Origin of the sequence: Aquimarina spongiae (assembly GCF_900141785.1) — a bacterium.
Taxonomy (GTDB): Bacteria; Bacteroidota; Bacteroidia; order Flavobacteriales; family Flavobacteriaceae; genus Aquimarina; species Aquimarina spongiae.
In genome coordinates, this window is record NZ_FQYP01000016.1 from 1 (window position 1) to 42,500 (window position 42,500).

The window sequence follows — 42,500 nt, forward strand, 5'->3', positions numbered from 1 at the left end:
ATGTTGGTCGTTCCACTATCTTCTGCTACATCAGCAGGAGTATCATCTGTAGCTATAGGCACACAAGCACTTATACCGCTATTCGTTACTGCGGCAGCTGTGGCTTGTGGACTTCCTGAAATGGTAGGAACACCACTTCCATTAACTCCCGCCGCAGAGTTTGCCAAATTATCTGCTCCAGTCAGGTTTGCGGCCACAAAACTACCTCCTCCTTCTATAGCATCAGGACAACCATCATTATCACTATCTACCTCTAAGTAATCCGGAATTGTATCATTATCACTATCTAAAGCCGTACAATATGAAAAATTGTACACTTCAATAGTATTATTATTGCTATCGGCATCCGCTTTACCTGAGACAACTACTAATCTTTTTACAGCTTGATGCACCGAAATACTAACTGCTTCATTAACATAATTAGCCGTTACAAAACTTTGAAGCGTTCCAATATAGGTGAATCCATTTCCTACGGCATTTACACTTCCTGCAGTGGTAAAATTAGCAGTGGTAAGGGGAATAGGATTGTTATTCACATCGAAAGCCGTAAACACTAAACGGTCGTCAAAATCCAGTCCTCCAAACGTAATATTATTAATTCTTGACTCTTGGTCAAAGACAAATTCATAGGTTGCAGATCCTGAACCATCTCCAACATTATTAGGTTGTAACAAAAGGGTATTTGCTCCTACCTCTCCTCCATCATCAGCAATTTCGATACCTCTATTCCAGGTAGCTGTACCATTTAATGTATAATTTAAGTCTATACTATTTCCAGCATTAGCAGCCAAATCTGCTAGCGTTCCGGTATTTCCTGTTTGCAAATTTGTCACCGGACTGTATGGTAAACTATTCACTTCAACATTAGTTGCGCAAATAATTTCATTTGTGTCTAAAATTCCATCATTATCATTATCCAAATCACAATTATCTGGTACATCGTCATTATCATTATCCAGATTGTCGTCAAATCCAGGGCAAACATCAGAAGTATCAGGAACTCCATCATTATCGGCATCATTATCACAAACATCTCCTATACCATCAAAATCAGCATCTTCCTGGCCAGGGTTAGGCGTATTGACACAATTATCAGTTTCATCTAGAATACCATCATTATCTGTGTCAGACAAACAATTTCCGAAGAATACAATCTGCTGAGAGAAGTTAAATCCTTGCGTCACTCCTGTAGAAGTACATGATGTAGGAAATGGAATATTTTGAAAAACTGGTGCTACTGTAGAACTTACGGTATTGGGGTTACTTACAAAATTTAATGCACTAAAACCACTCGCCGATATATATAAATTATCGTCCGGTCCAAGTTGCACCCCTGAAACTACATTACTTCCGTTTAATGCAGTAGAAATTGTTTCACCAATTACGTGAACGAATAATAAACCGTTCCAACCTGTAAATTGACCATCGAAAGTAGCTGTAGTTTGGTGTCCGAAAAATAGTCTCGATCCATCAGGAGAAAACTCCACACTATAACCTGTTTCTGTATCGTCGGTAGCAGAAATGGGCACTTTGGTCCATGTACCTATTCCACCTGTAGAAGGATCCCAATTTGCATGATACACCCCACCATCAATAGTGGTAAATCCACCTTCTATCGCGATCGCTATACGATCATTTTGTGGTGAAAAGCGTATAGATCCTCTTTCCCCTGGTCTTGGTAGGTTTTGTGGCAAAGCTATCGTCAAATCTGGATTATCCCCTCTTGCGGGAGTTAACGGATTATCAGCGTCTACTTCCCATAAATTTAATGTAGCCGCACAATCAGCAGTACAAGTGTTATCATCTACAGAAATAGCAGCTATCCAAGCACCACAAGCACTTCCATTATTAGTTCCGTAGATTGCTTCAGAGTTATCGCTAAGTAATAGATTATTGCTACTAATTACCGTTTGAGAAGGTACATCTACTACGGAGTAGAAAGCGGTACCATTTCGATCTTCATCTCTACCATTACTATGAATAATATAAATCTGATCAGCATTGGTACCAGGGACTGGCATCACAGAGGCCATCTGCGTACGAGTTCCGTTGGTATTAAGTCCTGTACCATTGGTATATAAATTCCCTAGGTTATCTCTTACCGTACCATCGTCTACATAGAATATGAGATTACCAGTTGATGGATCACTCCATGTTGCTGTAGCTTCGAAAGCTCCATCTGAAGTTAACCCACAACTTATGGTAGGTGTAGCTGTTCTAAAATCAACAAGATATCCTCTACCATTCCACCAATTAGCATCTACAGTTTGTGCAAATGATGCCAGTGAAAGAAATAGGGAAAAAACGAAGAATACATATAACCTAAGCAGGTTATTTCGCTTTAATCGGTTAGAATCAAAATGTAAGGTATGCACAATATTGGCATACCCATAGACTTGGGTAATTTTTTTCATATGACGATGTGTTTACTACCTCATCCACAAAAAACATAAAAAGGGGATCGCTTTTTATGGACTATTATTAAAACTTATCAATCTATTTATACAAACAAACTACGGTAAAACCGTAATTATCAGTCGTAAAAATAGGTAATTTCTTAATGCAATCTAAACAATAAGCAAACTTTTAATCCTTTTTTATCGATAAAATGCACATATTCATCGATAAAATAACAATATTTGCCGTCAAACAACATATAATCTAGGGGAAACCGTTTAGAAAACTCGACTAACCCTATATCTACATTGGTAGCCACATATAGTTAAACTACTTATTACATTATCAAAGGTTAGGAGATACAAAAGTTGTGTTTAAATTTAATATTTTAACATTTGAAATTACGGATTTCCGCAATAAAATCGATGAAATACATTTTAAAACGATAAAAAACATTTTCCTGTAAAAAAATGTAATTCTCCCTCTATGCATTCTAAACGATTTGATTAATCTATTCTATACATCATTGAACATTTAAGTGTTATATTTGCCTCCACATTTGATAGATTTATGAAATTCTTAGAAGAAATCAACAGAAGAAGAACCTTTGGTATTATATCCCACCCAGATGCAGGAAAAACCACACTTACCGAAAAGTTACTTCTTTTTGGAGGAGCCATCCAGGAAGCTGGTGCTGTAAAATCGAATAAAATAAAAAAAGGAGCTACCAGTGATTTTATGGAAATCGAACGTCAACGTGGGATTTCCGTAGCAACTTCTGTTTTAGCTTTTGAATATAAAGACATTAAAATCAACATTCTAGACACACCAGGTCACAAAGATTTTGCCGAAGACACTTTTAGAACACTAACAGCTGTAGATAGTGTAATTGTTGTTATTGACGTAGCAAAAGGGGTTGAGGAACAAACTGAAAAACTGGTATCTGTATGTAGAATGCGAAACATCCCAATGATTGTTTTCATCAATAAATTAGATCGTGAAGGTAAGGATGCTTTCGAACTCCTGGATGAGATCGAACAAAAATTAGGACTCACGGTTACTCCTTTGAGCTTTCCTATAGGAATGGGATACGACTTTAAAGGAATCTATAATATTTGGGAAAAGAACATTAATCTTTTTAGCGGAGACAGCAGAAAAAATATAGAAGAGACTATTGAAGTATCTGATTTACAGTCTGCAGATTTGGACGAGCTAGTAGGAGAAAATTCTGCTAATCAATTAAGAGAAGAATTAGAATTAGTAGAAGGAATATATCCAACATTTGAAAAAGAAGCTTATCAAAACGGATCTTTACAACCCGTATTTTTTGGATCGGCCTTAAATAATTTTGGAGTTCGTGAGCTTTTAGACTGTTTTGTTTCCATTGCTCCTCCTCCAAAACCCAAAGAAAGTGATGTTCGGTTGGTAAAACCTGAAGAAGAGAACTTTACTGGTTTTGTTTTTAAAATACATGCTAATATGGATCCAAAACACAGGGATCGATTAGCCTTTGTGAAAATTGTTTCAGGGACCTTTGAGAGAAATGTTCCTTATCTGCATACCAGACATAATAAAAAACTAAAATTTTCTAGTCCAAACGCCTTTTTCGCTGAGAAAAAAGAAATTGTTGATATCTCTTATCCAGGAGATATTGTTGGACTTCACGATACGGGTAACTTCAAAATTGGTGATACCCTTACCAAAGGAGAAGTATTACATTATAAAGGTATTCCTAGTTTTTCTCCAGAGCACTTTAGATACATCAATAATGCAGATCCAATGAAATCTAAACAATTGGCTAAAGGTATTGATCAGTTGATGGACGAAGGAGTGGCCCAATTATTTACTTTAGAAATCAACGGAAGAAAAGTTATTGGTACTGTAGGAGCCTTACAATATGAGGTAATTCAATACCGATTAGAACATGAATACGGTGCTAAATGTACTTATGAAAATCTAAATGTACATAAAGCCTGCTGGGTAGATCCGGAAGACCCGGATAATGAAGAATTCAAAGAGTTTAAAAGAGTAAAGAGTAAATTTCTGGCTAAAGACAAACAAGGGCAATTGGTCTTTTTTGCAGATTCTTCCTTTAGTTTGCAAATGACCCAACAAAAGTACCCTTCTATACAGTTTCATTTCACATCAGAATTTTAAAGCGTTTTAAAGGGTTAAAAAACACCAGCACATAACAATGTATACAAAAAATAAAAAATCCGCTCAGAGATTAATTCTGTAAGCGGATTTTTATTTTAGTATAAAGTAATATTATTTCTTAATCAAAAACTATCAAAACTACTGATCGTTAAGCCTCTCCTGTAGGACCAAAGTTCATCGGAATGGGAGGTTGTTCATAATCCTTAATTTCTCCATGAGCAGATTCGAATCTACTTACATTATCATTAAGTGCTTTAAGCAATCTTTTTGCATGTTGTGGAGTTAAGATAATTCTGCTTTTGACTTTGCTTTTTGGACGACCAGGCATAATATTTACAAAATCAATTACGAATTCTGATACCGAATGATTAATAATTGCAAGGTTACTATAAGTTCCGTCTGCAACTGTTTCGTCTAATTCTATATTCAATTGATTTTGATTGAGGTTTTTATTATCCGCCATGTTTACTTATTATATAAAAAAAGCCTGTCGCAGTGCGACAGGCTTATAAGAATTAATTATAATTAACTTCTTGTCTTTGTTCCATTCGATCTTCGAATTCTTCTTTAGAACCTACAATGATACTCTCATAGCTTCTCATACCTGTACCTGCTGGAATTCTATGTCCAACAATTACATTTTCTTTAAGGCCTTCGAGTGTATCCACTTTACCGCTTACTGCAGCTTCGTTTAATACTTTTGTAGTTTCCTGGAATGACGCTGCAGAGATGAACGATTTAGTTTGAAGCGATGCTCTTGTAATACCCTGAAGTATTGGAGTCGCAGTTGCAGGAGAAGCATCCCTTGCTGTTACTAAGTTCTTATCTTCTCTACGTAGTACAGAATTCTCATCTCTTAAATCTCTTGGTGAAACGATCTGACCAGCTTTCAAAGTCTCACTGTCTCCAGCATCTTCAACCACTTTCATTCCGAAAATTGCATCATTTTCTTCAATGAAATCTGATTTATGTACCAATTGATTTTCTAGGAAAATAGTATCTCCCGGATCCTGAATTCTTACTTTACGCATCATTTGTCGTACAACAACTTCAAAGTGCTTATCATTAATCTTCACACCTTGTAATCGATATACTTCCTGAACTTCGTTCACCAAATATTGTTGTACCGCAGAAGGCCCTTTGATCTTAAGGATATCTTCTGGAGTTACAGAACCATCTGATAATGGCATACCTGCTCTTACGAAGTCATTTTCCTGAACAAGAATCTGATTAGAAAGTTTTACCAAGTATTTCTTGATCTCACCAATTCTGGATTCTACGATGATCTCACGGTTACCACGCTTGATTTTCCCGAAAGAAACAACACCATCAATTTCACTTACTACAGCCGGGTTAGATGGGTTACGCGCTTCGAACAATTCGGTTACCCTTGGAAGACCTCCGGTAATATCACCAGCTTTAGCTGATTTACGAGGAATCTTAACCAAGACTTTACCTACTCCGATCTTGTCATTATCATCAACCATCAAGTGCGCTCCAACAGGTAAGTTATAAGAACGAAGTACTTCGTCTCCTTTACCCATAATCAATAATGTAGGTATCTTTTTCTTATCTCTGGATTCTGAAATTACTTTCTCCTGGAAACCGGTTTGTTCATCGATCTCTACCTGATACGTAATTCCTTGTTCGATATTTTCATATTTCACTTTACCGGCGAATTCTGAAATGATCACACCATTATAAGGATCCCACTGACATACTACTTGATCTTTTTCAATGTTATCACCATCTTGGATGAAAAGCTGAGATCCGTAAGGAATTACATTTGTACTTAATACAATCTTAGTCTTAGGATCGATCACTTTGATTTCAGAAGTACGAGAAATTACAACATCAATTTCGTTTCCTTCTGCATCTTCTCCTTTAACGGTCTTCAATTCTTCAATTTCTGCTTTACCGCTAAATTTAGATTTCAACTGGTTTTCTTCAGAAATGTTACCTGCAATACCTCCCACGTGGAACGTACGTAAGGTAAGCTGAGTACCTGGTTCACCGATTGATTGTGCTGCTACTACTCCAACAGCCTCACCTCTTTGTACTGTTTTACCAGTAGCAAGGTTACGACCGTAACATTTCACACAAATCCCTTTCTTAGCTTCACAAGTAAGTGCAGAACGAACTTCTACTGATTCTACAGGAGAACTATCAATTCTTTTAGCAATTACTTCATCTATCTCAACTCCTGCTTCAACAAGAACTTCTTGTGTCAACGGATCAATAACATCTACTAATGCTGTTCTACCAACAATTCTATCTGCAAGAGGTTCTATAATCTCCTCATTCTTCTTCAATGCAGTTACTTCAACTCCTCGTAATGTACCACAGTCTTCAATGTTTACAATTACATCTTGTGCTACATCAACCAAACGACGTGTTAGGTATCCTGCATCGGCAGTTTTAAGAGCCGTATCTGCAAGTCCTTTACGTGCACCGTGAGTAGAAATAAAGTATTCAAGAATTGAAAGACCTTCTTTAAAGTTCGAAAGAATCGGGTTTTCAATAATCTCACCACCGGCAGAGTTTGATTTTTTCGGTTTAGCCATCAGTCCACGCATCCCTGTAAGCTGACGAATCTGTTCTTTAGATCCCCTCGCTCCAGAGTCAAGCATCATATATACCGAGTTAAACCCTTGCTGATCTTCTCTAATACGCTTCATCGACAATTCTGTCAATTCTGCATTTGTAGAAGTCCAAATATCAATTACCTGATTATAACGTTCGTTATTGGTAATAAGTCCCATGTTATAGTTGGCAACGATATTATCTACCTGAGAATTTGCATCCGCAATCATCGTATGCTTTTCTGCCGGAATAATAATATCTCCTAAACTAAACGAAAGACCACCTTGGAATGCTGAATTATATCCTAATGTTTTAATTTCATCAAGGAAAGCAGCTGTTTCTGGTACGCTCGTTACTTTAAGGATACTACCAATAATATCTCTTAAAGATTTCTTAGTCAATACCTCATTAACGTATCCTGCAGCTTCTGGTACTTTTTCATTAAATAGTACTCTACCTGTAGTAGTCTCAATCAATTGATCTACTAATTCTCCTTCATCATTAAAATCCTTAGTTCTTACCTTGATAACAGCATTAATATCTAATCGTTTTTCGTTGTAAGCAATGATCACTTCCTCAGGGGAGTAGAACGTAAGTCCTTCTCCTTTGATCACCAAGTCTTTTGTTGTTTTACGTGGCTTGGTCAAATAATATAAACCAAGTACCATATCCTGAGAAGGTACTGTAATAGGAGAACCATTTGCAGGGTTCAATATATTATGAGAAGCCAACATCAACAATTGCGCTTCCAAAATAGCCTCTGGCCCTAATGGAAGGTGTACCGCCATCTGGTCACCATCAAAATCCGCGTTAAATGCCGTACATACTAATGGGTGTAACTGTATCGCTTTCCCTTCAATAAGTTTTGGCTGGAACGCCTGGATCCCTAAACGGTGAAGCGTAGGAGCACGGTTCAGTAATACTGGATGTCCTTTAAGAACATTCTCTAAGATATCCCAAACTACAGGCTCTTTTCTATCAATAATCTTTTTAGCAGACTTTACTGTTTTTACAATACCACGCTCGATTAATTTTCTAATCACAAATGGCTTGTACAGCTCGGCTGCCATATTTTTTGGAAGACCACATTCGTATAATTTCAGCTCAGGTCCTACAACAATTACAGAACGAGCAGAATAATCAACACGTTTACCAAGTAAGTTTTGACGGAAACGTCCTTGCTTACCTTTTAACGAGTCTGATAACGATTTTAATGGTCTATTAGAATCTGTTTTTACAGCAGAAGCTTTACGAGTATTATCAAATAATGAATCTACTGATTCCTGAAGCATACGCTTTTCATTACGTAAGATTACTTCAGGAGCTTTGATCTCCATCAATCTCTTTAAACGATTGTTACGGATAATTACACGACGATAAAGATCATTCAAATCTGAAGTAGCAAAACGACCACCATCTAATGGTACTAACGGACGTAATTCTGGCGGAATTACCGGTACTACTTTCAGGATCATCCATTCTGGACGATTTTCTCTATTTTTATTGGCATCACGGAACGACTCAACAACCTGAAGACGTTTTAATGCCTCAGTTTTACGTTGTTTAGAAGTTTCGTTATTTGCTTTATGTCTTAACTCATAAGAAAGTGCATCCAAATCAATTCTTCTTAGAATTTCGATCAAGCATTCTGCACCCATCTTTGCGATGAACTTATTTGGATCTGTATCTTCTAGGTATAAGTTTTCCTGAGGAAGACTATCTAAGATGTTTAAATATTCTTCTTCGGTAAGGAAGTCCATTTTTTGAATAGGCTCACCTTCTTCATTCTTGGCAATACCTGGTTGAATTACTACGTAACGTTCATAGTAAATAATCATATCCAATTTCTTGGAAGGAAGCCCTAATAAGTATCCAATCTTATTTGGTAAAGATCTAAAATACCAGATATGAGCTACAGGAACCACTAAGTTAATGTGTCCAACACGGTCTCTACGTACTTTTTTCTCAGTTACTTCAACTCCACATCGGTCACAAACGATTCCTTTATAACGAATTCTTTTGTATTTACCACAAGCACATTCAAAGTCCTTTACTGGTCCAAAAATTCGTTCGCAAAACAAACCATCACGTTCTGGTTTGTGTGTACGATAATTGATAGTTTCAGGTTTTAAAACCTCTCCATTTGATTGCGCCAAAATAGATTCTGGAGAAGCTAAACCAATAGAGATTTTATTAAATCTCTTTACTGTATTCTTATCATTATTTCTTGCCATAATATATGGTTGCTAAAGAATTATTGTAATTTAAATTTGAATAATTAAGTGCTAAACATCGTACCCATCAGCATCGTTCAGGGTACGATGATAAACTTATTACTCTTCTAATCTGATATCCAGACCAAGACCCTTTAATTCATGCATTAATACATTGAAAGATTCTGGTAATCCAGGCTCTGGCATAGGCTCACCTTTAACGATACTTTCGTATGTTTTGGCTCTCCCTATTACATCATCAGATTTTACGGTCAATATCTCACGAAGCGTACTTGAAGCTCCATAAGCCTCAAGTGCCCATACTTCCATCTCACCAAAACGCTGACCTCCAAACTGTGCTTTACCACCAAGAGGCTGTTGTGTAATCAATGAGTAAGGACCAATAGAACGGGCGTGCATCTTATCATCTACCATGTGACCTAGTTTTAACATATAAATCACACCTACCGTTGCTGGTTGATCAAAACGATCTCCTGAACCTCCATCATATAAGTAAGTATGACCGAATCTAGGAATTCCAGCTTCATCAGTAAATCCATTAATTTGGTCTAGAGAAGCACCATCAAAAATTGGAGTAGCAAATTTTCTACCTAATTTCTGACCAGCCCAACCTAATACAGTTTCATAGATCTGACCAATGTTCATACGCGATGGTACCCCAAGTGGATTTAATACAATATCTACCGGTGTTCCATCTTCTAAGAATGGCATATCTTCTTCTCTTACGATACGTGCCACAATACCTTTGTTACCGTGACGACCTGCCATTTTATCTCCTACTTTCAGTTTACGTTTTTTAGCAATATAAACTTTAGCAAGTTTGATGATTCCAGAAGGTAGTTCATCTCCAACAGAAATTGTGAATTTCTCTCTTCTTAAATTACCCTGAAGATCATTTTCTTTAATCTTATAGTTGTGAATAAGATCTGCAACCATTCTGTTAAGATCATCATCTGTAGTCCATGTACCTTTGGTAAGGTGAGCATAATCATCAACACTGTTAAGCATCTTTTGAGTATACTTTTTCCCTTTTGGAAGTACTTCTTCTCCTAAATCATTCATTACACCCTGAGAAGTTTTACCTCCTACGATGGCGAATAATTTATCTACTAACTCAGATTTTAATAACTCGAATTTAGCGTCATAAGATCTTTCTAGGATCTCGATATCCTCTTTATCCTGAGATCTCTTTCTCTTATCCTTAATCGCACGAGCAAACAATTTCTTGTCAATTACTACCCCGTGTAATGAAGGTGAAGCTTTTAAAGAAGCATCTTTAACATCTCCTGCCTTATCACCAAAAATAGCACGTAGTAATTTTTCTTCTGGAGTAGGATCACTCTCTCCTTTTGGAGTAATCTTACCAATAAGTATATCACCAGGCTTAATTTCGGCACCTACTCTAATCATACCATTTTCGTCAAGGTCTTTTGTAGCCTCTTCAGAAACGTTTGGTATGTCATTTGTTAATTCCTCATTACCTAATTTGGTATCTCTAACTTCTAGAGAGTACTCATCGATATGAATAGAAGTAAAGATATCATCTCTTACTACTTTTTCAGAAATTACGATCGCATCCTCAAAGTTATACCCTTTCCATGGCATAAAGGCTACTTTCATGTTTCTTCCTAGTGCAAGTTCACCATTTTCGGTAGCATACCCTTGACATAGCACCTGCCCTTTGGCAACCTTATCGCCTACTCTAACGATTGGTTTTAGGTTGATACTTGTACCCTGGTTAGTTTTTCTGAATTTAATAAGATAATAGGTCTTAGAATCTCCATCAAAACTTACCATTCTTTGTTCTTCCGTTCTATCGTATTTAATCGTAATCTTATCCGCATCAACGTACTCAACAACTCCTGCACCTTCAGCATTGATCAATACTCTTGAATCTGAAGCTACCTGACGCTCAAGCCCTGTACCTACAATCGGAGCATCAACTCTTAATAATGGTACTGCCTGACGCATCATGTTTGATCCCATCAGTGCACGGTTCGCATCATCATGCTCCAAGAATGGAATCAACGATGCAGATATAGAAGCAATCTGGTTTGGAGCAACATCGGCATAATTCACCTGGGTAGGATCAATAACCGGGAAGTCACCCTCCATACGTGCAATAACCTTATCAGAATCTATGGTTCCATCTTCCTTTAAAGGAATGTTTGCCTGAGCAATTAATTTTTCTTCCTCTTCTTCGGCGCTTAGATATGTAAATCCTGAAAGATCTACTCTACCCTCCTCTACCTTACGGTAAGGAGTTTCTAAGAATCCCATTGAATTTACTTTTGCAAATACCGATAAGGAAGAGATCAATCCAATATTTGGTCCTTCAGGTGTTTCGATAGGACAAAGACGACCATAGTGTGTATAGTGAACGTCACGTACCTCGAAACCTGCTCTTTCTCTTGATAAACCACCAGGTCCTAGGGCAGAAAGTCTACGCTTGTGAGTAATCTCTGCTAATGGATTGGTTTGATCCATAAACTGAGAAAGCTGGTTGGTACCAAAGAATGAGTTGATTACAGAAGACAATGTCTTAGCATTAATCAAATCGATTGGTGTAAATACCTCATTATCTCTTACATTCATTCGCTCACGGATGGTACGCGCCATACGCGCTAATCCTACACCAAACTGCTGAGATAACTGCTCACCTACTGTACGAACACGACGGTTAGAAAGGTGATCGATATCATCGATCTCAGCTTTTGAATTGATAAGCTCGATCAAATATTTGATAATGGTAATAATATCTTCTTTGGTAAGCACTTGCTTATCCATATCGATATCAAGACCTAATTTTTTATTCATTCTATATCGACCTACTTCACCAAGGTTATAACGTTGGTCAGAGAAGAATAACTTGTCGATAATTCCTCTTGCAGTTTCCTCATCAGGCGGTTCTGCATTACGTAATTGACGATATATGTGCTCTACCGCTTCTTTTTCAGAATTGGTAGGGTCTTTTTGCAATGTATTATGGATGATTGCATAATCTCCTTTTTGATTATCTTCTTTATGCAATAAAATAGTTTTTGCACCAGACTCGATAATTTCTTCTAGGTGATCCTTATCTAATATAGTATCACGATCTAATACGATCTCATTACGTTCGATAGATACCACCTCTCCAGTATCTTCATCCACAAAATCTTCGTGCCAAGTATTTAAAACACGAGCGGCCAATTTACGGCCTAATACTTTTTTCAATCCGGATTTAGAAACTTTTACTTCCTCTGCAAGGTCAAAAATTTCTAAAATATCTTTATCGCGCTCATAACCTATTGCACGGAAAAGTGTAGTTACCGGTAATTTTTTCTTTCTATCAATATATGCGTACATCACGCTATTGATATCTGTAGCAAATTCTATCCAAGACCCTTTAAAAGGAATTACTCTTGCAGAATACAGCTTGGTTCCATTAGCATGGAAAGACTGTCCAAAGAATACCCCTGGAGAACGGTGTAATTGCGATACAACAACACGCTCAGCTCCATTAATACAGAAGGTTCCACTAGGAGTCATATAAGGAATAGTACCTAAATACACATCCTGTACAATAGTTTCAAAATCTTCATGTTCTGGGTCTGTACAGAATAATTTAAGACGTGCTTTAAGGGGTACACTATAAGTAAGACCTCTTTCTATACACTCTTGAAGATCATATCTAGGAGGATCAACGAAGTAATCTAAAAATTCAAGTACAAATTGATTACGAGTATCCGTAATCGGAAAATTTTCCATGAAGGTATTGTATAGACCTTCGTTTCCTCTTTCTTCAGATTTTGTTTCTAATTGAAAGAAATCCTGAAATGATTTGATCTGGATATCCAAAAAGTCCGGATATTCAGGTCTGTTCTTTACAGAAGAGAAATTCAATCTTTCAGTTTGCGTTGCTAACATCAATGGACGGAATTAAATTAAAATTTTAAAAAGGGGTGCGTATGCAAAGACCTAACTTTTATATACGCAAAATGGTTTAGACCTCAGAGAGAAACTCTCTGGGTCTAAACCTATATATCAATCTATGGTAAGCTTACTTAAGCTCAACCTCAGCTCCAGCCTCTTCTAATTGAGTTTTAAGAGCTTCAGCTTCATCCTTAGCTACACCTTCTTTGATAGCTTTAGGAGCACCATCTACTAATTCTTTAGCATCTTTAAGACCAAGACCAGTTAATTCTTTAACAAGTTTTACAACTGCTAATTTAGAACCACCTGCAGCCTTAAGGATTACATCGAACTCTGATTTTTCTTCAGCAGCTTCGCCACCACCAGCAGCACCACCACCAGCAACAGCTACTGCAGCAGCAGCAGGCTCGATACCATATTCTTCTTTTAATATATCAGCTAACTCATTAACTTCTTTTACTGTTAAGTTAACTAATTGTTCTGCGAAATCTTTTAAATCTGCCATTTTCTATCGTTTTAAATAATTTTTTTTAATGAAATATAATTGTTAAAAAGTGCGTACACTATTGATTGTTATCCTTCTTTTTCGGATAACGTTTTAAGGATACCAGCAAGTTTACCACCTCCTGATTTCAACGCAGAAACTACGTTCTTAGCAGGAGACTGTAGTAAGCCAATAATATCTCCGATAACTTCTTCCTTAGACTTGATACTAACAAGTGCATCTAGATTTTCGTCACCAACAAATATTGCTTCCTCGATAAATGCTCCTTTTAGTAAAGGCTTCTCAGATTTCTTACGAAACTCTTTGATAACTTTTGCAGGTGCATTACCAGCTTCGGCAAACATGATTGAAGTATTACCTTTTAATACATTTGGTAATTCTCCAAAATCCTTATCTGAATTCTCCATTGCTTTTGCAAGGAGTGTATTCTTAACTACTTTTAATGAAACATTAGCTTTGAAACAAGCTCTTCTTAAATTAGAAGTTGTTCCTGCATCCAACCCTGAGATATCTGCTAAGTAGATATTCGCGTTATCAGCCAACTGAGCAGTTAAGTCATCAATTACTTGTGATTTTTCTTCTCTTGTCATAATCGTTTATCTTAATTACCCAGCAAAGTTTTTAGCATCCACTTCTACTCCAGGACTCATTGTAGAAGACATATAGATCGACTTGATATATACTCCTTTAGCAGTTTGTGGTTTTAACTTTACCAATGTTGTTATTAATTCTTTAGCGTTACCAGCTATTTTCTCAGCTTCGAAAGAAGACTTCCCGATTGCAGCATGTACAATACCTGTTTTATCAACTTTGAAATCGATCTTACCGGCTTTAACATCAGATACTGCTTTTGCAACATCCATAGTTACAGTACCTGTCTTTGGGTTTGGCATTAATCCACGAGGTCCTAATACTCTACCTAATGGTCCTAATTTACCCATAACACTTGGCATAGTAATGATCACATCTACATCAGTCCATCCTCCTTTGATCTTATCCAAATACTCATCTAACCCTACAAAGTCGGCACCTGCTTCTTTAGCTTCTGCTTCTTTGTCTGGTGTTACTAACGCTAATACTTTTACATCTTTTCCTGTTCCGTGAGGTAACGTTACCACTCCACGTACCATTTGGTTAGCTTTACGTGGATCAACGTTCAAACGAACAGCAAGGTCTACAGAAGCATCAAAGTTCACATTTGTTATTTCTTTTACCAAAGCTGATGCTTCAGCAAGAGAATAAGCCTTGTTCTTTTCTACTTTAGCTTGCGCTTCTTTTTGCTTTTTAGTCAATTTTGCCATTTTGTAAACGTTTTTGGATTAAAAAGGAGCTTGTCCTTTTACAGTTACACCCATGGAACGAGCAGTACCTGCAATCATTTTCATTGCCGATTCGATAGTAAATGCATTTAGATCTTGCATCTTATCTTCAGCAATTGCTTTTACCTGATCCCAAGTAATACTTGCTACTTTTTTACGGTTAGGCTCTCCAGAACCCTTCTTTTGTTTTGCTGCTTCCAGAATTTGAACAGCTGCTGGTGGAGTTTTGATAACAAAGTCAAAAGACTTGTCAGAATACACACTAATTACAACCGGTAATACTTTACCAGCCTTATCTTGCGTTCTACCATTGAATTGCTTACAGAATTCCATGATATTTACTCCGGCAGCACCTAGAGCAGGTCCAACAGGGGGTGATGGGTTTGCCGCACCTCCACGAACTTGAAGTTTTACAACTTTACTTAACTCTTTAGCCATTTTTCTAATTTTAAATTAGAACCGTTCTACAGTTGGAAGCAAAAGAACAATTCTGATATATATAATGTAACAGTTTATACTTTTTCAACTTGCATATAACTCAATTCTAATGGCGTCTTTCTTCCAAAGATTTTCACCATTACCTCAAGCTTACGCTTTTCTTCATTTACTTTCTCTACAGTACCATTAAACCCGTTGAAAGGACCGTCTATTACTTTTACTGTCTCTCCAACAGTGTAAGGAATCGCAACATTATCAGTTTTCACTGCTAATTCATCCACTTTTCCTAGCATTCTGTTTATTTCTGCTTTTCTTAATGGTACAGGATCTCCTCCTTTTACTTCACCAAGAAAGCCAATCACACCATTAATTGATTTAATGATATGAGGAACCTCACCTGCCAAGTTAGCTTCAATCATAACATAACCTGGAAAGTATACACGTTCCTTATTTATTTTCTTTCCATTACGGATTTGAACTACCTTTTCCGTTGGAACCAAAATCTGGGAAACAAAATCTTCAAGTCCCATATGAGCTATTTCACGCTCTATATAGTCTTTAACCTTATTTTCCTGACCACTTACCGCTCTTACAACGTACCACTTCTTTGAATTATCCACCTCGGCCATTTTGAAAATTTAAGATTTAACTAACGTAAAATAATATTCGATCATGTTACTAAAAACAGTATCCACTCCCCAAATAGCCAGAGAAAAAATAACTGAAAAAACAATAACAACTATGGTTAATCTCTGTGCTTCTGCCCAGGGAGTCCAGGTTACATGATTTTTCAACTCGTTATATGATTCTGTAATATAATTTATTAATCCAGCCATTGTATTCGGTTTTTATTGACAGTCTTAAGAAAATATTTCTCAGTTCCGCCAAAGAATTCAATATAATAATGATCTTATTTTGCAAAAAATATCAATCATTTCAGCACGGGTTGAGAGGCTCGAACTCCCGACACCTGGTTTTGGAGACCAGTGCTCTACCAACTGAGCTAAACCCGTATACATAAGGCAAGGTATTCGCCAGTGCGAATACCTTACCTATATATCTATAATTGTATTAGTCTAAAATTTCGGTTACCTGACCAGCACCTACTGTTCTACCACCTTCACGGATAGCAAAACGAAGACCTACATTCATTGCGATTGGTTGAATCAACTCAACAGTAATAGTTAAGTTATCTCCAGGCATTACCATTTCTACTCCATCAGGAAGCGCAATGTTTCCAGTTACGTCAGTTGTACGTACGTAGAACTGTGGACGGTAGTTGTTATGGAATGGAGTGTGACGACCACCTTCTTCTTTCTTAAGGATATACACCTCAGCTTTGAATTTGGCATGTGGAGTTACAGATCCTGGCTTAACGATTACCATACCTCTAGAGATTTCAGTTTTCTCGATACCTCTTAATAGGATACCTACGTTATCTCCAGCTTCTCCTCTATCTAATATCTTACGGAACATCTCAACCCCAGTAATAGTAGAAGTTAATTTCTCAGCTCCCATACCGATGATCTCTACAGGATCTCCAGTGTTAGCAACTCCAGTCTCGATACGTCCAGTAGCAACAGTACCACGACCAGTAATAGAGAATACATCTTCGATTGGCATCAAGAAGTCTTTTTCAACATCTCTCTTTGGTAACTCGATCCAAGTATCAACAGCTTCCATAAGCTCCATTACTGTATCAACCCACTTTTGCTCTCCGTTAAGAGCTCCTAAAGCAGAACCAGCAATTACAGGACCGTTATCTCCATCATACTCATAAAAAGAAAGAAGTTCTCTTACTTCCATCTCTACAAGCTCTAAAAGCTCCTCATCATCAACCATATCCACTTTGTTAAGGAATACAACGATTCTAGGAATACCTACCTGACGTCCTAAAAGTATGTGCTCACGAGTTTGTGGCATTGGACCATCAGTAGCAGCAACTACTAAGATCGCACCGTCCATCTGAGCAGCACCAGTTACCATGTTCTTTACGTAATCCGCGTGACCTGGACAGTCAACGTGTGCATAGTGACGATTTGAAGTTTGGTACTCAACGTGAGACGTGTTAATTGTAATACCTCTTTCTTTTTCTTCTGGAGCGTTATCGATAGTATCGAAATCTCTTGCTTCAGAAAGACCAGCTTCTGCCAATACTTTAGTAATTGCAGCAGTTAACGTAGTTTTACCGTGATCAACGTGTCCAATAGTACCAATATTTAAGTGCGGTTTGGAACGATCAAAAGTTTCCTTTGCCATAATTAATTTATTTAATCTTAGTTATATATTAGTGTTCAATTTATATTCTGAACCAAGAGCCAATGACGAGATTTGAACTCGTGACCTCTTCCTTACCAAGGAAACGCTCTACCCCTGAGCTACACCGGCTTTTTAATGAGCATAATGAAAAACCAGAATACTTTCATTTTTTTCAGAAAGAAATCCGATTAATCATTACAGTTATGTTAAAAATCCAACCCCAAAATTTTCATTTTGAGGTTAGCTCATTCGAGCGGGAGACCGGGTTCGAACCGGCGACATTCAGCTTGGAAGGCTGACGCTCTACCAACTGAGCTACTCCCGCTTTTCAACGTAAAACAGTCCTTTAAAAAACTGTTTTAGCATTGCTATTTTTTAAATTTTGTGGGGAGAGCAGGATTCGAACCTGCGAAGGTAAAAACCAACAGATTTACAGTCTGTCCTCGTTGGCCGCTTGAGTATCTCCCCCAAGTAAAAAAATTCAAAATTTCAATATGAACTTTATGAATTTGAGAGCGCAAAAATAGTAATTTATTTTACATTTCAAAATTCATTTTAAAAAGGCTTTAATTTTTATTCAAATTAACCCCTTTTTTGAGCCGATAGAGGGACTCGAACCCACGACCTGCTGATTACAAATCAGCTGCTCTAGCCAGCTGAGCTATATCGGCTTTTCACCATGTTTTAGAACATAAAAAAGTCCGCTATTTCTAACGGACTGCAAATGTATAATAATTTATTTTTTAGACAAAACTATTTTTTAAAAAAATAGTCAAACATGTGCATTTAATTTTTGCTTCCGTTTTTTCAGTTGTCGTTCTAAAGAACTAACACACTCATCCACACCTTCTTCAAAGGTTTTATTAATTTTTTTAATCATCAACTCTCCTCCTGGAACACTCAACAAAATTTCTGTAACTTTATTCTCTTTTCCACTTGTATTCATCACTTTTAAGAATACATCTGCATGAATAATTCTACTAAAATACGTCTCAAGTTTATCTAGTTTAGTCTGCGTAAAATTTACCAACTTTTGATCTACATTAAAATTTACGGATTGCAAGTTCACTTTCATAGGTGTTAGTTTAAATTGGTTAAACAATAATATTAAGCCGAAAAGACAAGCAACTAAAGGGTTACTTCTTACTTTTTATTCCTAGGATGAGATTGTTTATAAACTTTTGTCAGCTGTGCGATACTATGATGTGTATACACTTGTGTTGCAGCCAGACTGGAATGACCAAGTAATTCTTTTACAGCATTTAAATCCGCTCCTTCGTTAAGTAAATGAGTCGCAAATGAGTGTCTTAGGATATGCGGACTCGTTTTTACCTTTGAAGATGCCTTACTAAAATAACCATTTATGATTCGATACACAAGTGTTTCGTATATTTTAACTCCTTTTTTGGTCAATAACAAATATCCATTTTGATCATCTTCAATAAGAGCCATCCGCAAAGACAAGTACCGTTCCAGTGTTCTACAAACTGTAGAAAGTAATGGCAAAACACGTTCTTTATTTCTTTTTCCTAATACTTTAATCTGCTTACTGCGAATATCAACATCAGAAAGACGTAAATTCACCAATTCTATCCTACGCATACCAGTAGCATAAAAAAGCTCTACAATCAATCGGTTTCTCACACTTTCAAAATCATCTTCATCCGTCAGCTCATCCAACACAAGTTCTATTTCCTGTTCTGAAAAAGGAATTTGTAATTTCTTTGGAGCTTTTAGCACCTGATGTTTTGCCAGAGGATTTTTATCAATTTGCTCTGACTTTAATAAAAACTTGTAGTACGATTTAAGTGAAGATACTTTACGATTAATAGTACGATTCGAAATTCCCTGGTCCACCAGCTCAACAATCCAAGAACGAATCTGAGCATAGTTTGCTTTAGCAATATCAGTACCTCCATAATTCTCTTCATAAAACCCTAAAAAAGACTCTAAATCGGTTTTGTACGCTGTAGCTGTATGCAAAGAGTATTTTTTTTCTAAAAGAAGGTAGTCTAAAAACTCTGATATAAACATAAAAAAACCGTTAGAACACAAAAATATAAAACTTTTGTCTCTCTAACGGTTTTAATTTATACTTGAAAAACGGAATCTTATATAAAGACTGCGTTCACTTTTTAAATTTCTTCCTGATCTCTTAAACGCTGAATGTATTGCGCTTTTTGGACTTGAGCTCTACGCTCTACAGAAGGTTTTGTAAATTGTTGACGTTTACGAAGCTGACGCATCGTACCTGTTCTATCAAATTTACGCTTAAAACGTTTTAACGCTCTATCTATATTTTCTCCGTCTTTTACTGGTATAATTAACATAGTTGCACCTCCTTTCTTTAAAAATTAGGACGCAAAGATAATACAAAACTATTATCTACAAAGTTTTTTTTCGCAGAAGTTATATTTTATTTCCATTTTCCCGAAAAAAACAAAAAAGAAACAATTCTTTAACCATTCGTAGGGGGTGTTTGAATGATTAAAAAATCGTTTCTGGATCAGGGGCTGGAATATTGGTCTCTATTTCAGAGACCAAACAGTATATCCTTTTGGCGGTGCCTGGATTTTTACCCATCGACCACCTTGGGTAACGGGTTCCCACCCAGAGTTACCTGTATAATCTTTTATTCTTCTACTGGACCAATTGGTCTCTACCCATCGTTCCTTCCAAGAATTTGAATTGTTGATATATACAATAAGACCATTTTTACCATAACCGCCATTTCGTTTGGCAATGTACTCATCATTATCCGTCCAAAGATTTGTAGTACTACCTCCCGCGAGATTGTTATGTATCCAAATCAAATTATTCATCTTGGATTTACTCAACCACTCTTCATAATCTCTATAGAATATTGCGGGGTAGCCTTCGTGAGTCAAAATATAAGCATAGGCCAGTAACTTATTATTGATAATTTCATCGGTATCATGATTAGCCACAAAGGTTACTGCTCTACTTGCATTTCTTTTCCATAACATGTCACCACTCAAAGCATTAAGATTATTCCCCATGAAAGCATCTCTCATTTTATAGTAACATCCAAAATCAAAAGCAGACATCTGCGCTTGGTTTACCCACCAGTTTAGTGTATTTACATTACCATCCCAATACTCTCCTACAGCAAATCCGCCAACATTTCGTTGCCATTCTCTAGGCACCCAAGGTTCGAATCCTTTTACATAATCAAATCTCCATCCATCAAATCCCATGGTATTCTTATAGTATTTGGCAACAGAGTTAGAACGTTTCCACAACCAATCCTGTACATAAGGTTTGCTATGACTTAAATCCGGAAAACCACCAAAAATCCCACTATCAGAGTTATACTGCTCATTAGGATGGAAATCATACTTAGTTCTATTAAACTTGCCCGAAAGTGGAGTGAACTTTGTATACGTGTTTTTTCCCGCAAACTCGTTCCATTCTAAATCCCCTCCACTATTGTGATTAATAACAATATCTGCTATAACATTGAGATCATATCGATGTGCTCGAGATATTAAGGATTCTAATTCTGATCTTGATCCAAATCGCGTTTCGGTACTCCCCATTTGGTTATATTCTCCAAAATCATAATAATCAAAAGGATCGTAACCCATAGAGAAAGGACCGTTTTGCGCTTTGCTTACAGGCGGCAACCAAATGGCATCTATTCCTGCATTACTCCAATCATCTACCTTATTTCTAATCGTATTCCACCAGGTTCCTCCAGCAGGCACATCCCAGTAAAAAGCTTGCATCATTACTCCAGAACCGATAGGTTTTAATTTTGAAGATACATTTTGAGTTGATTCTAAAGATTCTGGTTGTATCGAATCTAATTCTTCATCCTTATTACATGAAGCAAAGAGTAAAGCCGTAATAAGAAATCCATAAAAAAACTTGCTAATTTTCATGATTACTTAGTGTTTGTGTTAATTTTTTTTCAAATTAAGAATTTACCTACGAACGAAAACGTTTGAAGTTTTACGAAATCGTTTTCGTGTTGATAAAAGGCAAACAATTACTTATAATTACAAGTAAAAAATAACAAAGATTATTTTTGAAGCAAAAAAATAACCCCAAAACGGGGTTATTTAACTTATTCTGAAATGATTACAAGAAGAACCACTGCTAAGTCGTTGGCTTATACTCTTTTTTGTCAATAATCATTTTGGCTATAATTTCTTTTAATATTTCTGAAGTACCTCCTCCTATCGGGCCTAAACGACTATCTCTAAACAATCTTGCCAAAGGATATTCTTCCATATACCCATAACCTCCTAATAGTTGTAAACAATCATAAGCTACTTTATCTGCCATTTTAGTAGAAAGTAATTTAGACATTGAAGCTTCTTTCACCACATACTGCCCTTGGTCTAATCTTTTTGCAATAGAGTAATTGAACTCCTTACACATTTCCATCTCGCTTGCCATTTCGGCTACAGAATGTCTTAGTGCCTGGAATTTGTTAATCGTTTTACCAAACGCTTCTCTCTCTGACATGTACTGAATCACATAGTCGATAGCAAATTCTGCTCTAGCATGGGCATTGATTCCCATGATCAATCGCTCCAATGCAAAATGTTGCATGATATACCCGAATCCTTGATTTTCATCTCCCATCAGGTTTTCTGCAGGAATTCGCACATTATCAAAAGCGATCTCTCCTGTATCCGAAGCTCTCCAACCTAACTTATCCAGTTTTGTTGCCGATACTCCTGGTGTATCTCTATCGATAACAAAAATACTGATCCCTTTATTTCCTAATTCTGGGCTTGTCTTTGCAGCTACTACTAGATAGTCACTATACACTCCATTGGTAATAAAAGTTTTTGATCCATTGATTACATATTGATCTCCATCTTTAACTGCGGTAGTTCTCATACCTGCAACATCAGATCCTCCAAAAGGCTCGGTAATCGCTAGACATCCTATCTTATCTCCAGAAATACTGGGCGCCAAATATGCTTCTTTAATTCTATGATCCCCCTCTTTATTAAGATGTGTCATTGCCAGATATACATGTGCCCATATAGCCGCCGCAAAACCACCAGAATTTATTTTTTGAAGTTCTTCTAAAAGAATCACTGTATAAAAAAGATCCAGATCCATTCCTCCATATTCTTCGGGATAAGCGATCCCAAAATATCCCATTTCACCAAACTTCTTCCAGATAAAACGGTCGATGTCTCCAGACTTCTCCCATTTCTCAATATGCGGAACAACTTCCTTCTTTAAAAATTCTTTTAAACTTTGTCGAAACAACTCGTGCTCTTCAGTAAAATACATGCTATTCATCTGTACTTTTTATCGTATTAAAAAGGTTGGATGTAATTTGTCAAATCACCTGATATTGAAGCATCAATAGCACTAAGACTAATTTCCTTTACAACCTTTGTTTTATTAACAATTCATCATAAAAATTAAGAAATTCTCAATAAACAATAAATAAAGATCTATAATTTGAGAATTCGTTAAAATTAACTATGATTTTTTCCGATTTTTATTTCACTGTCAAATATAATGCTATTCTGTCTATTTTATCCAAAGAAAAGCCTTCGATTTTTCCCAATTCTTTGAGATCCGAAATAGCTCCATTAGTTTTTATGAAATCTCTAATATCCAGGGCTATTTCAAAATCAAAATAAGGAACTTCCAAAAGTTCTTTCACCTCTGCATTATTCACATTGATCTTCTTAATCTTCTTTTGAGAAGAAACCTGATACAATTCCTTTATCTTCTTTTGGTGATATGGATACAATCCTTTTATATCTTTCAGCTGACTTATATGAACAAAACCATTGATCCGGCTTCGATACTTTACAATACGTTTTGCTACAAATTCTGGCACATTGATGACTTCTTGTAGTTCCTGAACACTCACCGTATTCAAATCTCTTTTCTGAAGAAATTTCTTTTTTGTTTTTTTCCGTCGTTTCTTGAATACAGTATTAGCCCTATTTTTCTTCCAATCAGGAAATTTAAATAAAGGAGCGATTCGCTGAAGAATAGCATCATCCACACCAGTTACTTTTTTGAAATCAGTTACAGAATTAATCCACTTCCCTTTGTTGCGATAGGCATAAAGTCTATCTAATTCTACTACTGAAAGACCTAAAGTATATCCTTTGTAGTCAGAAATGAAGTTGGGATTGAAGGGGCGAAGCGTGTACGTTTTCTCTTGAAGAGCAATATCGTTTTGTAAACCTTCTACCTGCTTTTGAAATTGCACCAATTCTGAAAGCGCTATTGTTTTTGGTTCTTTATAATCAATAAGAAAATAATACCCAATAACAAGGATAAATAGGAATATGGATAAAAGAAAAATCCCATTTCGGAAATGCAAATTCATCTCGAAATGGGATTTTATATTTTTCATAAATTGTTATTTACCCTTTAGACGCCTTGATCGCATCAAAATATCTGGCCAATTGTTTTTTCACTACTGGGAATAAGAAGTACAACCCTACCATATTAGGGAATACCATTGCAAAAATCATTGCATCAGAGAAGTCCCAGATAGATTTCATACTTGCAGCAGCACCAATAACTACAAAAGTTAAAAACAATAGTTTATATACCAAGTCCGCTTTTTTACCTCTTCCGAAAAGGAATTTCCAGGATTGTAATCCATAGTAAGACCAAGAGATCATTGTCGAAACCGCAAATAGCACTACTGCTATGGTTAAGAACACATTAGAAAATGGTATATACTTAGCGAATGCCTTTTGGGTTATCCCTGCTCCCTCGTATGATGCTCCTTCAATCATTACAGCTCCGCTACCGTCTCCTCCATAAATGAATGCTCCATCGGAATTAAAAATGATAATTACTAAAGCAGTCATCGTACAGATCACAACTGTATCGATAAATGGCTCAAGTAATGCTACTAAACCTTCAGATGCAGAATATTTTGTCTTTACTGCAGAGTGTGCAATAGAAGCAGATCCCGCACCAGCTTCATTAGAGAAAGCTGCTCTCTTGAAACCTACTAATAACACCCCGATTACTCCTCCTACTCCAATAGCTTTTGGATTAAAAGCTTCGGTAAAGATCAATCCGATTGCATCATCAACAAACGAAAAGTTACTAAATATGATATATAAACATGCTAGTATATACAATAAAGCCATAAAAGGAACTACTTTCTCTGTTACAGAAGCAATTCTTTTTATCCCACCAATAATAATGATCCCTACCAAAATCGCTAAAGTAATACCGATCCAGAAACCAGCGGCTGTACTTTCTAATCCTAATAGGTCTTTCAGCACCACTGTAGCTTGATTAGATTGTGCTGCGTTTCCTCCACCAAAAGAACCTCCGATACAAAAGACCGCGAACAATACTGCAGTTATTTTACCTAGCCATGTAAATCCCTTTTCTTTTAACCCTTTACTTAGGTAGTACATTGGTCCTCCATATACTGTTCCATCTTCTCCAACATCTCTATATTGTACCCCAAGTGTACATTCTACAAATTTGGTAGACATCCCTAGAAGTCCGCAAATGATCATCCAAAAAGTTGCTCCTGGTCCTCCCAGTGCAATAGCCAATGCTACCCCAGCAATATTACCATTTCCTACTGTACCAGACACGGCAGTTGCCAACGCCTGAAAGTGAGAAACTTCTCCTTCTTTTGATTCATCTCTTATGGTATCCTTGATGTCACCATCAACTGCAGCACTTGGATCTCCTACACCATGTCCTTCGACATCATCGTACTTCCCCCGTACTACATTAATCGCTTTTCCGAAATAACGGATATTAGGAAAACCAAAATATAAGGTAAAGAATAGGGCACTTACTACCAGAAGAATCAAAACAAAAGGTGTTCCTCCTATAGTAAAAAAGATAACTGAAGAGAAAAAATCAGAAATCGGTTTAAAACCTTCATCTATTTTTTGATCAAGACCTTTTTCGACTGTTTCTTGTGCAAATGTTATAAATGGAATTGTGAGTGCTAATAATGAAAGAAGATATCTCTTCATGATTGTATGAGTTAATTGAATTTTATTTTTAGAAGCCCCCAAGATGCTAAAAAAAACAGTTGTTTACAATTTTTTAAAGGTTAAATGTTTTGTAACTGTTAAATATTAAACTCCTTATTTAGCTGATTAATTTGCTCTGGACGGCCTAATACAACAATCCTTGATTTCGGTTTAAGTAAGGTGTCTGCTTCGGGATTTACAATATAATCTCCTTCGGGTGATTTATACCCTATAATGGTACACCCCGTTCTGGATCTCATGTTAATATTACGAATGGTTCTTTCTACATCATCATCAAACATATCCTCAAAAGAAATTTCCTCGATATTAATAGATCGCTTTCCTACTATAGATAAATTATCCAAAAACTCAATCAAATCCGGAACCACTACCAAAGAAGCCATATGATCTCCTCCTATTCTATCGGGCATGATTACATTATCTGCTCCTGCCAAACGTATTTTCTTGTATGATGCATCTTGTGAAGCCCTACTAATAATTTTTAAACCGCTATTGATTTGTCTTGCCGAAAGCACTATAAATAAATTATCTGCATCTTCGGGTAGTGTACAGATCAGACAAGCTGCTCTTTTGATTCCTGCCTCTATCAATACTTCATCTTCGGTGGCATTACCTCTCAAAAAAACTAATTCATCACTTTGATAACGTTCGATAAGCGTGCCATCTCTTTCAATAATAATAAATGGTTTATTGTATGCCAAAAGCTTGGCCGCCGCTTGTTTACCATTTCGGCCGTATCCAACAATAATGATATGGTTTTCTAACTGATGTATCATTTTTTGTATTTTTCGATATTGTGCTCTTTTCGGATCATTCTTACCTACAATGTATTCTGTGATTACGGATACGGAATAGGCAAATATGGCAACACTGGTCGAGATCAGAAAGACGGTAAACAACTTTGCATTATCGTCTAAAGGTTCTACCTCTCCAAAACCAACAGTAGACATGGTGATTACTGTCATGTATAATGCATCAATCCATGAGTAATCAGAAAAAAAACGAAAGCCAATAACCCCAATAGCCACGACAATAAATAATAATATCACGGCAATATAGATTCTAGGTCTTCCCCAATTCTGAAGTTTTATCATAAATCAAACACAGACGTTCTTTTAGTATACACTAAGTCCTTTATTTTTAACCAAAAAGCCATATTAAGATACAAAACAAAACCCAGACCCGCAGTTGCAAAGGTTAAGTAGATAAAGAATAGACGTACAATCTTTGCACGCATTCCCAAACGATCTGCCAGCCTTGAAGAAACATAAAATCCATTACGCTCTAAGAAGTGTCTTAAATTGTATAGCATACCGCAAAATAAATATATTATCTTAATTTTTAATCTTGATTCAATAAATAATTCCCGATAGCACATTTTAAACACGCTTTACGATCACAATAGTTTTGCCTGAGTTGCAATAAGGATTGTGATTGTAATGCATTTTGAAAAACCAAACCACTTTCCTCAAATCTTGTAACAATGGTATTCTTTTCGGCTTGGATGTTTGTAATTAGTGCCATTACAGCCTCGTCAGTATTTTTTCCTAAACTTCTGAAATAACAAAAACGAATAGGAATAACAGTATTGATCAAAATTAAATCTACCATTTGGCGAGTAATTGGTTTATCCCGAACCACCGATTCTTTTGAGAAGGTATAATGATTTTTCCAGAAATTGCTGATCTCTATCGAGAACAATCGATAGAAATCTGCTAGCATATTCGTATTTACAACAAGATCAAAAAGTGCAGGGTATTTTGCATACAAACTTGCTAATTGCGCAATACGAATTGTAGGAAAATTTGGTGGTCGTAATCTAAAAAATTGAAATGGAAGTACATTTCTAGTATCCAAATTGAATTTATGCTTCAAAAATGCATATTCTTTTTGCAAACTATTGAAATAAGGAACATCAGATTCATTTTCCAAAAGTCCTGCCTGTCCAAACAACAAGGCTTCTAAAACCGTTTGATCCTGACTACATTTCCGAAATACAGAAAATTCAAAAGACTGTGCAAGACTCAAAAATGCATCCCCATTTACCTTTAATCCAAAGTTTTTTGCCAGTAGCATAAAAAACACAGCTTCCCAATTGTTGGCATAATTAGAAAGTAAATTCATAATCAGTTTTGATTTTTGTTCTAATCGTTCTACAAATAATCGATCTTGAAAATTAGAAAGCAGGAAATCAGGTATTTGATTTAATCCCGACTTGCAGGGCAGTTGATGATTGGAAGAATGCACAAAAAGTTGATGATACCGATCCAACAATTGCTCATCCACATAATCTCTTAACTGTAATGTAGGCACTCTGGTATTGTCTTTCCTAAAAACTTCTATATCATCGTCCCAAACCACATGAAGAATCACATTATCATATGCACTATCTTGTTCGTGGTGATGGGCATACCAATCGCTAGATTTGATATGTAACTCCACATTTCCAGCCCATTTCTGACCTTCTATGCTAATCAGTGCATTAAAGAAATCCGGTCCAGCATGTGCTACATTATGTACACCTAACCGATATAACTTAATTTCTTCTTTTGAAGTGGTTTTTAAATTTGAGCAACTAAACTTTTTGAATTTCCATAAATAATGGAGAAAATCTTCCTTCATCCTTTTTTGTAGTTATTAGCGTTATTTTTTACTCCTGAAAAACTCAGGAACATTCGCTATTTACCTTTTCAGGTAGGATGAAGAAAATAGAAATAGCGTTCTATGGATTTCAAAAGTACTAAATTTTGGAGTATCCTTGTAAGCATCATTAGAAACCAATGACAAAATACCAAACTAACTCCTCTTATGAAGAATGTATTGAAGTCCATTTTCATCTCTCTATTTCCGGCAATAGCACTCTATTTTGTGATTGACAGTATTATACATCTTATCAATCATGATATATCCTATCGCTATTTGGGGAGATTACTCCTAGCTCTTGCTATTGTTTCGTTCTTTGCTCTTCTTTTTATAAGACCTGTAGCACGAACTGATGCTAATCTAAAGGTGTATACGGTATTTATAGCCATTGGTTTTTTGGTGAGCATGATTTTTGGAGGAATTATCCAAAATGATATCAATGGATCTTTACCTAGTGTAGGTTTATTTTTAGGATGGGTATTATATATCAAATGGTATTCTGTTTTTGAGGACAGAAAATCTAACAAAAGTATTGTTGTTGGTAAAACGCTTCCAGAACTAACATTTGAGAATCCAGAAAAACAAGAAATACACAGCTCCCAATTTTTGGGTAATCCATCAATTTATCTTTTCTACAGAGGAAATTGGTGCCCTTTGTGCATGGCACAAATCAAAGAAATAGCAAATCAATACAAAGAGTTAGAAAAACGAAACGTGAATGTGGTTATGATTAGTCCTCAACCCCATACGCATACAAAATCTCTTGCCAATAAGTTCGATCTCAATTTTCACTTTCTAGTAGATAAAGACAATACTGTTGCTAAACAATTAGATATTCTAGGAAAGAATGGACTCCCGATGGGCTTTCAAACTTTGGGATATGATAGTGATACGGTATTACCCACTGTTATTATTACTGATAAAAATGGCAAAATACTTTTTGCTGATCTCACTAATAACTACAGAGTACGTCCAGAACCCGAAACATTTTTAAGAGTTTTGGATCAACATGCTATCTGATTATTAACAACTTTCGGATCAATTTCTTCAAATTCGCTCTCATTTTTACGGTAAAAAAGTCTTTAAACTGACTTAAAACTGCATAAAAATGGGGTCAAACTCTTAAAATCTAGTTAATTTACTATAGAAATGTACTATTGGTAAGAATTTATGTATTAATGGAAAACCTTACAAAAATTACATTTCTTTACTTTGTTAGTAACAAAAGGGAAAAACACTTTCAAAAAACGACATAAAAATTTCAAACCCTAAGCTAAGTTGAGTTTGTGTTAGGTTATAGATGGTTGCTACTCGTTAGTGACCATCTTTATTTTTGAACAAATTGTACTAAATAGAAATGTCGGGGTAAATGTCGAATTTATTAAAAAATGCCTTTCGAAATTTTGAAGAGTTTGAATAATTCAGTGCATCCATAACTTCCTTTACAGACAAACCATCTGCAAAAATCATATTATAAGAACTCTCAAGTTTTTTATTGTTAAAAAATTCAAGAGGCGTTTGATTATGAATTTCTTTGAACATATTAAAAAAATTGGTTCGACTCATATGGGCCATTTTGGCCAGCTGATCCACTCCAATAAAAGGTTCATGCAAATGCCCCCTGAGGTAATCACTTACTTTGTAAATACTTCCAACCTGAGCACTATTGATATTAAAGGGGTTACTTTCTGTTTCCCATTTTTGAACATCTTTCCAAAAAGTTTCCAGTAATCGAATTCCTCGCGAAACAAAATAGAGATAATTCTCTACTTTTTTAAGATCGGGTGATACGATTTGATCAAAAAGATGGGACTGTTTATAAGAGAGATAAAATTTATGGATATGTTGATGAGAGTACCGAATATAGCTATCTACTTTTTCTGCCATATCACTACTCTTCATAAAATAAGGTTTGGTATACGAGCTCTTTAATACAATCATTGTTGATTTTACCTCGGCCCCTTTGGTAATAAATACCTGTTCTCCCTGTTGTGCATCCATACAACGCATATTACCAGGAGTATAGTTGTCAGAATATTTACTGATGATTTCTTGAGATTCTATCTTATGATCCAGGGCATATTTTCTAAAATGCAGAATAATATCCTTTTCATCTATTGGCCTTCGAACATAATGAATATCTGTATTGGCCTTGTAGTTATTGACTAGCAAGAATACTTCTGGAGAAATCTTATAGTACGAGAGGTATCCTTCTCCTATCTCTGGAGGGAAATAGATATGATCAGAAGTGCTATCAGGATTTAACTGGGACCTGAAATAGTTTCTTAATTGATCAATATCTGAGAAATCAAAAATATATTTATACATACCCCTACAATTTATGCTAGTCTTTACCCTTATAGATTACAACGGTCCCTTAACGTTGCGTAATTTTTATCAAAAATAAACACTACAAACAACCCCTTTATCAGCAGATAACGCTGATAGAGGGGTTAAATTATATTTTAAAGATAATGATTTATTTTATATGGCTAATAACGTCATATTTGGTAATAATATGATGTTTCCCATTTTCAAGTGCAACGAGAACGGCAGGATTTCCATTTTTGATAAGCTTAGATATTTCATCAAGAGAAGCTTTTGCATTCACTATAGGAAATGGTTCTTTCATCACCTCTTTTATAGGAGTGCTATCCATATTTTTGTCTTCCATAAAAGCTTTAAACAAAGCACTTTCATCTACAGAACCGACAAATCCATCGGCATCAACAACGGGTATTTGCGAAATTTGAAATTTACGCATACGCTCTATCGCATGAGAAACCAGCTCTTCGGTTTTTACGGTTACCAAAGGTTTGTCTGAGTGGTTTTTGATCAAATCGGTAGCCACAGAAATTTCTTCCTCCAAAAATCCTCTTTCCCGCATCCAATCGTCATTAAACATTTTACCCACATATCGGCTACCATGATCGTGATACAATACTACCACCACATCATCTTTGGTAAAATGCTCTTTGAGTTGCAAAAGTCCTTTAATCGCAGCTCCCGCACTATTTCCTAAAAACATCCCTTCTTCCTTTGCCAATTTTTGAGTGTATATGGCAGCATCTTTATCAGTAACTTTTGTAAATCCATCAATTACCGAAAAATCCACATTTTCAGGAAGAATGTCTTCACCAATACCTTCGGTAATGTATGAGTAGATTTCATTCTCATCAAAGATCCCTGTCTCATGATACTTCTTAAATACAGATCCATAGGTATCTACTCCCCATATCTTTATATCAGGGTTTTGTTCTTTAAGGTATTTTCCAACTCCGGATATCGTTCCTCCGGTACCTACTCCAACAATAAAATGAGTAACTTTTCCTTCCGTCTGTTTCCAGATTTCAGGACCAGTAGATTCGTAATGTGCTTGCGCATTGGACGGATTGTCATATTGATTCACATACCACGAATTTGGTGTCTCTTCAGCCAAACGTTTGGATACAGAATAATACGACCTTGGATCATCGGGTTCTACATTAGTAGGACATACCATTACTTTGGCTCCAACGGCTCTTAGGATATCCATTTTTTCCTTAGACTGTTTATCTGCCATAACGCATATTAGCTTATATCCCTTTACGATGGCTGCAAGGGCTAATCCCATTCCGGTATTACCCGATGTACCTTCAATAATAGTACCTCCTGGTTGTAATCTGCCATCAGCTTCTGCATCTTCAATCATTTTTAATGCCATACGATCTTTTACCGAATTTCCAGGGTTAAAAGTTTCATATTTGGCTAACACCAAGGCATCGACATCCTCAACCAATGCATTCATCTTTACCAAAGGAGTATTCCCAATGGTTCCTAATATATTTTCTGCGTATTCCACACTACTAATTTTAGATTCCCAAATGAAGGGTATTTTACTTGCAAAGATACGATGTAGATGATCTAATTCATCATAGTTCAATCAAATATTTTTCCGACATAAAAACTAATTACATCCCTGTTTTTACTCAAATCGAATCGATTTGGTAGGAGATATTTTTGACACAATATAAGAAGGTATCAGTAGCATAATTAAACACAATGCCATAGTCCCCAAATTTAATAATACGATATACCCTATATTAATGTATACCGGTGCGGTACTCACATAATAGGTTTCGGGATTAAGGCGTACCACCCCATAGACATCTTGAATCCAAAGCAATCCAATTCCTATTAGATTTCCCCAAAAAAGCCCTATGGCAATAAGGTAAGCCGCGTTATATAGAAACACTTTTCTAATGGTCCAGTCGGTTGCTCCCAATGCCTTCAAAACACCAATCATCGGTGTTTTTTCCAAAATAAGCACTAATAAAGCCGTGATCATATTAATTCCTGCAACCAGAATAATAATGGCAATAATACCTATGATATTGAGATCAAAAAGTTTTAACCATTCAAAAATGGTGGCGTACTTTAAGGTAATGGTTTGGCTATCTAAGGTAGAAGGAACATTTTCGTAGATCTCCTGTCCTTTGGCATCAATTTTTTCAAAATCATCAATATACACCTCAAAATTCCCCACTTCATCTTCTTTCCACTTGTTCATACGTTGTATATGTCGTATGTCGGCAAACAAATAGGTCTCATCAAACTCCTGAAACCCTGAATTATAAATCCCCACGATTTCAAAAGCTCTGATATAGGGTCGAGAGGCAGAACTCCCATTTTTCTTCAGGAAATAGGTAATCGCTTTATCCCCTATCCCCAATTTCAAACGATTCGCAAAATGAGAAGATAAAAGTATCTCGTTATTTAGAGTATCGGTAAAATCAGGAATTCGTCCTTCGATGATATATTCTTTAAAATGTTCCCAATTGTAGTCCTCTCCTATACCTTTTACCACAACACCATCAAAATCAGTCTCTGTACGAATCAATCCAATTTTGGTAGCTACTCCTTGCAAATGCTCAATTCCAGCCACTTCATCAAAATCTGGATAAAAATCTTGATTGGTGGATATTGGGATCAAAGTTTCTACACTACTGTTGTTATCAAAGCTATTAATTAAGATATGACCATTAAAAGCGGCAACTTTTTCCCGTATTTTACGTTGTAAACCTATCCCCGTAGCTACAGTAATCAACATCATAATCATACCAATCGCAATGGCAGAAATCGCAATTTTTACAATAGGAGTCGAAATGCTACTTTTATGTTCCTTACCTTTGATAAGGCGTTTAGCGATAAAATACTCGAAATTCAAGCTTAATTATGGTTTTTATTAAAAATGCATCTTCCAAAAAGATTGATAGGTTCAAAAATACATTTTTATTCCTTTCTCTGATTTTTATTTCCTGTATAAGTGGAATAAAAAAGGGATCTGGGGCCTCATCTCCCTCTGATCCAGAGGTTGTGTCTAACCAGATCGTGGTAAATGACACTGTACAAAATCAAGATCCAATACTGGTTGGGGCCAATCAAACCGAGGCGTATCTTCCTATACTTGAAAACAAAAAGGTAGGAATTGTTGGAAATCAAACCACGGTAATTTTTAGAGAAGGAGTCACCAACAAGAACTATATTCATCTGATAGACACCTTATTATCAAGAAATATAAACATCAAGAAAGTATTTGCTCCAGAACACGGATTTAGAGGAAAAGCAGATGCGGGAGAATTAATAGCCGACGGAAAAGACATTAAAACAGGATTACCTATTATCTCGTTGCATGGTAAAAATAAAAAACCTTCAAAAGAATCCCTTTCGGGTATTGAGATCATGGTTTTTGATATTCAGGATGTAGGAGTTCGGTTTTACACCTACATTTCTACCTTGCATTATGTGATGCAGGCCTGTGCAGAGAACAATATTCCTTTGTTGATTCTGGATCGACCAAATCCCAATGCTCATTATATCGATGGCCCAACCATGAAACCCGAACACACTAGTTTTTTGGGTGTACACCCTATTCCTTTAGTTCATGGTATGACCATAGGAGAATATGCCAAAATGACGAATGGACAAGGCTGGTTAGGCAATGAGCTAAAATGCAATATTACCGTAATTCCTGTCACGAATTATACTCATAACACTTCATATAGCTTGCCTATACGACCTTCGCCAAACTTACCCAATGATACAGCCATCAACCTATATCCTAGTCTTGGTTTCTTTGAAGGAACCACCATCAATGCGGGAAGAGGTACCGAAACTCAGTTTCAGATATACGGTTCTCCGGATCTTACTATAGACAAGTATGATTTTGCCTATACTCCCAAACCTAATTTTGGTGCCAAATATCCAAAACACCAGGGAGAAGTTTGTTATGGAAACGATTTAACCAATACTAAACGCCTCAAAGCCATCAATCTATGGTGGTTGGTTAACGCTTATAAAAACTCAACAGACAAAGAAAAGTTCTTCAAAACCAAATCTTTTACTGCTCATGCTGGGACCGAAAAATTACAGCAACAAATTATGGAAGGGGTAAGCGTGACAGAAATCAAAAAGTCATGGAGTGATGACCTTAGAAAATATATGGAAATGAGAAAGCAGTATTTGCTTTATCCGTAGCTATTAGACAATCAAGATTTTCGATGTTCATCAAATTACTCGGTTAATGATGTCCATATTGTAACCGCTTCTTTCTCTATATAATACCCCCTGTTTTCAGGGATAGAAGGGTCTTCTAGAATTAATATCTTTGTTTATGACTAAATTCATCCTCCGATACGTTATCATTGGCATGTTTGGATGCATTCATTGGGTTTCAGGACAAAGTGATGCTAGTGGTCTTGGGAAAGTCCCAAAGGAAATCACCCTCCAAGAGCTTGAAGATCGATTAATCGATGAGGCATTCGAATGGTTTAATAATAAGGAGTATGACCGAGCTTACAAGAGAGCACACGAACTTCGAAAATCTTTAAAAACAGAAAAGGCTGCCAGTAATAGCCTTTTACTCCTGGCGTATCATTTCAGAAATCAAACTCTGATCGACTCTTCAAACTTTTATGTAAAAGAAGCATTAAAGTATAACCATATTGGTACAGATTCTACAAAGGCCAAATTTCGATCTACTGCCTATAGCATTCTCGGAACTAATTATAAAAATCAAGGCCTGTTTGAGGAAGGCAGAAAATGGCATCTCAAAGGAATAGAAGAAGCCCAAAAATACAACGAAGAAAATTTACATTATACAAATACCCATGGGCTAGCTTTAAATTATAGTGAAGCAGGAGAATATGGAAAAGCCTTGGAGCTATTCAAAGAGTGCATTACTTATGAAGATGATGAGGAAATCGTTTTTGGAAGTTATATCAATATTGGTATGATTTACTCTGGTCTGGAAGATTACGAAACAGCCGAAAAATATTTACAAAAAGGAAGAGAACTTAGTCAACAAAAAAACAACCAAAGTGCACTTGCCGTCATATTGCTCAACCAAGGCGTGAATGCACAAACCCAAGGCCATCATGATCGAGCAATCGAATTGTATGAAGAAACTGTAGAAGTGAGTAGCAAAATCAATTTACGCCGTATAGAATTGATTGGAAGAATGAACATTGGAAGCGTGTTTTCGGAAATGGGGAACAATAAAGATGCAGAATTGATCTACAGTCTTGCCTTGTATCATGCCAGAGAAATGGGTTTGTTTGATCAACAACTCAATATTCTTGACAATCTAAAAGAAATTGCTATTGATCAAGGAAATTATAAGAATGCACTCCACCATTTATCTAAATATTTTGAGGTAAAAGACTCTATAGTAAAACTACAAAAGGTCAAAGAAATTAATGAACTAGAGGTTCGTTACGAAACCTTAAAAAAGGAAAAGGAAATCAAAATATTAAAGATTCAAAATTCGAATAGAGATCTTAAAGTAAAGAACCAGCAAGAAGCGATCAAAAACCTCAAACTAGAACAGGAAATCGAAAAAAAGGAGACCGAAAATCAGATTTTAGCTTTCGAAAATGCTTCAGAAAAAAGGGTGAATGAAATTAATTTATTAAAAAAGAATCAGGAACTTCAGGAATTGAATCTTGCTCGTCAAAAAACCATCAAGAATATCATTTTATATTCTTTCTTGATCATTCTTATTCCCATTATTGGTCTCCTGGCTATTTATTATCAAAAATTACAAACCCAGAGCGAATTGAACGTAAAAGAGAAAGAAGTAAATCAACAAAAGATTGCTTCTTTACTTAAAGATCAGGAACTAGAAGTGATCAAAGCAAGCGTTGAAGGGCAGGATAAAGAAAGGAAAAGAATTGCACAAGAGTTACATGATAGTATTGGAGGTAATCTTGCTGCCATCAAACTACAATTGAATAGTCCCCAGGTTAAGGACAAATCTTATAGGAATGGAATAAATCATCAAATCGATGAAACCTACCAGCAGGTACGAAGTCTTTCTCATAATTTGATTCCCAAAAAATTTAAGAAAAATAACTTTTGTGATGTTATTGAAGAATACCTTAGCAAAATTAGTAATGCAAGTAACATCGAATTGTCTATTGCAGTGTACCCTAGAAAAGAAATTGATCACCTTAGTGAAAAGCTTCATGTAGAAATTTTTAAAATTATTCAAGAGTTGATCACTAACACTATTAAACATGCCCAAGCATCCCAGGTAGAATTACACATTAATTTGGGGGAAAATTACGATTTGAATATTATTTTTGAAGATAATGGAGTTGGGTTCAATACTGAAAAGCAAAAAAATGGATTAGGCTTTTCTAATATAAAAAGCAGATTAAAGGACATATCTGGAATTTTATATATTGATTCCAGACCAAATAGAGGTACCGTTATTAACATTGAAATCCAAACACAATCCAGTCAAAAAAAGCAAGAACAAAAACTAGTAAACCCCTGAAAACACTTACCAACCACATCCTATTTTCTAGAACTCAATTCAATGTTGCAATCGGAGTTATTTTACTTATTTTTTTAGGTCTTTCTACCGAAGTTAGCGCCCAAATGGATAGCAAAGACAAAGCTTCTAACTATTATAACAAAAAAGAAGAAAGAACAATTGTTAAAAAGTTGCAAGCCTTAACGAATAGTACAATTAATGGGGTAAACAACAAAAAAGTGTATCAGGAAATCAACAGTCACTTTACTTCAAAAAAAGTAAGGAGTACCAGGTTTAAAGCCGATTTACATCTCATACTAACCGCTTATTTCAATAAAAGATCCGAAATTGATTCCTCTATTTATCACGCTAAAAGAGTATTAGCCTTAAAAGATTTTGAAAACGATACTCTCAGGAGTAACATTTACGGATTGGCGTATCACTGGTTAGGGAGTATCAATGGATCAATAGGTCTTAATAGCAAAGCAAAAAAGTGGTACCTAAAAGGTATTGAAATATCTCAAAAATATGATGACAAGCGTATTTATTATGTCAATGCTTTTGGCCTTGCCAACAGAATTACGAACTCTTCCAATAAGCTAGAAGAATTAGATACCGCTTTAGATCTCTATAAAAAATGCAGCGAGTATAAAGAACATAAAGAAATGGTTTTTGGATGTCTTGTCAATATCGCCAATATTTACGGATATAGAGAAAACTACCTTGAGTCTATTAATTACCTCGAACAGGCACTAGAAATATGCCGAAAAAATAATAGAAAAAGTTGTATTGGAACCATCTCGTTCAATCTGGCGGTCAACTACAAAAAGATAGACAAACTAAATCAGGCATTAACATTCGTAAGCGAGTCTATTGAAATAGCAGAAAATAATGGTTTCCAGAGAATGGAGGTAATGGCCAAGCTCGAAAAAGGTCGCATCCTAAGCCTACTAGCCAAATATGAGGAAGGCGAAAAATTGATCTTTGAGGCTTTGGAAAAAGCGAAAGCATTAAATTTATTAGAGAATCAAAAAACAATCTACTACCGGTTACGAGAAATTGCAATCCTACAAAATGACTATAAAAAAGCACTCAATTACAGCGACCAGTACACCGAAATCTTAGATTCCATAAGAACATTGGACAAAGACAAAGAAGTAAATGAATTGGAAGTAAAATACAAGACACTTCAAAAAGAAAGAGAAATAAAAATCCTGAAGGTAGAAAATACTAATCGTGAGCTAAAATTAAAAAATCAGGAAGAAGCGATTAAGAATTTAAAACTCGAAAAAGAAATTGAAAAAAAGGAGAACGAGAATCAAATTCTTGCTTTTCAAAATGTTTCAGAAAAAAGAGTTAATGAGATTAGTTTATTAAAAAAAGATCAAGAACTACAAGAGTTAAATCTTGCTCGTCAAAAAACAATCAAAAATATTATTTTGTATTCTTTTTTGATCATTCTCATTCCTATCATTGGTTTGTTGGCGATCTACTATCAGAAATTGCAAACCCAAAGCAAATTAAATGTGAAAGAAAAAGAAGTGAATCAACAAAAGATTACTTCCTTACTAAAAGATCAGGAATTAGAAGTAATTAAAGCCAGTGTCGAAGGACAGGACAAAGAAAGGAAAAGAATTGCACAAGAACTACATGATAGTATAGGAGGTAATCTTGCCGCGATCAAGTTACAATTGAATAGTCCTGAAATTAAAGACAAACACCTAATTGGCACTATCAACCATCAAATAGACGAAACTTACCAGCAAGTAAGAAACTTATCTCATAACCTCATCCCAAAACGATTTGGAAAAAATAAGTTTTGTGATGTTCTGGAAGAATACCTGGATAAAATTGGATCCTCTAGTAGCATTACTCCACATTTTTCTTTACATCCCAGAAAAGAAATTGATCTTCTAAATGAAGAATTACAAATTGAAATCTTTATGATTATTCAAGAACTTATTACCAATACCATTAAACATGCAGAAGCCAGCAGTATTGAATTGCATATCAATATGGCAAAAGAAGATACTGTAAATATTATTTTTGAGGATAATGGAGTTGGGTTTGATATTCAAAAGATTGCCGAGGGATTAGGATTTGTCAATATAAAAAGTAGATTAGAAAAAGTCTATGGATCCTTAATTATTGACTCTAGAAAAGGCAGGGGGACTATTATCAATATTGAAATTAACAATCTCAAACCAACCACTTATGAAATATAATTTGATTATTGTTGACGACCATAAAATGTTTTTGGACGGCTTATTAAGCATTCTTAATTCTGAAAATGATTACAATGTTTTGTTATCCAGTAAAGATGGTTCGCATATCGCTAAATACCTGGAAATTAATCCCGATGAGAAAATTGACCTCATTATTACCGATATATCCATGCCGCAACTGGATGGGATTTCTTTAAACAAGATCATTAAAGAGAAAAATCAACATATTAAAACCTTGGTGGTAAGTATGCATAGTGATGTTGAAATGATCGATGATCTCATCGAGAATGATGTTGACGGATACGTGCCCAAAAACGCAGAAAAAGAAGAGCTTCTTAAAGCAATCCAAACCATTCTGCAAGGAGAAAAATATTTTTCTAAAGAAATAAAAGATATTTATCTTCAAAACAAACTGTCCAACAAGAAGAAAGAAAGTGTAAAATTAACACAACGGGAAGTCGAAGTAATCACCCTGATCGCTCAAGAGTTTACCACACAAGAAATTGCAGATCAATTGTTTTTAAGCAAGCATACTGTTGAGAGTTACCGAAAAAATCTAATGAGTAAACTGAATGTAAGGAACGTTGCTGGGTTGACAAAATATGCACTCAAAATGAAATATATAGAGCACTAAAATCTAATGTTGGCCTTCTTAATTGGAGGCCAACCCTCTATTTTTGAAACCTGTTCCCAAACGATAACTTAAAATAATACCATGTGTAGTTTGTACAGGAGCATCTCTTAGCATTTGATTGTAGTTATAAATCAAACGCAAGTGATCTGAAAGGTATAACCCCGCCAAAAGATTAATCGATGAATTTGTGCGGTACCCTGCTCCTACTTCTATCTTATTTTTATAGCTAACAATGGTATTAAAATCAAATTGAGCGGGAGCACCAGAAACATATTTGGATAAAATACTGGGGTTGATCATTATTTCTTCAAATCGTGAAGCAAAAAAACGATACCCGGCATACAGGTAGTAAGGAATTTCAAGATTGATATTATCCTCCGTAGACCATGCATCCCCTAATAGATTTGGCGCAGAAAACCCTACATACATTTTATTTCTATTATACAAAATCCCTACTCCCAAGGTAGGTAAGGTAGTATTGATATTGTTGGCAAAATTAGGATCATTTTGTATCCCTAACTCTAATAAGTTTTCATCATAGATCATCGCGCCAGCGGTAATCCCAAAAGACAAAACATGAGGATTATACGACCACCATCGTGCGCGATTATAGTTATGATCAAAAATTAATTTATACGCATATGCAGCAAATATATTGGTAGCAGTAGTCACCCCTACCTGATCACTAAAAACTCCTGCGCCAAATCCCATTTTTTCGGATCGCAAAGGTGAATTGAACAATACACCTATATTTCTTGGACTCCCTTCTATCGAATTTACATACCCTCTATTACTGAGTGTAAATTCTGAATTTTGGTGAAAACCAGCATGTGCAGGATTAATGATCACTGTATTGTAATTATAATTGGCAAACACAGGAGTTTGTTGAGCAAACATAGTGCTCCAACTCATCAACAATACCACTAGGGTTATGAATGTATAGTTCTTTTTCATGAATTAACGTTTTAAAACAAGGAAACCTTCTGTTTTCCTTAAGGAGTTTGGGCCACTAGTTCTAATTTTGAAGAAATAGGTTCCCTCGGGGAGTTGATCTCCTCCAAGACTTCGTTTTCGATTAGCAATTCCTCTAAATACTCTTGAAGTGTTGTTATATCCTTCTATTTCGAAGACCAAATCTCCCCACCTATTAAAGATGGACACACTGTTATTTGGATAGTTCTCTATAGTATCGATCTCCCAAAACTCATTGATTCCGTCCCCATCTGGAGAGAATCCATATCTTGTTTCATCTTCTTCTTGTGGTGTTACAAACACTATAACCTCATCTACAGCGACGCATCCGTCTTCACTGGTAAACTCCACCAAATATGTAGTAGTAATAGAAGGGCTTGCTATGGGATTAGAAGTAGTAGTATCACTCAATCCAATTGAAGGAGACCAAACAAAACTTCCTGTGGTCGATGCTGTGGCATCCAACTGGATTTCCTCACCCTCTGTAATGCGCTCATCCTCCCCGGCATCAATGGTACAAGTCGGAAGAGGATTGTCTATGACGGTTACCTCAAAACTACATTGACTCGTATTTCCTGCATTATCGGTTAACACAAATGTATTAATAGTAGTTCCTATAGGGAACTCTGCTCCTGATGGTAACCCTGTTAACTGTACTATGGAGTTTACTCCGCAGTTATCGTTTACGATGGGATCCGAATACACTACCGTAGCAAAAGTGCTATTGGCATCTGCATTTTGTGTGATATTTGCAGGACAATTGATATTAGGATCCGTACCATCATTAATGGTAATTATTTGGGTCACATTGATGCTGTTACCTGCAGCATCGGTAACACTATAGGTTCTAGTAATCACTTCCGGATTGCTGTTTCCATCACTCACGTCATTCACAAAAGCAATCGTAGGCGTACCACAATTATCGGTATGATCAGTTATTATTGTAATATCAGGTGCTGGTGCACTACACTGTGCATTAATTGGTGGTAGGTTACTTGCGGTAGGAAGAATATTGTCGTTAAGGGTTATTGTTTGAGTCACGTTAATACTATTCTCTGCAGCATCGGTAACGCTATAGGTTCTTGTGATTATTCCCGGACTTGTTATTACGTCACTTACAAAAGCAACATTGGGAGTACTACAGTTATCTGCCTCGTCTGTAACCACTGTAATGTCTGGCATAGGTGCGCTACATTGAGCACTAATCGATGATGGATTACTTGCCGTTGGGAACGTTGTATCGTTAATAGTGATTGTTTGGCTCACATTGATACTGTTCCCCGCAGCATCAGTAACACTATAGATTCTTGTGATCACTTCTGGGTTGCTGTTGCCATCACTTATATCTTCTACAAATGCCACAACAGGAGAGCTACTACAGTTATCTGCCTCGTCTGTAACCACTGTAATGTCTGGCATAGG

Annotated in this window: 32 protein-coding genes and 5 tRNA genes; 6 read left to right on the forward strand and 31 right to left on the reverse strand. The window is 36.0% G+C overall.

Translation table 11 applies throughout. From position 1 onward, the window contains the following. Positions 1-2,414 (reverse strand): thrombospondin type 3 repeat-containing protein (locus BUE24_RS23010; RefSeq protein WP_211483336.1); only part of this gene is annotated, 2,414 nt, incomplete at its 3' end. A 553-nt stretch (positions 2,415-2,967) separates the two neighbouring features. On the opposite strand from BUE24_RS23010, the gene BUE24_RS23015 reads away from it, so the two are divergent. Next, entirely contained in the window at positions 2,968-4,554 is a 1,587-nt protein-coding gene (locus BUE24_RS23015) for a peptide chain release factor 3 (protein ID WP_073321979.1), read from the forward strand. 148 nt (positions 4,555-4,702) lie between these two features. On the opposite strand, the gene BUE24_RS23020 is transcribed toward BUE24_RS23015, so the two are convergent. The 25 genes from BUE24_RS23020 to BUE24_RS23140 all read right to left on the reverse strand — a co-directional run bounded on the left by BUE24_RS23020 (position 4,703) and on the right by BUE24_RS23140 (position 28,429). Beyond that, complete coding sequence (locus BUE24_RS23020) at positions 4,703-5,017, reverse strand: DUF3467 domain-containing protein (protein ID WP_073321982.1); 315 nt, start codon at positions 5,015-5,017, stop codon at positions 4,703-4,705. Positions 5,018-5,069: 52 nt separating this feature from the next. Continuing rightward, positions 5,070-9,371: a DNA-directed RNA polymerase subunit beta' gene (rpoC, locus tag BUE24_RS23025; protein WP_073321985.1), complete on the reverse strand. Its 4,302-nt coding sequence runs from the start codon at positions 9,369-9,371 to the stop codon at positions 5,070-5,072. A gap of 99 nt (positions 9,372-9,470) precedes the next feature. Next, entirely contained in the window at positions 9,471-13,280 is a 3,810-nt protein-coding gene (gene rpoB, locus BUE24_RS23030) for a DNA-directed RNA polymerase subunit beta (protein ID WP_073321988.1), read from the reverse strand. A 133-nt stretch (positions 13,281-13,413) separates the two neighbouring features. Then, positions 13,414-13,791, reverse strand: a complete 378-nt coding sequence (gene rplL / locus BUE24_RS23035) for a 50S ribosomal protein L7/L12 (protein ID WP_073321991.1) — start codon at positions 13,789-13,791, stop codon at positions 13,414-13,416. Positions 13,792-13,859: 68 nt separating this feature from the next. Further along, the gene (gene rplJ, locus BUE24_RS23040) at positions 13,860-14,381 is read right to left on the reverse strand and encodes a 50S ribosomal protein L10 (RefSeq protein ID WP_073321994.1); all 522 of its coding nucleotides are present in this window, start codon (positions 14,379-14,381) and stop codon (positions 13,860-13,862) included. A gap of 15 nt (positions 14,382-14,396) precedes the next feature. Next, positions 14,397-15,092 carry a 50S ribosomal protein L1 gene (gene rplA, locus BUE24_RS23045; protein WP_073321997.1) on the reverse strand — a complete coding sequence of 232 codons (696 nt, stop codon included), beginning with the start codon at positions 15,090-15,092 and terminating at the stop codon, positions 14,397-14,399. Positions 15,093-15,110: 18 nt separating this feature from the next. Continuing rightward, on the reverse strand, positions 15,111-15,548 hold the full coding sequence (gene rplK / locus BUE24_RS23050) for a 50S ribosomal protein L11 (RefSeq protein WP_073322000.1): 438 nt from the start codon (positions 15,546-15,548) through the stop codon (positions 15,111-15,113). Positions 15,549-15,622: 74 nt separating this feature from the next. After that, positions 15,623-16,177 (reverse strand): transcription termination/antitermination protein NusG, encoded by a 555-nt coding sequence (gene nusG, locus BUE24_RS23055; protein ID WP_073322003.1) that lies wholly within the window; start codon positions 16,175-16,177, stop codon positions 15,623-15,625. A gap of 9 nt (positions 16,178-16,186) precedes the next feature. Then, positions 16,187-16,384, reverse strand: a complete 198-nt coding sequence (secE, locus tag BUE24_RS23060; RefSeq protein WP_073322006.1) for a preprotein translocase subunit SecE — start codon at positions 16,382-16,384, stop codon at positions 16,187-16,189. A 104-nt stretch (positions 16,385-16,488) separates the two neighbouring features. Further along, positions 16,489-16,561 (reverse strand) — tRNA-Trp (locus BUE24_RS23065). A 58-nt stretch (positions 16,562-16,619) separates the two neighbouring features. Continuing rightward, positions 16,620-17,807, reverse strand: coding sequence for an elongation factor Tu (gene tuf / locus BUE24_RS23070; protein ID WP_073322009.1), 1,188 nt, complete (start codon positions 17,805-17,807; stop codon positions 16,620-16,622). Between the two features lie 57 nt (positions 17,808-17,864). Further along, a tRNA-Thr gene (locus BUE24_RS23075) sits at positions 17,865-17,936 on the reverse strand. A gap of 123 nt (positions 17,937-18,059) precedes the next feature. After that, positions 18,060-18,132 (reverse strand) — tRNA-Gly (locus BUE24_RS23080). A gap of 60 nt (positions 18,133-18,192) precedes the next feature. Beyond that, a tRNA-Tyr gene (locus BUE24_RS23085) sits at positions 18,193-18,275 on the reverse strand. A gap of 129 nt (positions 18,276-18,404) precedes the next feature. Next, positions 18,405-18,478, reverse strand: a tRNA-Thr gene (locus BUE24_RS23090). Between the two features lie 101 nt (positions 18,479-18,579). Beyond that, positions 18,580-18,882: a ribosome hibernation-promoting factor, HPF/YfiA family gene (gene hpf, locus BUE24_RS23095; protein ID WP_073322013.1), complete on the reverse strand. Its 303-nt coding sequence runs from the start codon at positions 18,880-18,882 to the stop codon at positions 18,580-18,582. Between the two features lie 68 nt (positions 18,883-18,950). Further along, positions 18,951-19,841, reverse strand: a complete 891-nt coding sequence (locus BUE24_RS23100; protein WP_073322015.1) for a tyrosine-type recombinase/integrase — start codon at positions 19,839-19,841, stop codon at positions 18,951-18,953. 101 nt (positions 19,842-19,942) lie between these two features. Continuing rightward, a complete protein-coding gene (gene rpsU / locus BUE24_RS23105) occupies positions 19,943-20,137 on the reverse strand; it encodes a 30S ribosomal protein S21 (RefSeq protein WP_073322018.1) in 195 nt (64 codons plus the stop codon). A gap of 198 nt (positions 20,138-20,335) precedes the next feature. Continuing rightward, positions 20,336-21,712, reverse strand: coding sequence for an alpha-amylase (locus BUE24_RS23110; RefSeq protein ID WP_073322021.1), 1,377 nt, complete (start codon positions 21,710-21,712; stop codon positions 20,336-20,338). Between the two features lie 217 nt (positions 21,713-21,929). Next, the gene (locus BUE24_RS23115) at positions 21,930-23,096 is read right to left on the reverse strand and encodes an acyl-CoA dehydrogenase family protein (RefSeq protein WP_073322024.1); all 1,167 of its coding nucleotides are present in this window, start codon (positions 23,094-23,096) and stop codon (positions 21,930-21,932) included. A 205-nt stretch (positions 23,097-23,301) separates the two neighbouring features. Further along, positions 23,302-24,177: a helix-hairpin-helix domain-containing protein gene (locus BUE24_RS23120; protein WP_073322027.1), complete on the reverse strand. Its 876-nt coding sequence runs from the start codon at positions 24,175-24,177 to the stop codon at positions 23,302-23,304. Positions 24,178-24,187: 10 nt separating this feature from the next. Further along, positions 24,188-25,786 carry an alanine/glycine:cation symporter family protein gene (locus BUE24_RS23125; protein ID WP_073322030.1) on the reverse strand — a complete coding sequence of 533 codons (1,599 nt, stop codon included), beginning with the start codon at positions 25,784-25,786 and terminating at the stop codon, positions 24,188-24,190. Positions 25,787-25,884: 98 nt separating this feature from the next. Further along, positions 25,885-26,901, reverse strand: coding sequence for a potassium channel family protein (locus BUE24_RS23130; RefSeq protein ID WP_073322035.1), 1,017 nt, complete (start codon positions 26,899-26,901; stop codon positions 25,885-25,887). Next, positions 26,898-27,119 (reverse strand): PspC domain-containing protein, encoded by a 222-nt coding sequence (locus tag BUE24_RS23135; protein WP_073322038.1) that lies wholly within the window; start codon positions 27,117-27,119, stop codon positions 26,898-26,900. Before BUE24_RS23135 ends, BUE24_RS23130 begins: the two co-directional genes overlap by 4 nt. A gap of 29 nt (positions 27,120-27,148) precedes the next feature. Beyond that, positions 27,149-28,429: a DUF2851 family protein gene (locus BUE24_RS23140; RefSeq protein ID WP_073322041.1), complete on the reverse strand. Its 1,281-nt coding sequence runs from the start codon at positions 28,427-28,429 to the stop codon at positions 27,149-27,151. A 186-nt stretch (positions 28,430-28,615) separates the two neighbouring features. On the opposite strand from BUE24_RS23140, the gene BUE24_RS23145 reads away from it, so the two are divergent. Beyond that, complete coding sequence (locus tag BUE24_RS23145) at positions 28,616-29,470, forward strand: peroxiredoxin family protein (protein WP_073322044.1); 855 nt, start codon at positions 28,616-28,618, stop codon at positions 29,468-29,470. A gap of 327 nt (positions 29,471-29,797) precedes the next feature. On the opposite strand, the gene BUE24_RS23150 is transcribed toward BUE24_RS23145, so the two are convergent. The 3 genes from BUE24_RS23150 to BUE24_RS23160 all read right to left on the reverse strand — a co-directional run bounded on the left by BUE24_RS23150 (position 29,798) and on the right by BUE24_RS23160 (position 33,656). Further along, positions 29,798-30,778 (reverse strand): helix-turn-helix domain-containing protein, encoded by a 981-nt coding sequence (locus BUE24_RS23150; protein WP_073322047.1) that lies wholly within the window; start codon positions 30,776-30,778, stop codon positions 29,798-29,800. Positions 30,779-30,929: 151 nt separating this feature from the next. After that, complete coding sequence (locus tag BUE24_RS23155; protein ID WP_073322070.1) at positions 30,930-32,291, reverse strand: pyridoxal-phosphate dependent enzyme; 1,362 nt, start codon at positions 32,289-32,291, stop codon at positions 30,930-30,932. A gap of 123 nt (positions 32,292-32,414) precedes the next feature. Beyond that, positions 32,415-33,656, reverse strand: a complete 1,242-nt coding sequence (locus BUE24_RS23160; RefSeq protein WP_073322050.1) for an ABC transporter permease — start codon at positions 33,654-33,656, stop codon at positions 32,415-32,417. Between the two features lie 8 nt (positions 33,657-33,664). Here BUE24_RS23160 and BUE24_RS23165 point away from each other — a divergent pair, with 8 nt between their 5' ends. From BUE24_RS23165 to BUE24_RS23180, 4 genes are all read left to right on the forward strand, one after another. Beyond that, positions 33,665-34,966, forward strand: a complete 1,302-nt coding sequence (locus BUE24_RS23165; RefSeq protein WP_073322053.1) for an exo-beta-N-acetylmuramidase NamZ family protein — start codon at positions 33,665-33,667, stop codon at positions 34,964-34,966. Between the two features lie 136 nt (positions 34,967-35,102). After that, positions 35,103-37,268: a tetratricopeptide repeat-containing sensor histidine kinase gene (locus BUE24_RS23170; protein WP_084549675.1), complete on the forward strand. Its 2,166-nt coding sequence runs from the start codon at positions 35,103-35,105 to the stop codon at positions 37,266-37,268. Positions 37,269-37,372: 104 nt separating this feature from the next. Further along, the gene (locus tag BUE24_RS23175) at positions 37,373-39,472 is read left to right on the forward strand and encodes a tetratricopeptide repeat-containing sensor histidine kinase (protein ID WP_073322058.1); all 2,100 of its coding nucleotides are present in this window, start codon (positions 37,373-37,375) and stop codon (positions 39,470-39,472) included. After that, complete coding sequence (locus BUE24_RS23180) at positions 39,462-40,106, forward strand: response regulator (protein WP_073322061.1); 645 nt, start codon at positions 39,462-39,464, stop codon at positions 40,104-40,106. Before BUE24_RS23175 ends, BUE24_RS23180 begins: the two co-directional genes overlap by 11 nt. Positions 40,107-40,124: 18 nt before the next feature. On the opposite strand, the gene BUE24_RS23185 is transcribed toward BUE24_RS23180, so the two are convergent. Then, the gene (locus tag BUE24_RS23185; RefSeq protein WP_073322064.1) at positions 40,125-41,060 is read right to left on the reverse strand and encodes a PorP/SprF family type IX secretion system membrane protein; all 936 of its coding nucleotides are present in this window, start codon (positions 41,058-41,060) and stop codon (positions 40,125-40,127) included. Between the two features lie 3 nt (positions 41,061-41,063). Next, positions 41,064-42,500 (reverse strand): T9SS type B sorting domain-containing protein (locus BUE24_RS23190; RefSeq protein ID WP_139242101.1); only part of this gene is annotated, 1,437 nt, incomplete at its 5' end.

Coding starts and splice junctions, on each gene's coding strand:
- BUE24_RS23015 (WP_073321979.1), top strand. CDS start 2,968: ATGAAATTCTTAGAAGAAATCAACAGAAGAAGAACCTTTGGTATTATA.
- BUE24_RS23020 (WP_073321982.1), bottom strand. CDS start 5,017: ATGGCGGATAATAAAAACCTCAATCAAAATCAATTGAATATAGAATTA.
- rpoC (WP_073321985.1), bottom strand. CDS start 9,371: ATGGCAAGAAATAATGATAAGAATACAGTAAAGAGATTTAATAAAATC.
- rpoB (WP_073321988.1), bottom strand. CDS start 13,280: ATGTTAGCAACGCAAACTGAAAGATTGAATTTCTCTTCTGTAAAGAAC.
- rplL (WP_073321991.1), bottom strand. CDS start 13,791: ATGGCAGATTTAAAAGATTTCGCAGAACAATTAGTTAACTTAACAGTA.
- rplJ (WP_073321994.1), bottom strand. CDS start 14,381: ATGACAAGAGAAGAAAAATCACAAGTAATTGATGACTTAACTGCTCAG.
- rplA (WP_073321997.1), bottom strand. CDS start 15,092: ATGGCAAAATTGACTAAAAAGCAAAAAGAAGCGCAAGCTAAAGTAGAA.
- rplK (WP_073322000.1), bottom strand. CDS start 15,548: ATGGCTAAAGAGTTAAGTAAAGTTGTAAAACTTCAAGTTCGTGGAGGT.
- nusG (WP_073322003.1), bottom strand. CDS start 16,177: ATGGCCGAGGTGGATAATTCAAAGAAGTGGTACGTTGTAAGAGCGGTA.
- secE (WP_073322006.1), bottom strand. CDS start 16,384: ATGGCTGGATTAATAAATTATATTACAGAATCATATAACGAGTTGAAA.
- tuf (WP_073322009.1), bottom strand. CDS start 17,807: ATGGCAAAGGAAACTTTTGATCGTTCCAAACCGCACTTAAATATTGGT.
- hpf (WP_073322013.1), bottom strand. CDS start 18,882: ATGAAAGTGAACTTGCAATCCGTAAATTTTAATGTAGATCAAAAGTTG.
- BUE24_RS23100 (WP_073322015.1), bottom strand. CDS start 19,841: ATGTTTATATCAGAGTTTTTAGACTACCTTCTTTTAGAAAAAAAATAC.
- rpsU (WP_073322018.1), bottom strand. CDS start 20,137: ATGTTAATTATACCAGTAAAAGACGGAGAAAATATAGATAGAGCGTTA.
- BUE24_RS23110 (WP_073322021.1), bottom strand. CDS start 21,712: ATGAAAATTAGCAAGTTTTTTTATGGATTTCTTATTACGGCTTTACTC.
- BUE24_RS23115 (WP_073322024.1), bottom strand. CDS start 23,096: ATGAATAGCATGTATTTTACTGAAGAGCACGAGTTGTTTCGACAAAGT.
- BUE24_RS23120 (WP_073322027.1), bottom strand. CDS start 24,177: ATGAAAAATATAAAATCCCATTTCGAGATGAATTTGCATTTCCGAAAT.
- BUE24_RS23125 (WP_073322030.1), bottom strand. CDS start 25,786: ATGAAGAGATATCTTCTTTCATTATTAGCACTCACAATTCCATTTATA.
- BUE24_RS23130 (WP_073322035.1), bottom strand. CDS start 26,901: ATGATAAAACTTCAGAATTGGGGAAGACCTAGAATCTATATTGCCGTG.
- BUE24_RS23135 (WP_073322038.1), bottom strand. CDS start 27,119: ATGCTATACAATTTAAGACACTTCTTAGAGCGTAATGGATTTTATGTT.
- BUE24_RS23140 (WP_073322041.1), bottom strand. CDS start 28,429: ATGAAGGAAGATTTTCTCCATTATTTATGGAAATTCAAAAAGTTTAGT.
- BUE24_RS23145 (WP_073322044.1), top strand. CDS start 28,616: ATGAAGAATGTATTGAAGTCCATTTTCATCTCTCTATTTCCGGCAATA.
- BUE24_RS23150 (WP_073322047.1), bottom strand. CDS start 30,778: ATGTATAAATATATTTTTGATTTCTCAGATATTGATCAATTAAGAAAC.
- BUE24_RS23165 (WP_073322053.1), top strand. CDS start 33,665: ATGGTTTTTATTAAAAATGCATCTTCCAAAAAGATTGATAGGTTCAAA.
- BUE24_RS23170 (WP_084549675.1), top strand. CDS start 35,103: ATGACTAAATTCATCCTCCGATACGTTATCATTGGCATGTTTGGATGC.
- BUE24_RS23175 (WP_073322058.1), top strand. CDS start 37,373: ATGGATAGCAAAGACAAAGCTTCTAACTATTATAACAAAAAAGAAGAA.
- BUE24_RS23180 (WP_073322061.1), top strand. CDS start 39,462: ATGAAATATAATTTGATTATTGTTGACGACCATAAAATGTTTTTGGAC.
- BUE24_RS23185 (WP_073322064.1), bottom strand. CDS start 41,060: ATGAAAAAGAACTATACATTCATAACCCTAGTGGTATTGTTGATGAGT.